General features: G+C 72.9%; 54 protein-coding genes and 2 tRNA genes (1 of these 56 only partly in view). 44 read left to right on the forward strand and 12 right to left on the reverse strand.

Translation table 11 applies throughout. From position 1 onward, the window contains the following. The first annotated feature begins 20 nt into the window (after positions 1-20). On the forward strand, positions 21-860 hold the full coding sequence (locus AB0398_RS23525) for a GNAT family N-acetyltransferase (protein WP_366377580.1): 840 nt from the start codon (positions 21-23) through the stop codon (positions 858-860). Between the two features lie 15 nt (positions 861-875). Here AB0398_RS23525 and AB0398_RS23530 read toward each other — a convergent pair whose 3' ends face one another. Next, positions 876-1391, reverse strand: coding sequence for a DsbA family protein (locus tag AB0398_RS23530; protein WP_366377581.1), 516 nt, complete (start codon positions 1389-1391; stop codon positions 876-878). Between the two features lie 229 nt (positions 1392-1620). Between AB0398_RS23530 and AB0398_RS23535 the strand changes: the two genes are divergently transcribed. Then, a complete protein-coding gene (locus tag AB0398_RS23535; protein ID WP_366377582.1) occupies positions 1621-2037 on the forward strand; it encodes a hypothetical protein in 417 nt (138 codons plus the stop codon). 121 nt (positions 2038-2158) lie between these two features. Beyond that, entirely contained in the window at positions 2159-2323 is a 165-nt protein-coding gene (locus AB0398_RS23540) for a hypothetical protein (RefSeq protein ID WP_366377583.1), read from the forward strand. 42 nt (positions 2324-2365) lie between these two features. Here the strand turns inward: AB0398_RS23540 and AB0398_RS23545 are convergent, their stop codons facing one another. Together AB0398_RS23545 and AB0398_RS23550 are read right to left on the reverse strand one after the other, a co-directional pair. Then, positions 2366-2923, reverse strand: a complete 558-nt coding sequence (locus tag AB0398_RS23545; protein WP_366377584.1) for a CGNR zinc finger domain-containing protein — start codon at positions 2921-2923, stop codon at positions 2366-2368. Between the two features lie 191 nt (positions 2924-3114). Continuing rightward, entirely contained in the window at positions 3115-3528 is a 414-nt protein-coding gene (locus AB0398_RS23550) for an SsgA family sporulation/cell division regulator (protein WP_015032345.1), read from the reverse strand. Between the two features lie 190 nt (positions 3529-3718). Between AB0398_RS23550 and AB0398_RS23555 the strand changes: the two genes are divergently transcribed. After that, entirely contained in the window at positions 3719-4141 is a 423-nt protein-coding gene (locus tag AB0398_RS23555) for a TIGR02611 family protein (RefSeq protein ID WP_366377585.1), read from the forward strand. Between the two features lie 54 nt (positions 4142-4195). Then, positions 4196-4270 (forward strand) — tRNA-Val (locus tag AB0398_RS23560). Between the two features lie 64 nt (positions 4271-4334). On the opposite strand, the gene AB0398_RS23565 is transcribed toward AB0398_RS23560, so the two are convergent. Next, positions 4335-6923, reverse strand: coding sequence for a hypothetical protein (locus tag AB0398_RS23565; RefSeq protein ID WP_366377586.1), 2589 nt, complete (start codon positions 6921-6923; stop codon positions 4335-4337). Between the two features lie 84 nt (positions 6924-7007). Between AB0398_RS23565 and AB0398_RS23570 the strand changes: the two genes are divergently transcribed. Both AB0398_RS23570 and AB0398_RS23575 read left to right on the forward strand, forming a co-directional pair. After that, positions 7008-7454, forward strand: coding sequence for an SRPBCC family protein (locus AB0398_RS23570; protein ID WP_366377587.1), 447 nt, complete (start codon positions 7008-7010; stop codon positions 7452-7454). Positions 7455-7493: 39 nt separating this feature from the next. Then, a tRNA-Val gene (locus AB0398_RS23575) sits at positions 7494-7565 on the forward strand. 63 nt (positions 7566-7628) lie between these two features. Here the strand turns inward: AB0398_RS23575 and AB0398_RS23580 are convergent. After that, positions 7629-8357: a 3'-5' exonuclease gene (locus tag AB0398_RS23580; protein WP_109187000.1), complete on the reverse strand. Its 729-nt coding sequence runs from the start codon at positions 8355-8357 to the stop codon at positions 7629-7631. Between the two features lie 121 nt (positions 8358-8478). Between AB0398_RS23580 and AB0398_RS23585 the strand changes: the two genes are divergently transcribed. From AB0398_RS23585 to thrS, 3 genes are all read left to right on the forward strand, one after another. Beyond that, positions 8479-9045 carry a DUF4365 domain-containing protein gene (locus AB0398_RS23585; protein ID WP_366377588.1) on the forward strand — a complete coding sequence of 189 codons (567 nt, stop codon included), beginning with the start codon at positions 8479-8481 and terminating at the stop codon, positions 9043-9045. Continuing rightward, a complete protein-coding gene (locus AB0398_RS23590) occupies positions 9045-10382 on the forward strand; it encodes a hypothetical protein (RefSeq protein WP_366377590.1) in 1338 nt (445 codons plus the stop codon). Before AB0398_RS23585 ends, AB0398_RS23590 begins: the two co-directional genes overlap by 1 nt. Before the next feature lie 206 nt (positions 10383-10588). Further along, positions 10589-12565 (forward strand): threonine--tRNA ligase, encoded by a 1977-nt coding sequence (gene thrS / locus AB0398_RS23595; RefSeq protein WP_366377592.1) that lies wholly within the window; start codon positions 10589-10591, stop codon positions 12563-12565. An 83-nt stretch (positions 12566-12648) separates the two neighbouring features. On the opposite strand, the gene AB0398_RS23600 is transcribed toward thrS, so the two are convergent. After that, the gene (locus AB0398_RS23600) at positions 12649-13329 is read right to left on the reverse strand and encodes a potassium channel family protein (protein ID WP_366377593.1); all 681 of its coding nucleotides are present in this window, start codon (positions 13327-13329) and stop codon (positions 12649-12651) included. A gap of 65 nt (positions 13330-13394) precedes the next feature. On the opposite strand from AB0398_RS23600, the gene AB0398_RS23605 reads away from it, so the two are divergent. Further along, complete coding sequence (locus tag AB0398_RS23605) at positions 13395-13958, forward strand: HIT domain-containing protein (RefSeq protein WP_366377594.1); 564 nt, start codon at positions 13395-13397, stop codon at positions 13956-13958. A gap of 68 nt (positions 13959-14026) precedes the next feature. Here the strand turns inward: AB0398_RS23605 and AB0398_RS23610 are convergent, their stop codons facing one another. Beyond that, positions 14027-15685: a hypothetical protein gene (locus AB0398_RS23610; protein WP_366377595.1), complete on the reverse strand. Its 1659-nt coding sequence runs from the start codon at positions 15683-15685 to the stop codon at positions 14027-14029. Positions 15686-15860: 175 nt separating this feature from the next. Then, positions 15861-18098, reverse strand: coding sequence for an elongation factor G-like protein EF-G2 (locus AB0398_RS23615; protein WP_366377596.1), 2238 nt, complete (start codon positions 18096-18098; stop codon positions 15861-15863). 297 nt (positions 18099-18395) lie between these two features. Here AB0398_RS23615 and pgsA point away from each other — a divergent pair, with 297 nt between their 5' ends. The 15 genes from pgsA to AB0398_RS23690 all read left to right on the forward strand — a co-directional run bounded on the left by pgsA (position 18396) and on the right by AB0398_RS23690 (position 33687). Next, positions 18396-19058: a phosphatidylinositol phosphate synthase gene (gene pgsA / locus AB0398_RS23620; RefSeq protein WP_366377597.1), complete on the forward strand. Its 663-nt coding sequence runs from the start codon at positions 18396-18398 to the stop codon at positions 19056-19058. Continuing rightward, positions 19055-20059 carry a phosphatidylinositol mannoside acyltransferase gene (locus tag AB0398_RS23625; RefSeq protein WP_366377598.1) on the forward strand — a complete coding sequence of 335 codons (1005 nt, stop codon included), beginning with the start codon at positions 19055-19057 and terminating at the stop codon, positions 20057-20059. Before pgsA ends, AB0398_RS23625 begins: the two co-directional genes overlap by 4 nt. After that, the gene (locus AB0398_RS23630; RefSeq protein ID WP_366377599.1) at positions 20056-21210 is read left to right on the forward strand and encodes a glycosyltransferase family 4 protein; all 1155 of its coding nucleotides are present in this window, start codon (positions 20056-20058) and stop codon (positions 21208-21210) included. The genes AB0398_RS23625 and AB0398_RS23630 overlap by 4 nt, the downstream gene beginning before the upstream one ends. Positions 21211-21388: 178 nt before the next feature. Beyond that, a complete protein-coding gene (locus AB0398_RS23635; protein ID WP_366377600.1) occupies positions 21389-21931 on the forward strand; it encodes a hypothetical protein in 543 nt (180 codons plus the stop codon). Positions 21932-22046: 115 nt separating this feature from the next. Then, positions 22047-22961, forward strand: coding sequence for a pyridoxal 5'-phosphate synthase lyase subunit PdxS (gene pdxS, locus AB0398_RS23640; RefSeq protein WP_121831719.1), 915 nt, complete (start codon positions 22047-22049; stop codon positions 22959-22961). 6 nt (positions 22962-22967) lie between these two features. Continuing rightward, positions 22968-23561 carry a pyridoxal 5'-phosphate synthase glutaminase subunit PdxT gene (gene pdxT, locus AB0398_RS23645; RefSeq protein ID WP_366377601.1) on the forward strand — a complete coding sequence of 198 codons (594 nt, stop codon included), beginning with the start codon at positions 22968-22970 and terminating at the stop codon, positions 23559-23561. A gap of 62 nt (positions 23562-23623) precedes the next feature. Then, the gene (locus AB0398_RS23650; RefSeq protein WP_053644098.1) at positions 23624-24376 is read left to right on the forward strand and encodes a YebC/PmpR family DNA-binding transcriptional regulator; all 753 of its coding nucleotides are present in this window, start codon (positions 23624-23626) and stop codon (positions 24374-24376) included. Between the two features lie 110 nt (positions 24377-24486). Further along, a complete protein-coding gene (gene ruvC / locus AB0398_RS23655) occupies positions 24487-25053 on the forward strand; it encodes a crossover junction endodeoxyribonuclease RuvC (RefSeq protein WP_121831716.1) in 567 nt (188 codons plus the stop codon). Beyond that, entirely contained in the window at positions 25050-25679 is a 630-nt protein-coding gene (ruvA, locus tag AB0398_RS23660) for a Holliday junction branch migration protein RuvA (protein ID WP_366377602.1), read from the forward strand. The genes ruvC and ruvA overlap by 4 nt, the downstream gene beginning before the upstream one ends. 50 nt (positions 25680-25729) lie before the next feature. Further along, on the forward strand, positions 25730-26818 hold the full coding sequence (gene ruvB / locus AB0398_RS23665; RefSeq protein ID WP_366377603.1) for a Holliday junction branch migration DNA helicase RuvB: 1089 nt from the start codon (positions 25730-25732) through the stop codon (positions 26816-26818). Positions 26819-26983: 165 nt separating this feature from the next. After that, the gene (gene yajC / locus AB0398_RS23670; RefSeq protein ID WP_366377604.1) at positions 26984-27454 is read left to right on the forward strand and encodes a preprotein translocase subunit YajC; all 471 of its coding nucleotides are present in this window, start codon (positions 26984-26986) and stop codon (positions 27452-27454) included. 145 nt (positions 27455-27599) lie between these two features. Then, the gene (secD, locus tag AB0398_RS23675; RefSeq protein WP_366377605.1) at positions 27600-29372 is read left to right on the forward strand and encodes a protein translocase subunit SecD; all 1773 of its coding nucleotides are present in this window, start codon (positions 27600-27602) and stop codon (positions 29370-29372) included. A 1-nt stretch (position 29373) separates the two neighbouring features. Further along, on the forward strand, positions 29374-30450 hold the full coding sequence (secF, locus tag AB0398_RS23680; protein WP_366377606.1) for a protein translocase subunit SecF: 1077 nt from the start codon (positions 29374-29376) through the stop codon (positions 30448-30450). Next, complete coding sequence (locus AB0398_RS23685; protein ID WP_366377607.1) at positions 30447-30998, forward strand: adenine phosphoribosyltransferase; 552 nt, start codon at positions 30447-30449, stop codon at positions 30996-30998. The genes secF and AB0398_RS23685 overlap by 4 nt, the downstream gene beginning before the upstream one ends. A gap of 211 nt (positions 30999-31209) precedes the next feature. Further along, entirely contained in the window at positions 31210-33687 is a 2478-nt protein-coding gene (locus AB0398_RS23690; protein WP_366377608.1) for a bifunctional (p)ppGpp synthetase/guanosine-3',5'-bis(diphosphate) 3'-pyrophosphohydrolase, read from the forward strand. A 70-nt stretch (positions 33688-33757) separates the two neighbouring features. Here the strand turns inward: AB0398_RS23690 and AB0398_RS23695 are convergent, their stop codons facing one another. Together AB0398_RS23695 and AB0398_RS23700 are read right to left on the reverse strand one after the other, a co-directional pair. After that, a complete protein-coding gene (locus AB0398_RS23695) occupies positions 33758-34987 on the reverse strand; it encodes a DUF349 domain-containing protein (protein WP_366377609.1) in 1230 nt (409 codons plus the stop codon). Between the two features lie 201 nt (positions 34988-35188). Continuing rightward, complete coding sequence (locus tag AB0398_RS23700; RefSeq protein ID WP_366377610.1) at positions 35189-35986, reverse strand: peptidylprolyl isomerase; 798 nt, start codon at positions 35984-35986, stop codon at positions 35189-35191. A gap of 164 nt (positions 35987-36150) precedes the next feature. Here AB0398_RS23700 and AB0398_RS23705 point away from each other — a divergent pair, with 164 nt between their 5' ends. From AB0398_RS23705 to AB0398_RS23720, 4 genes are all read left to right on the forward strand, one after another. Further along, entirely contained in the window at positions 36151-36858 is a 708-nt protein-coding gene (locus AB0398_RS23705) for an MBL fold metallo-hydrolase (protein WP_366377611.1), read from the forward strand. 8 nt (positions 36859-36866) lie between these two features. Continuing rightward, positions 36867-38129 (forward strand): histidine--tRNA ligase, encoded by a 1263-nt coding sequence (gene hisS, locus AB0398_RS23710; RefSeq protein WP_366377612.1) that lies wholly within the window; start codon positions 36867-36869, stop codon positions 38127-38129. Between the two features lie 135 nt (positions 38130-38264). Further along, positions 38265-38876: a vitamin K epoxide reductase family protein gene (locus AB0398_RS23715; protein ID WP_366377613.1), complete on the forward strand. Its 612-nt coding sequence runs from the start codon at positions 38265-38267 to the stop codon at positions 38874-38876. Between the two features lie 42 nt (positions 38877-38918). Further along, a complete protein-coding gene (locus AB0398_RS23720; protein WP_366377648.1) occupies positions 38919-40280 on the forward strand; it encodes a replication-associated recombination protein A in 1362 nt (453 codons plus the stop codon). Between the two features lie 5 nt (positions 40281-40285). Here AB0398_RS23720 and AB0398_RS23725 read toward each other — a convergent pair whose 3' ends face one another. Further along, positions 40286-40981, reverse strand: coding sequence for a DUF2470 domain-containing protein (locus AB0398_RS23725; RefSeq protein ID WP_366377614.1), 696 nt, complete (start codon positions 40979-40981; stop codon positions 40286-40288). A 206-nt stretch (positions 40982-41187) separates the two neighbouring features. Here AB0398_RS23725 and rpsD point away from each other — a divergent pair, with 206 nt between their 5' ends. Further along, positions 41188-41802: a 30S ribosomal protein S4 gene (gene rpsD, locus AB0398_RS23730; RefSeq protein ID WP_030214918.1), complete on the forward strand. Its 615-nt coding sequence runs from the start codon at positions 41188-41190 to the stop codon at positions 41800-41802. A gap of 28 nt (positions 41803-41830) precedes the next feature. Here rpsD and AB0398_RS23735 read toward each other — a convergent pair whose 3' ends face one another. Beyond that, complete coding sequence (locus tag AB0398_RS23735) at positions 41831-44116, reverse strand: AAA family ATPase (RefSeq protein WP_366377615.1); 2286 nt, start codon at positions 44114-44116, stop codon at positions 41831-41833. Between the two features lie 156 nt (positions 44117-44272). Here AB0398_RS23735 and AB0398_RS23740 point away from each other — a divergent pair, with 156 nt between their 5' ends. The 13 genes from AB0398_RS23740 to AB0398_RS23800 all read left to right on the forward strand — a co-directional run. After that, positions 44273-44710 (forward strand): DUF948 domain-containing protein, encoded by a 438-nt coding sequence (locus AB0398_RS23740; RefSeq protein ID WP_366377616.1) that lies wholly within the window; start codon positions 44273-44275, stop codon positions 44708-44710. A 6-nt stretch (positions 44711-44716) separates the two neighbouring features. Continuing rightward, positions 44717-45070: a DUF6167 family protein gene (locus AB0398_RS23745; RefSeq protein ID WP_366377617.1), complete on the forward strand. Its 354-nt coding sequence runs from the start codon at positions 44717-44719 to the stop codon at positions 45068-45070. After that, positions 45070-47739, forward strand: a complete 2670-nt coding sequence (alaS, locus tag AB0398_RS23750; protein WP_366377618.1) for an alanine--tRNA ligase — start codon at positions 45070-45072, stop codon at positions 47737-47739. Before AB0398_RS23745 ends, alaS begins: the two co-directional genes overlap by 1 nt. Positions 47740-47741: 2 nt before the next feature. Next, entirely contained in the window at positions 47742-48206 is a 465-nt protein-coding gene (ruvX, locus tag AB0398_RS23755; RefSeq protein WP_351667440.1) for a Holliday junction resolvase RuvX, read from the forward strand. Between the two features lie 102 nt (positions 48207-48308). After that, on the forward strand, positions 48309-50099 hold the full coding sequence (gene mltG / locus AB0398_RS23760; RefSeq protein WP_366377619.1) for an endolytic transglycosylase MltG: 1791 nt from the start codon (positions 48309-48311) through the stop codon (positions 50097-50099). Continuing rightward, entirely contained in the window at positions 50080-50922 is an 843-nt protein-coding gene (locus tag AB0398_RS23765) for a shikimate dehydrogenase (RefSeq protein WP_366377620.1), read from the forward strand. Before mltG ends, AB0398_RS23765 begins: the two co-directional genes overlap by 20 nt. Before the next feature lie 51 nt (positions 50923-50973). Then, positions 50974-51180 carry a hypothetical protein gene (locus tag AB0398_RS23770; RefSeq protein ID WP_366377621.1) on the forward strand — a complete coding sequence of 69 codons (207 nt, stop codon included), beginning with the start codon at positions 50974-50976 and terminating at the stop codon, positions 51178-51180. Positions 51181-51325: 145 nt separating this feature from the next. After that, entirely contained in the window at positions 51326-52510 is a 1185-nt protein-coding gene (gene aroC / locus AB0398_RS23775; RefSeq protein ID WP_366377622.1) for a chorismate synthase, read from the forward strand. After that, a complete protein-coding gene (locus AB0398_RS23780) occupies positions 52507-53028 on the forward strand; it encodes a shikimate kinase (RefSeq protein WP_366377623.1) in 522 nt (173 codons plus the stop codon). The genes aroC and AB0398_RS23780 overlap by 4 nt, the downstream gene beginning before the upstream one ends. Further along, complete coding sequence (aroB, locus tag AB0398_RS23785) at positions 53025-54122, forward strand: 3-dehydroquinate synthase (RefSeq protein ID WP_366377624.1); 1098 nt, start codon at positions 53025-53027, stop codon at positions 54120-54122. Before AB0398_RS23780 ends, aroB begins: the two co-directional genes overlap by 4 nt. Further along, a complete protein-coding gene (gene aroQ / locus AB0398_RS23790; RefSeq protein WP_366377625.1) occupies positions 54119-54565 on the forward strand; it encodes a type II 3-dehydroquinate dehydratase in 447 nt (148 codons plus the stop codon). The genes aroB and aroQ overlap by 4 nt, the downstream gene beginning before the upstream one ends. Before the next feature lie 243 nt (positions 54566-54808). Then, complete coding sequence (locus AB0398_RS23795; protein WP_366377626.1) at positions 54809-55831, forward strand: AAA family ATPase; 1023 nt, start codon at positions 54809-54811, stop codon at positions 55829-55831. A 74-nt stretch (positions 55832-55905) separates the two neighbouring features. Beyond that, on the forward strand, positions 55906-56565 hold the 5' portion of the coding sequence (locus AB0398_RS23800; RefSeq protein ID WP_366377627.1) for an aminopeptidase P family protein. The gene runs 453 nt beyond the window's last position; the window shows 660 of its 1113 coding nt (coding positions 1-660); it begins with the start codon at positions 55906-55908; its stop codon lies off the right edge, out of view.

Consider the following 56565-nt stretch of genomic DNA (forward strand, 5'->3'; position numbering starts at 1 on the left):
TGGCGGGTAGAACACTTCCGATGACCACCACCCTGCGGCCGGTCGAGCCGCTTCAGCAGCTGCCCGGCGGCGGCCGTTCCCGCACCTACGACGTGTGCGTGAACAGCCGCCGTGTCGGCTCCGTCCACCTCGCCACCGACCCCGCCTTCGGCGCCGCCTCGGGAGTGATCCAGGACCTCCGGATCGACGAGCCGGACCGGGGGAGGGGCCGGGGCACGGTCGCCGCGCTCGCCTCCGAGGAGGTGCTGCGGAGCTGGGGCTGCGTCCAGGTGCGGGCTTCGGTGCCCGCCGACGCCGCCCCCGCGCTGCGCATGGTCCGCTCGCTCGGCTACGTCGAGCGCAGCCGGAACATGGTCAAGGAGCTGCCCGAGGTCCCGCCCGCGCTCCCGGAGGGCGTCGAGGTCAGGCCGATGACCGGCGCCGAGTACGAGGAGTGGGAGGTGCGGGCCCGCGAGGCGTTCGCGCGGAGCTGGACCGAGCGGGGCGTCCCCGAGGAGCAGGCGCGCGCGAAGGCCGAGAACAGCCACCGCGCCCTCCTGCCCGAGGGCCTCGCCACCCCCGGCACCGCGATCCACGTCCTCGTCCGGGACGGACGCCCCGCCGGCTTCCTGTGGACCGGCCGGACCGAGCTCGAACCGGGGCGCTGGGCGGCCTACGTGTACGACATAGAGGTGTACGAGGAGCAGCGCGGGCACGGCTGCGGGCGGGCGCTCATGCTGCTCGCCGAGCGGGTCGCGCGGGAGGCCGGGGAGACCCTGCTCGGACTGCACGTCTTCGCGGACAACACCCCGGCGGTCCGGCTCTACGAGTCGCTCGGCTACCGCACGACCCACGTCAACGGCGCCAAGCCGCTGCTGTAGGCCCGTGCGGGCGGGTCAGGCGCCGAGGAGGCGGTCGGCGATCGCCTCGATCCGCTCCCGCAGGCCCTCCTGGCTCTGTCCGCCGTCCAGGCGCTCGCCGTCGATGACGTAGGTCGGCGTGCCGGTGACCTTGATCGCCTTGCCCTCGGCCTCGTCCGCGTCGACGGTCAGCAGGTGCCGGCCGTCGATCAGGGCGGTGTCGAACTCCTCGGCGTCCAGGCCCAGTTCGGCCGCCAGCTCCAGGAGGACCGGCTCGCCCCGCTCGCCGAGCTCGGCGGTCCTGGCGAGCAGCGCCTCGGCGTACGGCCAGCCCTTGCCCTGCTCGGCGGCCTCCTCGGCGGCCTGCGCCGCGGCGTACGCGTGCTTGTGCTTGGCCAGCGGGAAGTGGCGCAGCTGCACGTCGAGCCGCTCGCCGTACTTCTCGCGGAGCGCGCGGACGTCGTCGAGGGCCCGGAGGCAGTCGGGGCACTGGAGGTCGAACCACGCCTCCAGGACGGCGGGGGAGACGGGTGCGGTGGTGGAGTCACTCATGTCAGCAGTCTCCCTCACCGACGCCCGGCGGCTCTCCGGCACCCGGGGGGCCCGAGCCCTCGACCGGGGCTCGGGGTGCACCGACCCGGGGGTTCACCGGGCCCCGGGGAGGAGATCCCGGCCGGGGCGACCCGGAGATCTCCCTGAGACCGGCCCGGGGACATGGCCCCGGGCGGACGCGGGGGTGCAGGATGGAAGGGACGTATCACCCGGGGACCTGGAGGACCGCATGCTCGCCGAGACCATCTGTTCCGCGGTGTCCGCGGCGGGCCTGGGCATCGCCGCGATCGCGGCGTACCGGAAGCGCTTCCTGTCCGCCGCCCGGATCGCGGCCTACGCCCTGGTGCCCCTCGGCCTGGTGATGACGGGGGCCGTCGCCTGGATCGCGGGCACGGCGTTCAGCCCGGTGGCCTGGGCCGGCTTCGGCGTGCTCGGTCTGGCCTGGCTGCTCTTCCTGTCCACCCGGGCCGTCGAGCGGCGCCGGGCGGGCAGAGGACAGACCGCCGTCGCGGAGCCCGCGCCGAGGGCCGCGGCTCCCGGCACCCAGGCGCCCCCGCGGGCCGTGACGGGGAAGCCGCGGGCCGCCGAGCCCGCCGGCGACGACTTCAGCGACATCGAGGCGATTCTGAAGAAGCACGGAATCTGACCGCTTCTGGCGATTCCGCTGACCGCCCCGGTTCGGCGATCCACGGGAAGGAGTGAACCGTTCGGGCCGGAAGGCGTGTTCCGCGATCCCGGGTGCGCGCGTGCGCGATCATCCCCCCGAGATGCTGGATACCTCGCGGGACCCCGTTCCCGCCTCCACCGAAGCCCCCGGCGAAGAAGCGCGCGGCTGTCTGTACGCGCTCTCCCAGCCGCCGCTGATGATCTTCCTCGGCGTCATCGGCTGTCTGCTGCTCGTGGCCGCCGTGAACGACCTCTTCGTCCTGTGACGCCCCGCCGTGACGCCCGCTGCGGCGCCCCCGACCGGACCGTCAGCCCGCCGCCTCCTTGCGACGCGCCCGGTACGCGGCCACGTGGAGCCGGTTGCCGCAGGTCCGGCTGTCGCAGTAGCGGCGCGAGCGGTTGCGGGAGAGGTCGACGAAGGCCCGGCCGCAGTCCGGCGCCTCGCAGCGCCGCAGCCGCTCCTGCTCGCCCGCCACGACGATGAACGCCAGGGCCATGCCGCAGTCGGCCGCGAGGTGGTCCGCCACCGAGGCGCCCGGCGCGAAGTAGTGCACGTGCCAGTCGTAGCCGTCGTGGTCGGTGAGCTGCGGGGTGGTGCCCGCGCCCGCCACCAGCTGGTTGATCAGGGGGGCCGCGATCCGGGCCTCGGGCGCGGAGAAGACCGCCGCGAACTTCTCGCGCACCTCGCGCACGGCCCGCAGGTCGCCGGCGCCGAGGTCGCCCACGTCGCTGATCTTGTGCGCGTGGACGAAGACGTGGAGGCCCTGGAGGTCGGCGAGCGCGTCGGGGCGGTCGCCCTGCGGCGCGGTGTTCATCAGATCGACGACGGTGTCGAGGGCGATCCGGGTGTCGTGAGGGATCAGCACGATTCGCTCCCTGGCCGGCCGCGGGCGGGCGCCCGCGGAATGGCGCTGACTTTAGCGCGACCCGGACATGGCACCGGCGCCCACCACCGCGCCGGCTGCGCGGTGGTGGGCGCCGGATGACGTGCCTGTGGGGCTGCCCGCGCGGCGCCGTCTCCCCGAGTCGGACGGCGCCGTGCGGTTCTCGGCCTGGCTCAGCTGTCGGCCAGGATGTGGGAGAGCTCCGTATCGAGGTCGAAGTGACGGTGCTCGGTGCCCGGTGGCACGGCGGCGTCGGTCCGCTTCAGGAACGACTCCAGGGCCCTCGCCGGGGCCTCGAGCAGGGCTTCTCCCTCGGGAGAGCTCAGTGCGATGCAGACGACTCCCTGACCGTGACTACGAGATGGCCAGACGCGGACGTCGCCCGTGCCGGTGGGCCGGTGCAGCCCCTCGGCGAGAAGGTCGCGGGCGAAGACCCACTCGACCGTCTCCTCGGCTCCGGTGTGGAAGGTGGCGTGCACGGCATACGGATCGGCCGTGTCATACCGCAGGCCCGCGGGTACAGGCAGTGAGGACTCGCTCGACACAACGAGGCGCAGGTGCAGCTCGCAGCTGACCGTGGTGTTCATAAGCGCCAGGGCCTTTCGCTCAGTGTGCGCTCGGGGATTCGCACGTCGGCGAAATCGACATGCCACCTCCGGTGCCGTTGTAAACCCCTCTGTCGGTTTTGTGGTCGTTCAGGTCCCTCGTACGGGCGCGTGTAACTTTGGGTAATACGGCCATTCAGGTGTCGGCCCGGCGTCCGGTAGGTTGGGAGGCATGCATGCGGAGAGTGACGAGCGCACGGGGGAGTCCCCGGCCGACCGGGACGCCGAACTGGGATCCCGCGCACCGGAGTTCATCAAGTCCCGCCGGACCCTGCACCTCAGCTGGCAGGTCGGCGTCTTCATCGTGGGACTCGCCGTGGTCGGCGCCGGTGTGGTCATGCTGCCGCTGCCCGGGCCCGGCTGGCTGGTCATCTTCGCCGGCATGGCGATCTGGGCGACCGAGTTCGTCTGGGCGCAGCTCGTGCTCCGCTGGACCAAGCGCAAGGTCACCGAGGCCGCCCAGAGCGCCCTCGACCCCAAGGTCCGCCGCCGGAACATCATCCTCACCAGCATCGGCGTGGTGATCGTCGCGGTCCTGCTCGCCGTCTACGTCTGGAAGCTCGGCTTCGTCATGCCGTGGAAGATCGACGAGTGACCCTCCGCGTGGTGCGGGAGCCCCGCTGACATGGGGTAATGTGTGCGGTGCACCGGGCGATTAGCTCAGTGGGAGAGCACTTCGTTCACACCGAAGGGGTCACTGGTTCGAACCCAGTATCGCCCACCACCCGGACCGAGGGCCCGGAGACGACCACTGTCTCCGGGCCCTCGGCGTTCCCCCGGCAGGGGCCTCACCGCATCCGTGCCAGCCGCTCCCGCAGCCTCCGCGCGTCCCGCAGCCGCTGCTCGTACGTGGCGCCCACCGCGAGCAGCAGCAGCCCGGCGAGGGCCGGCGGCAGCCAGCGCGGCAGCGCGCCGACCACCTGCACCACGTACGGCGCCAGCTCGTGCAGTCCGTCCAGGGCGAGCACCGTGCCGCCGAGCAGCAGCAGGGCCTGGAGCCGGAACCGCGCCCCCAGCAGCGTCACCACGAGCGCCGCCGCCCCCAGGACCAGCGGCCGCACCCACTCCGGGTCCGTCCAGGCCGCACCGAGGCTCGGCAGCAGCGTCACCGCGAGACCGGGGCCGTACGCCGTCCAGGACGAGGCCGCCGGGTCCCGGCGCCGCCGCAGGAACCCGACCACCAGCGCCGGAACCGTCACCGGCAGCGTGTACGCCTCCGGAGTCGTCACGCCCCAGGCCCCGAGCCGCACCCAGGCGGCGAGCAGGAACAGCCCCGCCGCCGCCCAGGAGGCGAACCGGCGCCGCTCCGGCCGGACCGCCGTCGCCGCCGCGATCACCCCGCCGAGCGCCAGGACGAGCGCGAGGAACGCGGGCCGCGACCCGGCGAGCCCGACGGCGCAGAGGCCCACGGTCGCACCGGTGATCTCGACCGGCAGCGCCACCGGACGCGCCGTGGCGCCGACGGCCGCCGTCGCCGCCGGGACGAGGAGCAGGGCGAGCGCCGTCCAGTGGTCCTCCAGACCGGCCGCCTCCGCCCCGGCGAGCACCAGGCCCGCCGCCGCGAGCACCGCCCCGCAGGCCGACACCGTCCGTCGCGCGCCCGCACCGAGGGCCGCGACACCCGCGAGGAGCCCGAGGACCACCCCGAGCGCGACGAACGTGGCCTCCCGCACGTCCAGGGCCAGGGCGACCGCGCCCACGGCGGACAGGAGCCCGCCGGCGTACGCGACCCACCCGAGGACGGTCCCGGGCTCCGCCGGGGGAGCCTGCGGCCGGGGCTTCGGGGGCGTCCAGCCGGACCAGCCGGACCAGCCGGACCAGGGGGCGCCGAAACCGGTCCCCGGGACCCGGGGCGGAGCCGAGGGCGGGGGAGGGGCGGAACCGGAGGCCGGGTCGGTGACCGGTCGGTCCGTCGGGCCGGTGGCCGACGGCGCGGCCGAGCCCGCGGCCCCGGCGGTCGCCGTCCTCGCGTCCGGAGCCGCCTCCGGGCGGGGTAGGCCGCGGGTCAGCGGGGCCGGGCGGACGGCGATCCACAGGGTCGCCGTCGTCGTGAGGAGCTGGAGGGCGAGCGTCGCCGCGTACGGCAGGCCCGGGGAGACCGGCAGGGCCGTGAGGAGCGCCCAGACCAGGACGAGGACCCCGCACCGCGCCCACAGCCGGGCGACGGACGCGAGGGCGGCGGCGCCCACCGCGAGGACCAGGGCGGCCGTCGCGGGGTACGAGGCCAGGGCGGGCCCGGCGTGCTCGCCCGACCAGACCTCCGTCGTCCGGGCCAGCGGCCCCAGCGCACCCGCCACGACCGGCGGCAGCGCCCACAGGAGTCCCAGCGCCGTCACCGACGCCCCCGCCCCCGCGAGACCCGCCCGGACCCCGCGCGGCAGCCGGGCGCCCGCGCCCGCCCGCCACACCGACGCCAGGACCAGCCCGCACAGCACGTACCCCGGAACCGCCCAGTCGCCCGGAAGCACCGACCGCAGCGGACCGCCGACCGCCGCCACCACCGCGAGGCCCGCGACCACCGAGGCCGCCACCGCCCACCCGGGCGTCCGCCACGCCGCGTACAGGCACACCGCCGCACCCGCCAGGAGCAGCGGCGCGCCGCTCCACGGCGAGGAGAGCGAGAGCCAGCCGCCCGTCAGGAGCGCCCAGCCGCCCAGGACCGCCGCGCCGACGCCCGCCGTGACCCGCACCGGCAGCGGACGCGCCCACAGGACCGCCGCGCCGTCCGCCGCGGCCGTGACGAGCGCCGCCCACGCGAACGCCGTCGGACCGCCCCCGGCCGCCAGCACGCCCAGCGGCAGCGGAAGCTGCGCCGCGACCACGGCCGCCGGCAGCGGGACGCGCAGCCGGGACAGCGCCGAGCCGTACGCCGCCCACGCCCCCGCCAGGACGGCCGAGACCACCGCCGCGTACCCGAGGCCGTCCGCGTCCGGCAGCGCCACCCGGTGCAGCGCGTACGCGTCGAGCACCATCAGGACGAGCCCCAGGACCGCCACCGACTCGGCCGTCGACGCGAGCCCCCTGCGCAGCAGCGCCACCGGCGCCGCGAGCGCCGCGCCGGTCACCGCGCACAGCACCGCCGCGCGCCCGCCGATCCCCATCGAGCCCCAGCTCACCAGGGTGAACGCGACCGCCGCGATCGTCAGGAGCGTGCCGCCGAGCGTCAGGAGCACGTTCTGCGCGCTCCGCGGCGTCGAGTCCGCCACCGGGGCCGCCGGCGTCACGGGCCATCGCGGCGTCGCCGCCCGGGCCGGCCGGTACAGGACCTGGACCAGCCAGGCCCGCCGCGCCAGCAGATGGGTGCGGCGCGCTTCGAGTTGGGCCAGCTCGCGGTCGACGAGCACCAGCTCGTCCGCGGGCGGCAGGGAGTTGTCCATACCCGGAGTGTCGTCCCGGGCCCGGCCGCCGGGAATGGGCGTCCGTACTCAGATTCCCGCCTGAGTACGCCCACACTGGGGCCCATGGACTGGTGCCGGTACCGCTTCCGCTGCGTCTGGCGGCTCGCCGCCCCGCCCGACGCCGTCTACGCCGTCCTCGAACGGGCCGAGGACTACCCCCGCTGGTGGCCCCAGGTCCGCGAGGTCGTCCCCCGCGACGAGACCTCCGGCACCGCCCGCTTCCGCTCCCTCCTCCCGTACGACCTCGTCGTCACCGTCCGCGCCCTGCGCCGCGACCCCGCCGCCCGGGTCCTGGAGGTCGGCCTCGGCGGGGACCTGGAGGGCCGGGCCCGCTGGACCCTCACGCCGGAAGGGACCGGTACCCGCGTCCTGTACGAGCAGGAGGCCGAGGTCCGCGCCCGGCTCCTGAGGGCGCTCGCCGTCCCCGGCAGGCTCCTCTTCCGCGCCAACCACGCCCTGATGATGCGCGGCGGGAGACGGGGGCTCGCCGCCCACCTGCGACCGGTTTGAAGGAAGGGCCGGAAGGCCTGTATGGTTCAACCCGTTCCCGGGCGATTAGCTCAGCGGGAGAGCACTTCGTTCACACCGAAGGGGTCACTGGTTCGATCCCAGTATCGCCCACCGGGAGAGGCCGGTCCGCCGAAAGACGGACCGGCCTCTGTCATTGCGGGCACGCCCCGCGGATCACGCCGCCGCGCGCAGCTCCGGACGCAGCGGCCACGACGGGTCCACCGTCTCCGGCGTCCCCTGCCGCGCGAACCACGCCTGGAGCCCGCGCGCCTGGGCCGCGTGCCACACCGCCTGGAGCGTGTGCAGCTCCGCCGGCGTCAGCCGTTCGAGCCGGGACGAGAAGCGCCGCGCCACCGCCCGTACGACGTCCATCGCCGCCGTCGCGTCCGCCGCCGCGTCGTGCGCCCCCGTCAGCTCCACCTCGTAGTGGGCGCACAGGTCCGTCAGCGTCCTGCGCCCCTTCCGGTAGCGGTCCAGGTGCTTGTCCAGGACCCGCGGGTCGAGCACGCACAGCGGCGCGCCCGCCAGGTAGTGGTCCAGCGTCGAGGCCCGGTGCCGCCGCAACTCCCGGTCCAGGAGCGTCAGGTCGAACGGCGCGTTCATCACCACCAGCGGACGCCCCGCCGCGATCTGCTCGGACAGCGCCCGCCCCAGCTCCTCCATCACCGGAGCCGGCCACCGGCCGTTCCGCTGGAGGTGATCGTCCGTCAGGCCGTGCACGGCGGTGGCCTCCGCGGGCACCGGTATGCCCGGGTTCACCAGCCACCGCGTCACCCGCGGACGCGCCCCGGCCGTGTCCTGCACGACGAGGGCGGCCGAGACGATCCGGTCCCCCTCGACGTCGATTCCCGTCGTCTCCGTGTCGAAAGCCGCCAGGGGCCCTTCGTACCAGTGCATCGTCATCCCCGAACTCCCTGCACACGTGCGGCAGATGGCCAACCCCCTGCCCCGAAACGGTGATACCCGGACTGTTTGCGCCGTACGCGGACCGGTCACAACAGAAGGGACGGGGAAGGAAGACGACATGGCGCTCGCCCAGCCCGAGTCGGGAGGGCTGCCGCCCCAGCGGGCGGCTCCGACGCGCGGCTCACTCGCCACCACCGCCTGCATGGAGACCCTCCAGGTGGGATACCTGCACGCCGTCGCCGCCGCGGCGGGCTGCTCGCTGTCCCAGCCCTTTCCGGACAACGGCATCGACTGGCACGTGAGCCACAGCGCCCCCGGCCACACCGTCGACGACGAGGTGACCATCAAGGTGCAGCTCAAGTGCACCTACCAGATACCGCCGCGCCCCCGGGGGAGCGCGTTCTCCTTCACCCTGGACAACGACCACCTGGTGAAGCTCGCCCGGACCCCCGTGTCCGTGCACAAGATCCTGGTCGTGATGCTCGTCCCGAGGTCCCGGGACGACTGGCTGAGGGCGGACCACGACGGGCTCGACCTGAGGCACTGCTGCTACTGGACCAACCTGGCCGGACACCCGGTCACGGGACGGCGCCGGACCACCGTGCGCATCCCGACGACACGGATCTTCGACGACCGGGCGCTCTGCGACATCATGACCCGGGTCGGGGTGGGAGGGAGACCCTGATGCACCGACCGATCGACGACCCGGGATACGAGCGGGAGGGGCACGGGGGAGGAGGGGACGGCGCCGGGTACGGCCCCGTCCCCCCGCCCTACCGCCCCCACCCGGTGACCGGCGACACCCCCGGACCCCGGCCCGGCGCCCCCGCGCCCCGGCCCGACCCCTCCGCCGGCCCCTGGGCCGACGTCCCCGGCGCGCCCGACCCCGACCGCGTCGACCCGCGGGTCCTCGGCGCCCTGCTCGCCCGTCACGGCTGGCGGCGGCGCGGCGGCGCGGCCGGCCGCTACGGCCGCTGGACCCCGCCCGGCACCGGCACCGGCACGAGCCTCCTCGTCCCGGAGAGCCGCGCCTTCCCGGACTGCGAGGACCTGCTCGCCGAGGCCCTCGCCGCCCTCGCCCACAGCGCCGCGCCCTCCGCCCGCGAGGTCCTCACCGGCCTCGCCGTGCCCAGCGACGAGATCCGCTGGTGGCGCGACGTGCCCCCGGGCCCCGCCGGCACCGTCCCCTGGACCGTGCGGGAACAGCTCGGATCGGCCGCCCGCCAGCTCCTCCTCGCCGGCGCCCTCGCCGTGCGCGGCCGGGCCGGCTACTACGGCGCCCGGCACCGGCGCCCCGCCCAGGCCTCCCTGGAGAGCGTCCTCGTCGGCGCGTCCCCCGGCGGGCGCGCCCTCACCGCCTTCCTGCCCGTCGAACCGGGCCGCCCGATCGCCGTCCGGCTCCACCACGCCCTCCACGCGGCCCGCGAGGCCGTCGACTACCAGCGGGCCACCGGCCGCATGGAGGCCTTCGACGCCGCCGTCGGGGCGGGCGTCAGCCGCGAACTGACCGAGGCCCTCGTCGCCCTCGTCCGGGGCACCGAGGGCGCCCGCGTCGCCCTGGAGTGGGCCCCGGCCGCCGGGCCGCCCGACGGGTGCGCCACCCGGCCCGAACCGGTCGAGTTCTCGCCCGGCGACCTGCCCGCCCTGCGCGGGGCGAGCGCCCGCTACCGGACCGGCGAGCCCTCCGTGCCGGTCCGCCTCACCGGCGCCGTCGTGCGCATGCGCCGCTCCGGACCCCGGGGCGAGGGCACCGTCCGGCTCCGCGTCCTCGGCGGGGCCGAGGTCCCGCACGTCCGCGTCACCCTCGACGAGGAGGCGTACCGCACCGCCGGCCACGCCCACCTCGTCGGGCTCCCGATCCGGGTCTCCGGCCGGCTGGAGAGCCGGGGCGGCTTCCGCCGTCTCACCGACGCCTCCGAGGTCGTCCCCGTCCAGGTCGACGAGGCGGAGCGGGACCGCCTGATGAAGGCGCTCCACGAGAACCTCGACTTCTTCGAGGAGGCCTGCGGGCCGGAGGACTGAGGCCGGGCAGGCGCCGGAAACGCCGGGGGACGGGCGTGGGCGGATCCCGGAAACGCCGGGGGACGGGCGTCGGCGGAGCAGGGAAACGCCGAGGACGGGCGTCCGGCGCAGCCCGTAGGATCGACGGTGCGCGGCACCTCGTCTCTGTCGCGCACCGTTGGTGCCGGCACCTCGTGTCTGCCGGCGCCCCGATGTATGGAGCACCAGTGTCTGATGTCCGTGTGACCGTCCAGTCCGCCTCGGAAGCAGAGGAGAGGGCGGTGAGCGCGGGCACCACCGCCGGCGCCCTGTTCGCCGACGACCGTACGATCGTCGCCGCCCGCGTCGGCGGTGAGCTGAAGGACCTGTCGTACGAGCTCGCCGACGGCGACGTCGTCGAGGGCGTCGAGATCTCCTCCCCGGACGGTCTCGACATCCTGCGCCACTCGACCGCCCACGTCATGGCCCAGGCCGTGCAGGAGCTCTTCCCCGAGGCCAAGCTGGGCATCGGCCCGCCGGTCCGGGACGGCTTCTACTACGACTTCGACGTCGACCGGCCCTTCACCCCCGAGGACCTCAAGGTCATCGAGAAGAAGATGCAGGAGATCCAGAAGCGCGGGCAGAGGTTCGCCCGCCGCGTGGTCTCCGACGAGGCCGCCCGCGAGGAGCTCGCCGACGAGCCGTACAAGCTGGAGCTCATCGGCATCAAGGGCTCCGCGTCGACCGACGACGGCGCGAACGTCGAGGTGGGCGGCGGCGAGCTGACCATCTACGACAACCTCGACGCCAAGACCGGCGAGCTGTGCTGGAAGGACCTCTGCCGCGGTCCCCACCTGCCGACCACCCGGAACATCCCGGCGTTCAAGCTGATGCGGAACGCGGCCGCCTACTGGCGCGGCAGCGAGAAGAACCCGATGCTCCAGCGCATCTACGGTACCGCCTGGCCGTCGAAGGACGAGCTGAAGGCGCACCTCGACTTCCTCGCCGAGGCCGAGAAGCGCGACCACCGCAAGCTGGGCAACGAGCTCGACCTCTTCTCGATCCCGGACGAGATCGGCTCCGGCCTCGCGGTCTTCCACCCCAAGGGCGGCATCATCCGCCGGGTCATGGAGGACTACTCGCGCAAGCGGCACGAGCAGGAGGGCTACGAGTTCGTCTACTCGCCGCACGCCACCAAGGGCAAGCTGTTCGAGAAGTCGGGCCACCTCGACTGGTACGCCGAGGGCATGTACCCCCCCATGCAGCTCGACGAGGGCGTGGACTACTACCTCAAGCCCATGAACTGTCCGATGCACAACCTGATCTTCGACGCGCGCGGCCGCTCCTACCGCGAGCTGCCGCTGCGGCTGTTCGAGTTCGGCACCGTGTACCGGTACGAGAAGTCCGGCGTCGTCCACGGTCTGACCCGGGCCCGCGGCTTCACCCAGGACGACGCGCACATCTACTGCACCCGCGAGCAGATGGCGGAGGAGCTGGACCGGACCCTCACCTTCGTCCTGGACCTGCTCCGCGACTACGGTCTGACCGACTTCTACCTGGAGCTGTCCACCAAGGACGAGACCAAGTTCGTCGGCTCGGACGAGGCGTGGGAGGAGGCCACCGCGGTCCTCCAGCAGGTCGCCGAGAAGCAGGGCCTCCCGCTGACCCCCGACCCGGGCGGCGCCGCGTTCTACGGCCCGAAGATCTCGGTGCAGGCGCGGGACGCCATCGGCCGCACCTGGCAGATGTCGACCGTGCAGCTCGACTTCAACCTGCCGGAGCGCTTCGACCTGGAGTACACCGCGCCGGACGGCACCAAGCAGCGTCCGGTCATGATCCACCGCGCGCTGTTCGGCTCGATCGAGCGGTTCTTCGCGGTGCTCCTGGAGCACTACGCGGGCGCGATGCCGCCGTGGCTGGCGCCCGTGCAGGCGGCCGGCATCCCGATCGGCGACTCGCACGTCGAGTACCTCCAGGACTTCGCCGCCGAGGCGAAGAAGCTGGGCCTTCGGGTCGACGTGGACGCGTCCTCGGACCGGATGCAGAAGAAGATCAGGACCTGGCAGAAGCAGAAGGTTCCGTTCATGATCATCGTCGGTGACGACGACATGGCGGCCGGCACCGTCTCCTTCCGCTACCGCGACGGCTCGCAGGAGAACGGCATCCCGCGTGACGCGGCGCTGGCGAAGCTCGTCGACGTGGTGGAGAGCCGCGTCCAGGTGTGATGTGGTCCCCGCGTGAGCGGGGGTGGCCCGATGCATGAGATGCAGAATCGGGGACAGCGGTTGTGCTCCCCGCCCATGCGGGGCTAGGCCCCCGGGGAGCTCCCCGGGGGCCTCTTCTCGTCCTCCCGCGTGAACGCCTGGATCAGCCAGGACGAGAACGAACCCGTCACCGCTCCCAGCAGCGCCAGGCCGCAGGCCATCAGGCCCACCGCCGTCACCCGGCCGACCGGGGTCACCGGGGACACGTCCCCGTACCCCACCGTCGCCAGCGTCGCGCAGGCCCACCACACCGAGTCGCCGAAGGTGACGATCGTCGCCCCGGGGGCGTCCACCTCGTAGTGGTAGACCGTAAGCGACCCCGCGAAGCCGAGCAGGGACACGCTGAGGCCCGAGTAGACCATCACGCGTCCGTAGAGGCTGAGCCTCGGACCGTGGCGGCGCTGGACCCTGCCGTACAGGTTCACCATGCGCAGGGGGCGCAGCAGGGGGAGGAGCACGACCAGGGTGTCGAGGAGGTGGGTGCGCAGGAAGCGGTGCGGGGCGAGACCGCTCAGCCGGAGCCGTACCAGGTAGTCCACGACGAAGAAGGTCCAGGAGCCGAGGGTGACCGAGAGGCAGACGTCGTGCCAGACCTCCTGGAGGCCGCGGGCGAGGACGTGGACGGCGTAGGCGCAGAGGAAGGCGAAGGAGGCCACGGCGAGCGGGATCTCCATGCGGCGGTCCCAGTGCTCCAGCCGGGACGGTTTCGGTGGCCTGTCGCTCATCGCACCAGCATGGACGGCGGACGGATGCGTCGCCCCGGCGACACGTTCCGAACGGACGACGCAATATGCTGCACGGCATGACGACTGAGCCGGAGCAGCAGATCGGAGTGGGGACGCAGGACGCGTTCCAGCGCCTGTGGACGCCTCACCGGATGGCGTACATCCAGGGCGAGAACAAGCCGACCGGGCCGGGTGCCGGGGACGGCTGTCCGTTCTGCTCGATCCCCTCGGCGTCGGACGAGGACGGCCTGGTGATCGCGCGCGGCGAGAGCGTGTACGCGGTCCTCAACCTGTACCCGTACAACGGCGGTCACCTCATGGTCGTCCCCTACCGGCACGTCGCCGACTACACGGACCTGGGCGCGGCGGAGACGGCGGAGCTGGCCGACTTCACGAAGCGGGCGATGGTGGCGCTGCGAGCGGCCTCCGGCGCGCACGGGTTCAACATCGGCATGAACCAGGGCACGGTGGCGGGCGCCGGCATCGCCGCGCACCTGCACCAGCACGTGGTGCCGCGCTGGGGCGGGGACACCAACTTCATGCCGGTCGTCGGGCACACGAAGGTGCTGCCGCAGCTGCTCGCGGACACCCGGAAGATGCTGGCCGACGCCTGGCCGGCCGGCATCTGAGCCGTACGACGAGAGGACCCGGCCCCCGTACGCGATCGGGGTCCGGGTCCTCTTGCCGTACGGGCCGGTCAGGCGTCGTAGACGTCGGCCTTCCGGGGGCTCGCCTCCTGGGCGCCGCCGCTGAGGACGAGCGAGCGGTTGGTGAAGCGCTCGGTGTCGACGTTGTGCTCGTCGAGGACCTTGATGGTGGCGTTGTGGACCGCGCGCAGCACCGGCGTCGCCATGCGGATGGCGTCGTCGGCCATGAAGCGGTTCTTCCAGAGCGGCCCGGCCCAGACGTGGCGCAGGCCGAAGGGCTCCGGCAGGACGAGCTTGCCGCCGAGGAACTCCAGGACCGGCGGGAACCAGGTGAACGGGGCGCGGACGGCCGTGCGGACGACGTCGTCGGTGGTGGTCAGCGGCAGCTTGACCTCGCGGGTCTCCCAGAAGCGGACGGACTTGGAGACCACCTTGCTCTTGGCGGCCGGCTTCTCGCCGAAGAGGCCGTGGACGGGGCCGAGGGCGTGGCCGGTGACCTCGACGCGGAGCGTGTGGTGGAGCGAGGTCACGGTGACCGTCATGGTGAGGACGAGGTTCCCGTCCCAGAGGGTGAACTGCACGCCGAGGTAGTGGCGGTTGCCCGCGCCGAACTGCTGGTCGTTGCAGATGCGCTGTATCTCGTGGGGCTTCACCTGGTAGTGCACGATGTTGTCGCCCTCGGGGCGGCTGACGGAGTCGGCCCCCTCGCCCACCGGGACGACGATCCAGTGCTTCACGGTCGGCTTGGGGAAGCCGGTCTTGAGGGAGCCGCGCTCCAGGAGGGTGAGCTGCTCGTGGATCTTGCGGACGACGTCCCAGGCGCGGAAGTCGTGCATCTCCTTGCCCGCCACCGGGACCAGCTCCTCGGCGAGCGTCCAGCTGCCCCAGCGGGTGCCCAGGCCGAGGATGCCCTTGGGGCCGGCGTAGAACACGACGTTGGACTGCTGCTCGGCGGAGAGCTTCTCCAGGTTCTGGCGGAGCTCCTCGGCGGCCTTCTCGCCCGGGTCCCGGGGCGCCGCCTCGGGGATCTTGGCGCCGATGCCGCCGCCGCCGAGCAGGGCGCTCCAGCGCTCGCGCAGCTCGACGGCGGTCCTCTCGACTACGCGGCGGGCGAGGAACCAGCCGATGACCGGGGCCACCAGCATGGCGCGCAGATAGGTCGGCAGGATTCCGGCGAAGGGCAGCTTGAACATCACGAGCAGGGCGAGGAACCCGGCGGCGACGAGCACGGCGGTGCCGAGGAAGCCGGTGCGCCTGTTGTCGGAGCCGGCGGCGAACCGGCGGAGCTGGATGACGCCGAGCCAGAGCAGCAGGCCGGGCAGGAAGAGGACCCCGCAGACGAGCGTGATCAGCGTCAGCTTCACGTCCCGCTGTTTGCGGATGCGGTTGGCGGCGAGGCAGTGGACCACCACCGGCTGGGGCTCCACGCCGAAGGACTGGACGAGGGAGCCGCGGGCCCCGCCGAGCATCCGCACCTGGACGGCGCGGGAGAAGGCCTCGCCGAGGTCGGGGCGGAAGAGCTTGTGCCACTTGCCCGGGGTGACCTTCGACTTGTACAGCTCGTTGTCGGCTTCCAGGATCTTGTCGACGGGGCCGTCGCGGTACGCGGCGGAGGCGAGGGCGTGGGTCGCCGCCGTCTGCCCGTCCGAGCCCTGGAGGGGGATCTGCGCCCCGAGACCGAAACCGTCCATCGTCACTGCCGCCCCCATCGCGCCGAGTCCCTGTGCGGGCTGTTTCCCAACTGCGGTGCCCCGCACACCTTCTGAGCTGGGCACCCCAGCGTAACCGGGTACCGCCCGGCGCGTCACCGGAGCGCGGGGGGACGGCCGAATGCCGCCCGCCCCGCGGCGGCGGAGCATGCGGCCACGGCTGTTGTGCCGTCAACTAGGAGCTGCTCTCGGTCTGTTGCCTGAACTTCTCCGCCACCTGGGGCGGCATCGGTTCGTGCCGGGCGTACGTGCGGTCGAACCGTCCGGTGCCGTGCGACACGGACCTCAGGTCGATCGCGTACCGCACGATCTCGGCCTCCGGCACCTCGGCCCGCACGAGGGTCCGCCCCGGGCCCGCCCGGTCGGTGCCGACGACGCGGCCGCGCCGTCCCGACAGGTCGCTCATGACCGGGCCGACGTACTCGTCGGGGACGAGGACCCCGACCTCGTCCACCGGTTCCAGGAGGCGGACGGGGACGTCGGCGGCCGCCTCGCGCAGGGCGAGGGCGCCGGCCGTCTGGAAGGCGGCGTCGGAGGAGTCGACGGAGTGGGCTTTGCCGTCGCGCAGGGTGACCCGGACGTCGACGAGCGGGTGGCCGGTGGCGATCCCGCGCGCGGCCTGGGCCCGTACGCCCTTCTCGACGGAGGTGACGAAGGGGCGCGGGACCGCGCCGCCGACCACCTTGTCGACGAACTCGACGCCGCTGCCCGGCGGCAGCGGCTCCACGTCGATCTCGCAGATGGCGTACTGGCCGTGGCCGCCGGACTGCTTGACGTGCCGGCCGCGGCCCGAGGCGGCGCCGCCGAAGGTCTCGCGCAGCGCCACCTTGTACGGCACGGCGTCGACCCGGACGCCGTGGCGTTCGCGGAGGCGTTCCAGGGCGACGTCCTGGTGGGCCTCGCCCAGGCACCACAGAACCATCTGCCCGGTGTCCGGGTTCTGTTCGAGCCGCAGGGCCGGGTCCTCGGCGACCAGCCGGGCGAGGCCCTGGGAGAGCCGGTCCTCGTCGGCCTTGCCGTGGGCCCGGACGGCGAGCGGCAGCAGCGGTTCGGGCAGGGTCCAGGGCTCCATCAGGAGCGGTTCGTCCTTGGCGGAGACGGTGTCCCCGGTCTCCGCGTGCCCGAGGCGGGCGACGCAGGCCAGGTCCCCGGCGACGCAGTGCGCCATGGGGCGCTGCTGCTTGCCGAAGGGGGAGGTGAGCCCGCCGATCCGGTCGTCGGCCTCGTGGAGGTCCTGCTCGTCGTGGGCGGAGCCGGGGGCGGGGCTCGTCCGGTCCGTGAGCCCGTGTCCGCAGACGTGGACGGTCTCGTCGGGGCGCAGGGTGCCGGAGAAGACCCGGAGGAGCGAGATCCGGCCCACGTAGGGGTCGGCGGCGGTCTTGACGACCTCGGCGACCAGGGGGCCCTCGGGGTCGCAGGTGACCGCGGGCCGGGGCCGGCCGTCGGGGGTGGTGACGGCGCGCGGCCCGTGCTCCAGGGGGGAGGGGAAGCCGCGGGTGATCAGGTCCAGGAGTTCGACGGTGCCGAGGCCCTGCGTGCCGCCCTCGGCGGCGGGGGCGGCCGCGAGGACCGGATGGAAGGCGCCCCGGGCGACGGCCTTCTCCAGGTCGCCGACGAGGATCCCCGGGTCGATCGGCTCGCCGCCGAGGTAGCGGTCCATCAGGGTCTCGTCCTCGCTCTCGGCGATGATCCCCTCGATGAGCCGGGCGCAGGCCTCCGCGATGAGCTCCCGCCGGCCCTCGTCGGGCGGTTCCTCCCGCCGCGCCCCCGTGGAGTAGTCGAGGATCCGCTCCGAGAGCAGGCCGATCAGGCCGGTCGCGGGCGCGTGCCCGTCGGCGGCCTCGGGGCCGTGCACGGGCAGGTAGAGGGGGAGGACGGCGTCCGGGTCGTCGCGGCCGAAGAGCCCGGCGCAGACCTCGGTCAGCTCCGCGAAGCCGGTGCGGGCCGTGTCGAGGTGGGTGACGACGAGGGCGCGGGGCATGCCGACGGCGGCGCACTCCTCCCAGATCGCGCGCGTGGAGGCGGCGACGGCGTCGGCCTCCTGAGCGGCCGAGACGACGAAGAGGGCCGCGTCCGCCGCGCGCAGACCGGCCCTCAGCTCCCCGACGAAGTCGGCGTACCCGGGGGTGTCGATCAGATTGATCTTGCGGCCGTCCCAGCCGACCGGGACGAGCGAGAGCTGGACGGAGCGGTGGCGGCGCCGCTCGATCTCGTCGTGGTCCGAGACCGTGCCGCCGTCCTCGACGCGTCCGGCCCGGTTGAGCGCGCCCGCGGTCTGCGCGAGGGCCTCGACGAGCGTCGTCTTGCCCGATCCGCTGTGGCCGACCAGCACCACGTTCCGTATGTCCGAGGGCCGGTCGGCCGTCGGAGCCCTGCCGGCGGCCCCGGCGGGTGTCTTCGCCCTGTCACCCATGACGTGTTCCTCCCGACTGCTCGCACGGTGCGGCGGGACGCGGGCGCGGGGGAGTGGCGTGTCGCGGTGGTGCGGCTTCCGCGGTGCCCGCGGTGCCTTTGCGGTGGTCCTTCGAGCTTGGCACCGACACCGGGGCGCGTCCATCGGTCGGGGGCCCGCGCACCGCGTCCGCCGCGCTCCCGGGGGGACGTCGACGCGGCGGGGCGGGTACCCGCCGGTAGCCGGGGGCACCGGTGACTACGATGGGCGGGCCGGTGGTCGTAGGGGCCGCGCGGCCCACCGAACCTCGGGAAGGCCATGCTGAACAAGTACGCGCGTGCCTTTTTCACGCGTGTCCTCACACCGTTCGCCGCGTTTCTGCTCCGCAGGGGCGTCAGCCCCGACGCGGTCACGCTCATCGGCACGGCGGGGGTGATGGCCGGTGCGCTGGTCTTCTTCCCCCGCGGAGAGTTCTTCTGGGGCACGATCGTCATTACCCTGTTCGTCTTCTCCGACCTCGTCGACGGCAACATGGCCCGGCAGGCGGGCATCTCCAGCCGCTGGGGCGCCTTCCTCGACTCGACGCTCGACCGGGTCGCCGACGGCGCGATCTTCGGCGGCTTCGCGCTCTGGTACGCCGGCAAGGGCGACGACAACGTGATGTGCGCCGTGTCGATCTTCTGCCTGGCGAGCGGCCAGGTCGTCTCGTACACCAAGGCCCGCGGCGAGTCGATCGGCCTGCCGGTCGCCGTCAACGGCCTGGTCGAGCGCGCCGAGCGGCTCGTGATCTCCCTGGTCGCCGCCGGACTCGCCGGACTGCACGCCTTCGGCGTCCCCGGCATCCAGGTGCTGCTGCCGATCGCGCTGTGGATCGTGGCCGCCGGCAGCGCGGTCACCCTGGGGCAGCGGGTGGTCACCGTGCGGCGGGAGTCGGCCGAGGCGGACGCCGCCGCGGCCGGGGGAAGCGGGGCGGCGTCGTGAGCGACCTCAAGGACCGGCTGAGCGACGGCCTGTACGGGCTCGGCTGGGCGACCGTGAAGAAGCTTCCCGAGCCGGTGGCCGCGGGCCTCGGCCGGCGGATCGCCGACGTCGCGTGGAAGCGGCGGGGCAAGAGCGTCCTGCGCCTGGAGTCCAACCTCGCGCGCGTGGTGCCGGACGCCACGCCCGAGCGGCTCGCCGAGCTGTCGAGGGCCGGCATGCGCTCGTACATGCGGTACTGGATGGAGTCCTTCCGGCTGCCGACCTGGAGCAAGGAGCGGGTCGAGCGCGGGATAGACATCAAGGACATCCACTATCTGAAGGAGGGCCTCGCCTCCGGGCGCGGCGTCGTCCTCGCCCTGCCGCACCTGGCCAACTGGGACCTCGCGGGCGTGTGGGCGACCCGCGTGCTCGGACTGCCGTTCACCACGGTCGCGGAGCGGCTGAAGCCGGAGTCGCTGTACGACCGGTTCGTCGCCTACCGCGAGTCCCTGGGCATGGAGGTCGTGCCGCACACCGGCGGCTCCGCCTTCGGCAGGCTGGCGCGGCGGCTGCGGGCCGGCGGGCTCGTCTGCCTGGTCGCGGACCGGGACCTATCGGCCTCCGGCACCGAGGTCACGTTCTTCGGGGACATCGCGCGGATGCCGGCGGGCCCGGCGATACTCGCCCAGCAGACGGGCGCCCTGCTGCTGCCGGTGACGCTCTGGTACGACGACACGCCGGTCATGAAGGGCCGGGTCCACCCACCGGTGGACGTGCCCGACGCGGGTACGCGGGCGGAGAAGACGGCCGTCATGACCCAGGCCCTCGCCGACGCCTTCGCCGAGGGCATCGCGGACCACCCGGAGGACTGGCACATGCTGCAACGGCTGTGGCTCGCGGACCTGGAGGAGCGGGAGCCGGAGGAGCGGGGCCCGGAGAAGCGGGCTGCGGATGAGCGTGCTTCGGTTGAGCGGGCTCCGGGCGAGCGGGCTCCGGGCGGGAGAGAGGGCGGGGCGGCGTGAAGATCGGGATCGTCTGCCCGTACTCCTGGGACGTGCCGGGCGGCGTCCAGTTCCACATCCGCGACCTGGCCGAGCACCTGATCCGGCTCGGCCACGAGGTCTCCGTCCTGGCCCCCGCCGACGACGAGACCCCGCTGCCGCCGTACGTGGTCTCGGCCGGGCGGGCCGTCCCCGTGCCGTACAACGGCTCGGTGGCCCGGCTCAACTTCGGCTTCCTGTCCGCCGCGCGGGTGCGCCGCTGGCTGCACGACAACGCCTTCGACGTCGTCCACATCCACGAACCGACCTCGCCGTCGCTCGGGCTGCTCACCTGCTGGGCGGCGCAGGGGCCGATCGTGGCCACCTTCCACACCTCGAACCCGCGCTCGCGGGCGATGATCGCCGCGTACCCGATCCTCCAGCCCGCCCTGGAGAAGATCAGCGCGCGGATCGCGGTGAGCGAGTACGCGCGGCGCACGCTCGTGGAGCACCTCGGCGGCGACGCCGTCGTCATCCCCAACGGCGTCGACGTGGACTTCTTCGCCCGCGCCGAGCCGAAGAAGGAGTGGCAGGGCGAGACCCTCGGCTTCATCGGCCGGATCGACGAGCCCCGCAAGGGCCTGCCCGTCCTCATGAAGGCACTGCCCCGCATCCTCACGGAGCGGCCCGGGGCGCGGCTCCTGGTCGCCGGGCGCGGCGACGAGGAGGAGGCGGTGGCGTCGCTGCCGCGCGAGATGCGGTCCCGGGTGGAGTTCCTCGGCATGGTCAGCGACGAGGACAAGGCGCGGCTGCTGCGCAGCGTCGACGTGTACGTGGCGCCCAACACCGGCGGCGAGAGCTTCGGCATCATCCTCGTCGAGGCGATGTCGGCGGGCGCGCCCGTGCTCGCCGCCGACCTGGACGCCTTCGCCCAGGTCCTGGACCAGGGCGGCGCGGGCGAACTCTTCGCCAACGAGGACGCCGGCGCCCTCGCGGACGCGGCGATCCGCCTCCTGGGCGACGAGGAGCGCCGCAAGGAGCTGAGCACCCGCGGCTCGGCCCACGTCCGCCGCTTCGACTGGTCCACCGTCGGCGCGGACGTCCTCGCGGTCTACGAGACCGTCACGGACGGCGCGGCGGCCGTGGACACGGACGAACGCGCGGGCGGCCTGCGGGCACGGCTGGGGCTGTAGGGAGCCCGGGGCCTCCGGCCCCGGCCCGCCTTTCGGCGGCCCGGACGCCGAGGCTTCACCTACGCGCGTGCGTGCCCCCGTCCGGGCCGCGGCCGGGCGTCCTCCGGGGCCTGCCCTCCGCCCACGACCACGCCCTTCGGGAAGGCGTGCCGCCACCGCCCCGGTAGCCTGTGCGCCCGTGACCCAAACCCTGATCTGGACCGTCGTCGCGCTGATCGTCATCGGCGTCTACCTCAGCTGGACCGCCGGGCGGCTCGACCGGCTGCACTCGCGCATCGACGCCGCCCGCGCGGCCCTGGACGCCCAGCTGCTGCGCCGGGCCTCGGTCACCCAGGAGCTGGCCACCTCCGGGATCCTCGACCCGGCCGCCTCGATCGTGCTCTACGAGGCCGCGCACGCCGCCCGGCAGGCCGAGGAGGAACAGCGGGAGGTCGCCGAGAGCGAGCTCAGCCAGGCGCTGCGGGCCGTCTTCGGCGAGCCCGAGCAGATGGACCTCGTACGGGAGGCCCCCGGCGGCGAGGAGGCCGCGGGGGAGCTCGCGCAGGCCGTGCGCCGGGTGCCGATGGCCCGCCGCTTCCACAACGACGCCGTACGGGCCGCCCGCGCCCTGCGCCGCCACCGCACGGTCCGCTGGCTCCGGCTCGCGGGCCACGCCCCCTTCCCACTGGCCTTCGAAATGGACGACGAACCCCCGGTGGCCCTTGCCGATCGCCCGGCTTGATCCTTTCGACCTGCGAAAACGAGCCACCGGGTCCACATTGGCCCTTGCCGTGGCCCGCGAGTGGACTGTTTCCTCGTCTCTGTCGTCAACCCCCGTTGTCACCAGTGAGGTATCCGTGTCCACCACGCCTTCCACCCCCTCCTCGTCCCCCGAGACCGGCACCGCGCGCGTGAAGCGCGGCATGGCCGAGCAGCTCAAGGGCGGCGTGATCATGGACGTGGTCAACGCCGAGCAGGCGAAGATCGCCGAGGACGCCGGCGCCGTGGCCGTCATGGCCCTGGAGCGGGTCCCCGCGGACATCCGCAAGGACGGCGGCGTGGCCCGCATGTCCGACCCGAACATGATCGAGGAGATCATCGGCGCGGTCTCCATCCCAGTGATGGCCAAGTCCCGCATCGGCCACTTCGTCGAGGCCCAGGTCCTCCAGTCCCTCGGCGTCGACTACATCGACGAGTCCGAGGTCCTCACCCCGGCCGACGAGGTCAACCACTCCGACAAGTGGGCCTTCACCACCCCCTTCGTCTGTGGCGCCACCAACCTGGGCGAGGCCCTGCGCCGCATCGCCGAGGGCGCGGCCATGATCCGCTCCAAGGGCGAGGCCGGCACCGGCAACGTCGTCGAGGCCGTCCGCCACCTGCGCCAGATCAAGAACGAGATCGCCAGGCTGCGCGGCTTCGACAACAACGAGCTGTTCGCCGCCGCCAAGGACCTGCGCGCCCCGTACGAGCTCGTCAAGGAGGTCGCCGAGCTCGGCAAGCTGCCGGTCGTCCTCTTCTCCGCCGGTGGCGTCGCCACCCCCGCCGACGCCGCGCTCATGCGCCAGCTCGGCGCCGAGGGCGTCTTCGTCGGCTCCGGCATCTTCAAGTCGGGCGACCCGGCCAAGCGCGCCGCCGCCATCGTGAAGGCCACCACCTTCTACGACGACCCGAAGGTCATCGCGGACGCCTCCCGCAACCTGGGCGAGGCCATGGTCGGCATCAACTGCGACACCCTCCCCGAGGCCGAGCGCTACGCCAACCGGGGCTGGTAAGCACCGATGAGCAGCACTCCCGTGATTGGTGTCCTGGCCCTCCAGGGCGACGTACGGGAGCACCTGATCGCCCTGGCCGCGGCGGACGCCGTGGCCAGGCCGGTGAGGCGCCCCGAGGAGCTCGCCGAGGTCGACGGCCTGGTCATTCCCGGTGGTGAGTCCACCACCATCTCCAAGCTGGCCGCGCTCTTCGGCCTCATGGAGCCGCTGCGCGAGCGCATCGCCGCCGGCCTGCCGGTCTACGGCACCTGCGCCGGCCTGATCATGCTCGCCGACAAGATCCTCGACCCGCGCTCGGGCCAGGAGACCTTCGGCGGCATCGACATGATCGTCCGCCGCAACGCCTTCGGCCGGCAGAACGAGTCCTTCGAGGCCGGCGTCACCGTCACGGGCGTCGAGGACGGCCCCGTCGAGGGCGTCTTCATCCGGGCCCCCTGGGTGGAGTCGGTCGGCGCGGACGTCGAGGTCCTCGCCGAGCACGAGGGACACGTCGTCGCCGTACGGCAGGGCCGGGCGCTCGCGACCTCGTTCCACCCCGAACTCACCGGCGACCACCGCATCCACGCCCTGTTCGTCGACATGGTGCGCGCGGCGGGCTGATCCGATCCCGGTAGGATCTCTGGGGTTCGTTCAGAAAAGGGTTACGCGAAGGAGACAGGCAGATGTCCGGCCACTCTAAATGGGCTACGACGAAGCACAAGAAGGCCGTGATCGACGCCAAGCGCGGCAAGCTCTTCGCGAAGCTGATCAAGAACATCGAGGTCGCGGCCCGCACGGGCGGCGCCGACCCCGAGGGCAACCCGACCCTCTTCGACGCCATCCAGAAGGCGAAGAAGAGTTCGGTCCCCAACAAGAACATCGACTCCGCGGTCAAGCGCGGCGGCGGTCTCGAGGCCGGCGGCGTCGACTACGCCACGATCATGTACGAGGGCTACGGCCCGAACGGCGTCGCGGTGCTCATCGAGTGCCTCACCGACAACCGCAACCGCGCCGCCTCCGACGTGCGCGTGGCCATGACCCGCAACGGCGGCTCCATGGCCGACCCGGGCTCCGTCTCGTACCTGTTCAACCGCAAGGGCGTCGTCGTGCTCCCCAAGGGCGAGCTGTCCGAGGACGACGTCCTGGGCGCGGTGCTCGACGCGGGCGCCGAGGAGGTCAACGACCTCGGCGAGTCCTTCGAGGTCATCAGCGAGGCCACCGACCTGGTCGCGGTCCGCACCGCGCTCCAGACGGCCGGCATCGACTACGACTCCGCCGACTCCAGCTTCGTCCCGACCATGCAGGTCGAGCTGGACGAGGAGGGCGCGCGCAAGATGTTCAAGCTGATCGACGCGCTCGAGGACAGCGACGACGTGCAGAACGTCTTCGCCAACTTCGACGTCAGCGACGAGGTCATGGCGAAGGTCGACGCCTGATCACCTGCTTTTCGCGGCGGGCCGACGGGGACACGCTCCCGTCGGCCCGCCGCGTTGTCGGTGGCAGCCGATAGCCTGCTCAAACAGGAGATCGAAGGGAGGGGGGTGACGTGCGCGTACTCGGAGTGGACCCCGGGCTCACCCGGTGCGGCGTCGGCGTCGTCGAGGGCGTCGCGGGCCGGCCCCTGACCATGCTCGGCGTCGGAGTGGTGCGGACGCCCGCGGACGCCGACATCGGCATGCGCCTGGTCGGCATCGAGCAGGGCATAGAGGAGTGGATCGACCGCTTCTCGCCCGAACTCGTCGCCGTGGAGCGGGTGTTCAGCCAGCACAACGTACGCACGGTGATGGGCACCGCCCAGGCCAGCGCGGTCGCCATGCTCTGCGCCTCCCGCCGCGGCATCCCCGTCGCCCTGCACACCCCCAGCGAGGTCAAGGCCGCCGTCACCGGCAGCGGCCGCGCCGACAAGGCCCAGGTCGGCACCATGGTGACCCGGCTGCTCCGGCTCTCCGAGCCGCCCAAGCCCGCCGACGCCGCCGACGCCCTCGCCCTCGCCATCTGCCACATCTGGCGGGCCCCCGCCCAGAACCGGCTCCAGCAGGCCGTCGCCGCCCAGAACCGCCTCCAGGAAGCGGCCGCCCGGCACGCGTCCGCAGTGAAAGGCCGAACCCGATGATCGCCTTCGTCAGCGGCCAGGTCGCCGCCCTCGCCCCCACCACGGCCGTCGTCCAGGTCGGCGGCGTGGGCATGGCCCTCCAGTGCACCCCGGCGACCATCGCCGGACTGCGGATCGGCGAGGAGGCCCGGCTCGCCACCTCCCTCGTCGTCCGCGAGGACTCCCTCACCCTGTACGGCTTCGCCGACGACGACGAGCGGCAGGTCTTCGAGCTCCTCCAGACCGCCAGCGGCGTCGGCCCCCGCCTCGCCCAGGCCATGCTCGGCGTCCACAGCCCCGACGCGCTGCGCCTCGCCGTCTCCACCGGGGACGAGAAGGCCCTCACGGCCGTCCCCGGCATCGGGAAGAAGGGCGCGCAGAAGCTCCTGCTCGAACTGAAGGACAAGCTCGGCTCCCCCCTCGGCAGCAGCGGCCTCGTCGGCGCCCAGCGCGTCGCCTCCGGTCCCGCCCCCTGGACCGAGCAGCTCACCGCCGCCCTCATCGGCCTCGGCTACGCGAGCCGCGAGGCCGAGGAGGCCGTCGGAGCCGTCACCCCGCAGGCCGAGGCCGCCCTCGCCGAGACCGGCACCGCCCCCGTGCCGCAGCTCCTGCGCGCCGCCCTGCAGACCCTCAACCGCGCCCGCTGACCACCCCCGATCCCGCCCGGCCGGGCCGTACGAACGAGAAGGCATCCACCGTGAACTGGGACGACGACACCACCGCCGGGGCACCCGACGCCGAGGCGCGCATCGTCGACGCCGCCGCGGAAGGCGACGACCAGGCCGTCGAGGCGGCCCTGCGGCCCAAGGACCTCAACGAGTTCGTCGGCCAGGAGAAGGTCCGCCAGCAGCTCGACCTCGTCCTCAAGGCCGCCCGGCAGCGCGGTGCCACCGCCGACCACGTCCTGCTCTCCGGCGCCCCCGGCCTCGGCAAGACCACCCTCTCGATGATCATCGCGGCCGAGATGAACGCCCCGATCCGCATCACCTCCGGCCCCGCCATCCAGCACGCCGGCGACCTCGCCGCGATCCTCTCCTCCCTCCAGGAGGGCGAGATCCTCTTCCTCGACGAGATCCACCGCATGTCCCGGCCCGCCGAGGAGATGCTCTACATGGCGATGGAGGACTTCCGCGTCGACGTCATCGTCGGCAAGGGCCCCGGCGCCACCGCCATCCCCCTCGAACTGCCGCCCTTCACCCTCGTCGGCGCCACCACCCGCGCCGGACTCCTGCCGCCCCCGCTGCGCGACCGCTTCGGCTTCACCGGCCACATGGAGTTCTACGACCCGTCCGAGCTCCAGCGCGTCATCCACCGCTCCGCCGGACTCCTCGACGTCGCGATCGACCCCGCCGGCGCCGCCGAGATCGCCGGCCGCTCCCGCGGCACCCCCCGCATCGCCAACCGCCTGCTGCGCCGGGTCCGCGACTACGCCCAGGTCAAGGCGGACGGAGCGATCACCCGGGAGATCTCCGAGGCCGCCCTCAGGGTGTACGAGGTCGACGGCCGCGGCCTCGACCGGCTCGACCGCGCCGTCCTGGAGGCCCTCCTCAAGCTCTTCGGCGGCGGACCGGTCGGCCTGTCCACCCTCGCCGTCGCGGTGGGGGAGGAGCGCGAGACCGTCGAGGAGGTCGCCGAACCCTTCCTCGTACGCGAGGGACTGCTGGCCCGCACGCCCCGTGGCCGGGTCGCCACCCCCGCCGCCTGGACGCACCTCGGTCTCGTTCCGCCGCAGGCAGCGGGCCCGGGCGGTGCGGGAACGGGACAACAGGGGCTCTTCGGGGCGTGACGGTGCGGACGCTCGCCCGTACCGGAACCAGGGTGCGATGCTGGACGTTGTTCCAGCGATGCGGACTCGCCTAGACTCCGCCGATGCCGCCCTTTCCGGTCGGCGTGCCCACCCCCGAAGATCAGGCCGCGGGCTCTCCGCGACCATGCGAAGGAAACCCGTCCCGTGAACATCGTGACCCTCCTCCCCTTCATCGTCCTCATCGGGGCCATGTTCCTGATGACCCGCTCCGCCAAGAAGAAGCAGCAGGCGGCGGCGCAGATGCGCGACGAGATGCAGCCCGGCACCGGCGTGCGCACGATCGGGGGGATGTACGCCACCGTCAAGGAGATCGGCGACGAGACCGTCCTCCTCGAGGTCGCTCCGGGCGTGCACGCCGTCTACGCCAAGAACGCGATCGGCGCGGTCCTCCAGGACTCCGAGTACAACCGGATCGTCCACGGCGACGACGACAGCGACGAGTCCTCGGACTCCGACACCGTCGTCCCGGACGACGCCTCCTCGCTGACCGGCGCCACCGACGCCACGGCCGAGGACGCGCCCAAGGCCGACCTGACGAAGAAGTCGGACGCGGCCGAGGCCGCCGCCGAGGGGGAGAAGGACGGCAAGACCGACGGCGAGACCGGCGCGAAGTAAGCGCGACCGGGGGACCGCGCACACGCCCACCGGCGTGCGCGCGCCCCCGAACGGTTCCACGTCTGCGGGGGATGGTCCCCACACATACTTCGTGGCCGTCGCGCACACACCCGTCGCGCGGCGGTTGGACAGGGAGATACGACAGGTGGCAGCACCGAAGAAGGGCCGAAGGCCGGCGGGGGGACAGAGCCGGCCGGGCCGCGCCCTGGCACTCATCCTGATCGCCATGGTCGCGCTCACCGGCGGCATGTTCTGGTCGGGGCACACCACCCCGCGCCTCGGCATCGACCTCGCCGGCGGTACGTCGATCACGCTCAAGGCCAAGGCCGACCCCGGCCAGGAGTCGGCGGTCAACGAGACCAACATGAACACGGCGGTCGACATCATCGAGCGCCGTGTCAACGGTCTGGGTGTCTCCGAGGCCGAGGTCCAGACCCAGGGCCGCGAGAACATCATCGTCAACATCCCCCGCGGGACGAACGAGAAGCAGGCCCGTGAGCAGGTCGGCACCACCGCCCAGCTCTACTTCCGGCCCGTCCTCGCGGTGACGAACGGCGCGCCCCAGGCCGCGCCGACCGCCACCCCCTCGGGCTCGGCCTCGCCGAAGCCGTCGGCCACCCCCTCCGGTGCCACCGCGGGCGAGAAGTCGGCCACCCCGTCGGCCACCGCCTCCACCCGGGGCCGCGCGCTCACCGAGGCCCTCAAGGCCCCGAGCCCGACGCCCACCGGCAGCGCCTCGCCCTCGTCCTCCGCGACGCCGAAGGCCACCGGAACCCCGGAGGCGACCCCCACGCCCGACGCCGGCACCGCGGCGCTGGAGCAGAAGTTCACCGCCCTGAACTGCCTCGACCCCAAGCAGCGCACCGCCGCCGGCCAGGGCGTCAAGCCGTCCGAGCCCACCGTGGCCTGCGGCGAGGACGCCCCGGGCGTCTGGTCGAAGTACCTCCTCGGCCCGGCCGAGGTGGAGGGCCGCGACGTCGACGACGCCAAGGGCGCCTTCGACCAGCAGCGCGGCATGTGGATCGTCACCATGGACTTCACCGACGCCGGGTCGAAGAAGTTCCAGTCGATCACCGGCAAGCTGTCGCAGCAGTCCGACCCCCAGAACCGGTTCGCGATCGTCCTCGACGGCGAGGTCGTCTCGGCCCCCTCGGTGCGCCAGACGCTGAGCGCCAGCGCCGAGATCTCCGGCAGCTTCAACCAGCAGTCCGCCCAGGACCTCGGCAACATCCTGTCCTACGGCGCCCTGCCGCTCTCCTTCCAGACCCAGAGCGTCGACACCGTCACCGCCGCGCTCGGCGGCGACCAGCTGGAGGCCGGCCTGATCGCCGGCGCCATCGGCCTCGCCCTGGTCATCATCTACCTGGTCGCCTACTACCGCGGCCTGTCGCTGATCGCCATCCTCAGCCTCGGCGTCTCCGCGCTGCTGACCTACGTGATCATGTCCCTGCTCGGCCCGGCCATCGGCTTCGCGCTGAACCTGCCGGCCGTCTGCGGCGCCATCGTCGCCATCGGCATCACGGCGGACTCGTTCATCGTCTACTTCGAGCGCATCCGCGACGAGCTCCGCGAGGGCCGCACGCTCCGCCCGGCCGTCGAGCGCGCCTGGCCGCGCGCCCGCCGCACCATCATGGTCTCCGACTTCGTGTCGTTCCTGGCCGCGGCCGTGCTCTTCATCGTCACCGTCGGCAAGGTCCAGGGCTTCGCGTTCACGCTCGGCCTGACCACCCTGCTCGACATCGTCGTGGTGTTCCTCTTCACCAAGCCGATCATGACGCTGCTCGCGCGGACCAAGTTCTTCGGCGACGGCCACCCGTGGTCCGGCCTGGACCCGAAGCGCCTCGGCGCCAAGCCGCCGCTGCGCCGCGCCCGCCGCACCAACGCCCCCGCCGGCCCTGTCGACCCGAAGGAGGCGTGAGATGTCGAAGCTCGGAGATCTCGGCGCCCGACTCCACCGCGGTGAGGTCGGCTACGACTTCATCGGCAACCGCAAGATCTGGTATGGCCTGTCCATCCTGATCACCATCACCGCCATCGTCGCCCTGGCCGTCCGCGGCCTCAACATGGGCATCGAGTTCCAGGGCGGCGCCGTCTTCACCACCCCGAAGTCGGACGTCTCCGTCAGCCAGGCCCAGGAGTACGCGGAGGAGGCCTCCGGCCACGACGCGATCGTCCAGCAGCTCGGCAACGGCTCGCTCCGCATCCAGGTCGGCGGCCTCGACACCGCGCAGTCCGACCAGGTCCGCTCGGAGCTGGCCAAGGACCTGAACGTCGCCGAGGACAAGATCGCGGCCGAGCTGGTCGGTCCGAGCTGGGGTGAGCAGATCGCCAACAAGGCCTGGACCGGTCTCGGGATCTTCATGATCCTGGTGGTGATCTACCTGGCCATCGCCTTCGAGTGGAGAATGGCGGTCGCGGCGCTCATCGCCCTCATCCACGACCTCACCATCACCGTGGGCATCTACTCCCTGGTCGGCTTCGAGGTCACCGTCGGCACGGTCATCGGCCTGCTGACGATCCTCGGTTATTCGCTGTACGACACGGTGGTCGTCTTCGACTCCCTCAAGGAGTCCACGAAGGAGATCACGAAGCAGACCCGCTTCACCTACAGCGAGCTGGCCAACCGCTCGATCAACGGCACCCTGGTCCGTTCGATCAACACCACCGTCGTCGCGCTGCTGCCGGTCGCCGGCCTGCTCTTCATCGGCGGCGGCGTCCTCGGCGCCGGCATGCTCAACGACATCTCGCTGTCGCTGTTCGTGGGCCTCGCGGCCGGCGCGTACTCGTCGATCTTCATCGCCACCCCGCTCGTCGCCGACCTCAAGGAGCGCGACCCGGCGATCAAGGCCCTCAAGAAGCGCGTCCTGGCCAAGCGGGCCAGTGCCGCCGCCAAGGGCGAGTCCGCGGACGGCGACGCGTTCGCCGACGGCACCGAGGCCGCGGTCGTCGGCCCCCGGGCCGGACGCCGGGGCCGCACCCAGGAGCACCGAGGATGACCGCCGGGGCCCAGGACGTCACCGGCCTCCTGCTCAGCCGCATCCGCGACGTACCGGACTACCCGAAGCCCGGCGTGCTGTTCAAGGACATCACGCCGCTGCTCGCGGACCCGGAGGCGTTCGGGGCCCTCACCGGCGCCCTCGCCGGGCTGTGCTCCGCGCACGGCGCGACGAAGGTCGTCGGCCTGGAGGCGCGCGGCTTCATCCTGGCCGCCCCGGTGGCCGTCCGCGCGGGCCTGGGCTTCATCCCGGTCCGCAAGGCCGGCAAGCTCCCCGGCGCCACGCTCCGCCAGGCGTACGAGCTGGAGTACGGCACCGCCGAGATCGAGGTGCACGCCGAGGACCTGGCCGCGGGTGACCGCGTCATGGTCATCGACGACGTCCTCGCCACCGGCGGCACGGCCGAGGCCTCCGTCGAGCTCATCCGCCGCGCCGGCGCCGAGGTCGCGGGCGTCGCCGTCCTCATGGAGCTGGGCTTCCTGCCGGGCCGCGCCCGTCTGGAGCCGGCCCTGAAGGGCGCTCCGCTCACGGCGCTGATCACCGTCTGACACCGGGCTCCGGCCCGTACGGGGCGCTCCGGGGAATCCCCGGGGCGCCCCCGTCGTTTTCCGGAGTGCCCCGGTCCGGCCGCCCGGGAGCGGACGCCGCCCGTGGCCGGATCCGTTCACTCCCCGGCCGCGTGAGCAGCGCGGGTCCGGGCTCGATACCATGGCCGTTCCGGGCCTGACCGGGGGACCCGGACATGCACGAGGAGCGCTCTTGCCAGACGAGGCCCAGCCACTCTCCGCCGCGCAGCCCGACCCGAAGGCCGAAAAGGCCGCGCCGGGGACCGGCACGCCCCAGAACAAGCCCGCGGAGACCGGGCCCGCGCCCGCCGCGCCCGAGCCGGCCCCCGCGGCCGCCCCGGCCGCGCGCCCCGCGCCGACCGCGCCCGCCCGCTCGGGCGGCTCGTCCAACCGCGTCCGCGCCCGCCTCGCCCGGCTCGGCGTGCAGCGCTCCTCACCGTACAACCCGGTCCTCGAACCGCTGCTCCGGATCGTCCGCTCCAACGACCCCAAGATCGAGACGGCCACGCTGCGCCAGATCGAGCGGGCCTACCAGGTCGCCGAGCGCTGGCACCGCGGCCAGAAGCGCAAGAGCGGCGACCCGTACATCACGCACCCGCTCGCCGTCACCACCATCCTCGCCGAGCTCGGCATGGACCCGGCGACCCTGATGGCCGGGCTCCTGCACGACACCGTCGAGGACACCGAGTACGGCCTCGACACCCTGCGCCGGGACTTCGGCGACCAGGTCGCGCTGCTCGTCGACGGCGTCACCAAGCTCGACAAGGTCAAGTTCGGCGAGGCCGCCCAAGCCGAGACCGTCCGCAAGATGGTCGTCGCCATGGCCAAGGACCCGCGCGTCCTGGTCATCAAGCTCGCCGACCGCCTGCACAACATGCGCACCATGCGCTACCTCAAGCGGGAGAAGCAGGAGAAGAAGGCCCGCGAGACCCTGGAGATCTACGCGCCCCTGGCCCACCGCCTGGGCATGAACACCATCAAGTGGGAGCTGGAGGACCTCGCCTTCGCGATCCTCTACCCCAAGATGTACGACGAGATCGTCCGGCTCGTCGCCGAGCGCGCCCCCAAGCGGGACGAGTACCTGGCCGTCGTCACCGACGAGGTCCAGACCGACCTGCGCGCCGCCCGCATCAAGGCCACCGTCACCGGCCGCCCCAAGCACTACTACAGCGTCTACCAGAAGATGATCGTCCGCGGCCGGGACTTCGCGGAGATCTACGACCTGGTCGGCATCCGCGTCCTCGTGGACACCGTCCGCGACTGCTACGCGGCCCTCGGCACCGTCCACGCGCGATGGAACCCGGTCCCCGGCCGGTTCAAGGACTACATCGCGATGCCGAAGTTCAACATGTACCAGTCGCTGCACACGACGGTCATCGGACCCAACGGCAAGCCCGTCGAGCTCCAGATCCGCACCTTCGACATGCACCGGCGCGCCGAGTACGGCATCGCCGCGCACTGGAAGTACAAGCAGGAGGCCGTCGCCGGCGCCTCCAAGGTGCGCACCGACGTGCCGAAGAAGACCGGCAAGGACGACCACCTCAACGACATGGCGTGGCTCCGCCAGCTCCTCGACTGGCAGAAGGAGACCGAGGACCCCGGCGAGTTCCTGGAGTCCCTGCGCTTCGACCTCTCCCGCAACGAGGTCTTCGTCTTCACGCCCAAGGGCGACGTCATCGCGCTGCCCGCCGGCGCCACCCCCGTCGACTTCTCCTACGCGGTCCACACCGAGGTCGGCCACCGCACGATAGGGGCCCGGGTCAACGGGCGGCTCGTCCCGCTCGAATCGACCCTCGACAACGGCGACCTGGTCGAGGTCTTCACCTCCAAGGCCGCCGGCGCCGGCCCCTCCCGCGACTGGCTCGGCTTCGTCAAGTCCCCGCGCGCCCGCAACAAGATCCGCGCCTGGTTCTCCAAGGAGCGCCGGGACGAGGCCATCGAACAGGGCAAGGACGCCATCGCGCGGGCCATGCGCAAGCAGAACCTGCCGATCCAGCGGATCCTCACCGGCGACTCCCTCGTCACCCTCGCCCACGAGATGCGCTACAGCGACATCTCCTCGCTGTACGCGGCGATCGGCGAGGGCCACGTCACCGCCCAGTCCATCGTGCAGAAGCTGGTCCAGGCGCTCGGCGGCGAGGAGGCCGCCACCGACGACATCGACGAGTCCGCGCCGCCGACCCGCGGCCGCTCCAAGCGCCGCTCCAACGCCGACCCCGGCGTCGTCGTCAAGGGCGTCGAGGACGTCTGGGTGAAGCTGGCCCGCTGCTGCACCCCCGTCCCCGGCGACCCGATCATCGGCTTCGTCACCCGGGGCAGCGGGGTCTCGGTCCACCGCAGCGACTGCGTCAACGTGGACTCGCTGTCCCGGGAGCCGGAGCGGATCCTGGAGGTCGAGTGGGCCCCGACCCAGTCCTCGGTCTTCCTCGTCGCCATCCAGGTCGAGGCCCTGGACCGCTCCCGGCTGCTCTCCGACGTCACCCGGGTCCTCTCGGACCAGCACGTCAACATCCTCTCGGCGGCCGTCCAGACCTCCCGCGACCGGGTGGCCACCTCCCGCTTCACCTTCGAGATGGGCGACCCGAAGCACCTGGGCCACGTCCTGAAGGCCGTGCGGGGCGTGGAGGGCGTCTACGACGTGTACCGCGTGACCTCGGCCCGCCGGCCGTAACGACGCCGTATGAAGGAGGGCGGCCCCGGTACCTGCGTACCGGGGCCGCCCTCCTTCATACGGGCGGGGATCAGCCGCCGAACTCCTCCAGACCCTTCAGGGCCTGGTCGAGCAGGGCCTGGCGGCCCTCCAGCTCGCGCGAGAGCTTGTCGGCCTTGGCGTCGTTGCCGGCGGCGCGGGCCGCGTCGATCTGCTTGCGCAGCTTCTCGACCGCGTCCTGGAGCTGACCGGTCAGACCCGCGGCACGCGCGCGCGCCTCCGGGTTCGTCCGGCGCCACTCGGCCTCCTCGGCCTCCTGGATCGCCCGCTCCACCGCGTGCATCCGGCCCTCGACCTTGGGACGGGCGTCACGCGGGACGTGGCCGACGGCCTCCCAGCGCTCGTTGAGGGAGCGGAAGGCCGCGCGGGCCGCCTTCAGGTCCGTCACCGGGACGAGCTTCTCGGCCTCGGTCGCGAGCTCCTCCTTCAGCTTGAGGTTCTCACCCTGCTCCGCGTCCCGCTCGGCGAAGACCTCGCCGCGCGCCGCGAAGAAGACGTCCTGGGCACCGCGGAAACGGTTCCACAGGTCGTCCTCGTGCTCGCGCTGGGCGCGGCCGGCCGCCTTCCAGTCCGTCATCAGCTCGCGGTAGCGGGCCGCCGTGGCCCCCCAGTCGGTGGAGTTCGAAAGGGACTCCGCCTCCGCGACCAGGCGCTCCTTCGCCTTGCGGGCGTCCTCGCGCTGCGCGTCCAGGGACGCGAAGTGGGCCTTGCGGCGCTTCGAGAACGCCGAGCGGGCGTGTGAGAAGCGGTGCCACAGCTCGTCGTCGGACTTGCGGTCGAGCCGGGGAAGGCCCTTCCAGGTGTCCACGAGCGCCCGCAGCCGCTCGCCCGCCGAACGCCACTGCTCGCTCTGGGCCAGCTCCTCGGCCTCCGTGACGAGCTTCTCCTTGGCGCCACGCGCCTCGTCGGCCTGCTTCGCCTTCTGGGCCCGGCGCTCCTCTCGGCGCGACTCGACCGTCCCGACGAGCTTGTCCAGCCGGGCGGAGAGCGCGGCCAGGTCGCCGACGACGTGGTGCTCGTCGACCTGGTGCCGGATGTGCTCGATCGCCGCGGTGGCGTCCTTCGCCGAGAGGTCGGTGGTCCTCACGCGCTTCTCGAGGAGGCCGATCTCGACCACCAGGCCCTCGTACTTGCGCTCGAAGTAGGCCAGGGCCTCCTCGGGGGTGCCGGCCTGCCACGATCCGACGACCTGCTCACCCTCGGCCGTCCGCACGTACACGGTGCCCGTCTCGTCGACGCGGCCCCACGGGTCGCTGCTCACAGCGCCTCCTCACCATGATGCCGTCGCGGGGTCGCACCCCGCGGGCATCGTCCACAGTTTCCCGGCGGGCCTCGCCCGCCTTCCGCAGCGCGGCCGACGGCCCACGCTGCACACCGCCAATCTAGGCGAACCGCGGCCCGGCTGTCCGCACTCAGCGCGACCGAGATTCGACGGTCGGCCCGCCGGTGCGGACGCGCGGGCTCACTTCTTGGTGACGGTGGCCTTCTCGACGGTGACGGCCTTCTTCGGGGCGCCGTCCGTGGCGCCGCCCTCGACACCGGCCGCGGCGACCTCCTGGACCGCCTTGAGGCCGGCCGCGTCGATCTTCCCGAAGGGGGTGTAGGTCGGCGGCAGCTTGGTGTCCTTGTAGACGAGGAAGAACTGCGAGCCGCCGGTGCCCGGCTGTCCGGTGTTCGCCATGGCCACGGTGCCGGCCGGGAAGGTCACCGAGCCGTCCGCCCCGGCCTTGCCGAGGGAGCCCAGGTTCTCGTCCGGGATGGTGTAGCCGGGGCCGCCCGTGCCGGTGCCCTGGGGGTCGCCGCACTGGAGCACGAAGATGCCCTGCGTGGTGAGGCGGTGGCACTTGCTCCCGTCGAAGTACTTCTTGTCCGCGAGGTGCTTGAAGGAGTTCACCGTGCGCGGGGTCTTCGCCGCGTCCATGGTGATCGTGATGTCGCCCGCGTCGGTCTTGAGCGCCATGTCGTACGAAGCCTTCTGATCCACGGTGAGCTTCGGCTCCGGGCCCTCGGACTCCTGCGAGGGCGAGGGCGTCGGGGTGGTGGCCGTGTCGCCCGCCGCGCCGTCCGAGCCCTTCTTCGAGCCGTCCGACAGCGCCACCGAGGCGTACACGGCGCCGCCCGAGGCCAGCACCACCGCGAGGACGGCCGCGACGACGGTGTTGCGGCGCCGGTCCTTGCGGCGCTTCTCCTCCCGCCGCTGCTGCTGCCGCACGTACTTCTCCCTGGCAAGCTGCCGCCGCCGCTGATCGCTGGTGACCACCGGGTCCGCTCCTTGTCGCTCGTCTGTTCCTGTCCTGGCCGGATGTGCCCGTACCGTATACGGGTTGGCTGTGGAACCGGCACCGCCGGTAGGCTCTGATCTGCCGAATCCCGTCATTCCCGTGATTTCCGCGCCCCCGCGCCGGACGACATCTAAGGACGAACGTGCTGATTGCCGGGTTCCCCGCCGGGGCCTGGGGCACCAACTGCTACCTGGTCGCCCCCGCCGCAGGCGAGGAGTGCGTCATCATCGACCCGGGCCACCAGGCCGCCCAGGGAGTCGAGGAGACGCTCAAGAAGCACCGTCTCAAGCCCGTCGCCGTCGTCCTCACCCATGGACACATCGACCACGTCGCCTCCGTCGTCCCGGTGTGCGGCGCCCATGACGTCCCCGCGTGGATCCACCCGTCCGACCGCTACATGATGAGCGACCCGGAGAAGGCCCTCGGCCGCTCCCTCGGGATGCCCCTCATGGGCGAGCTGACCGTGGGGGAGCCCGCCGACGTGCGCGAGCTCGCCGACGGCTCCGAGCTGAAGCTCGCCGGTCTGGAGTTCTCCGTCGCCCACGCGCCCGGCCATACCAAGGGGTCGGTGACCTTCCGGATGCCCGAGACCACGGAGATCCCCTCCGTGTTCTTCTCCGGGGATCTGCTGTTCGCCGGCTCCGTCGGACGCACCGACCTGCCCGGCGGTGACATGGACGAGATGCTCGGATCGCTGGCCCGCGTGTGCCTGCCCCTCGACAACTCGACCGTGGTGCTGTCGGGACACGGTCCCCAGACGACCATCGGCCAGGAACGCGCCACCAACCCCTACCTCCGGCAGGTGGCCGCCGGCCTCGGGAGCCCCGACGCTCCCCGACGAGGAATGTGACGACTCACGTGAGCACCTTCAAGGCCCCCAAGGGCACGTACGACCTCATCCCGCCGGTCTCCGCGACCTACCTCGCGGTCCGCGAGGCCATCGCGGCGCCCCTGCGCCGCTCCGGCTACGGCTACGTCGAGACCCCCGGCTTCGAGGACGTGAACCTCTTCGCCCGCGGCGTCGGCGAGTCCACCGACATCGTGACCAAGGAGATGTACGCCTTCGAGACCAAGGGCGGCAGCAAGCTCGCCCTGCGTCCCGAGGGCACCGCCTCCGTGCTCCGCGCCGCCCTGGAGGCCAACCTCCACAAGCAGGGCAACCTGCCGGTGAAGCTCTGGTACTCCGGCTCGTACTACCGCTACGAGCGCCCGCAGAAGGGCCGCTACCGGCACTTCTCGCAGGTCGGCGCCGAGGCGATCGGCGCCGAGGACCCGGCGCTCGACGCCGAGCTGATCATCCTGGCCGACGAGGCCTACCGCTCCCTGGGCCTGCGGAACTTCCGCATCCTGCTGAACTCGCTCGGCGACAAGGAGTGCCGCCCGGTCTACCGGGAGGCCCTCCAGGACTTCCTGCGCGGGCTCGACCTCGACGAGGACACCCTGCGCCGCGCCGAGATCAACCCGCTGCGCGTCCTCGACGACAAGCGCGAGTCCGTGCGGAAGCAGCTGACCGGCGCCCCGCTCCTGCGCGACTACCTGTGCGACGCGTGCAAGGCGTACCACGAGGAGGTGCGCGCCCTGATCACGGCGGCGGGCGTGGTCTTCGAGGACGACGACCGGCTGGTGCGCGGCCTCGACTACTACACCCGCACGACCTTCGAGTTCGTCCACGACGGTCTCGGCTCGCAGTCGGCGGTCGGCGGCGGCGGCCGCTACGACGGCCTCTCCGAGATGATCGGCGGCCCCGCGCTGCCGTCCGTCGGCTGGGCGCTCGGCGTGGACCGCACGGTCCTCGCCCTGGAGGCCGAGGGCGTCGCGCTCGACCTGCCCTCCGCCACCAGCGTCTTCGCCGTCGCCCTGGGCGAGGAGGCCCGCCGGATCCTCTTCGGCAAGGTCACCGAGCTGCGCAGGGCCGGGATCGCCGCGGACTTCTCCTTCGGCGGCAAGGGCCTCAAGGGCTCCATGAAGGACGCCAACCGCTCGGGCGCCCGCTTCGCCGTCGTGGCCGGCGAGCGCGACCTCGCCGAGGGCGTCGTCCAGCTCAAGGACATGGAGACCGGCGAACAGCGGGCGGTCGCCCTGGACGGCCTCCTGGACGCGGTACGGGCCGAGCTGGCCTGACGCCCGGTCGTACGGAGGAGGGGCCCGGTGCGCGCGAGCGGCCGGGCCCCTCCTTATGTCCACCGAACGGTCGACAGGGGCCTCCGTACGGCAGAATGACCGTGCCCAGCAGCCCGCGAGCGATGGATCGGAAACATGACGAAAGCAGCGGTGGACGACCCGGCACCCGGCACGATCGGAGCGGGCCGCGCCTTCTCCTGGCTCCTGGTGATCACGGGCGCGGCCGGACTGCTCGCCGCCTGGGTCATCACGATCGACAAGTTCAAGCTCCTGGAGGACCCGGGCTTCACCCCCGGGTGCAGCCTCAACCCGGTCGTCTCCTGCGGCAACATCATGAAGAGCGAGCAGGCCTCGGTCTTCGGCTTCCCCAACCCGATGCTCGGCCTCGTCACGTACGGCATGGTGATCGCGATCGGCGTCGGCCTGCTCGCCGGGGCCCGCTACCGGCGCTGGTACTGGCTCGGCCTCAACGCCGGCACCCTCTTCGGCGTCGTCTTCTGCGCCTGGCTCACCTACCAGTCGCTGTACGAGATCAACGCGCTCTGCCTGTGGTGCTGCCTGGCCTGGGTCGGGACCATTGTCATGTTCTGGTACGTGACCTCGCACAACGTGCGCCACGGCGTGATCCCCGCCCCGGCCGGCCTGAGGACCTTCTTCGGGGAGTTCACCTGGGTCCTGCCCGCCCTGCACATCGGGATCATCGGCATGCTGATCCTGACCCGCTGGTGGGACTTCTGGACGAGCTGATCCCGGCTCCGTTGTCGGCGGCGTGACCTAGGCTTCATGAACGTGGAGCCCGACCTCTTTACCGCAGCCGCCGAAGACCGCCAGGAGAAGGATCCGTCCAGCAGCCCGCTGGCCGTCCGGATGCGCCCCCGCACCCTCGACGAGGTGGTGGGGCAGCAGCACCTGCTCAAGCCCGGATCGCCGCTGCGCCGGCTCGTGGACGACGGCGACGGCGGCCCCGCCGGAGCCTCCTCCGTGATCCTCTGGGGCCCGCCGGGCATCGGGAAGACCACCCTGGCGTACGTCGTCTCGAAGGCCACGGACAAGCGGTTCGTAGAGCTGTCCGCCATCACCGCCGGCGTCAAGGAGGTCCGGGCCGTCATCGACGGGGCCCGGCGCGCGGTGGGCGGCTACGGCAAGGAGACCGTCCTCTTCCTCGACGAGATCCACCGCTTCTCCAAGGCCCAGCAGGACTCCCTGCTGCCGGCCGTCGAGAACCGCTGGGTGACGCTGATCGCCGCCACCACCGAGAACCCCTACTTCTCCGTGATCTCCCCGCTCCTCTCCCGCTCGCTGCTCCTCACCCTGGAGCCGCTGACCGACGAGGACCTGAAGGGGCTGCTCGCCCGGGCGCTCACGGACGAGCGGGGCCTCGGCGGGGCCGTGACCCTGCCGGAGGACGCCGAGGCCCACCTCCTGCGGGTCGCGGGCGGCGACGCCCGCCGCGCCCTGACCGCCCTGGAGGCCGCCGCCGGCGCGGCGATCGCCAAGAAGGAGGCGGAGATCACCCTCCTGACGGTGGAGGAGACCGTCGACCGGGCCGCCGTGAAGTACGACCGGGACGGCGACCAGCACTACGACGTGGCCAGCGCGCTCATCAAGTCGATCCGGGGCTCGGACGTGGACGCGGCCCTGCACTACCTGGCGCGGATGATCGAGGCGGGGGAGGACCCGCGCTTCATCGCGCGGCGCCTGATGATCTCCGCGAGCGAGGACATCGGCCTCGCCGATCCGAACGCCCTGCCGATCGCCGTCGCCGCCGCCCAGGCCGTCGCCATGATCGGCTTCCCGGAGGCGGCGCTGACCCTGAGCCACGCCACCATCGCCCTGGCCCTGGCCCCGAAGTCGAACGCGGCGACGACCGCGATCGGCGCCGCCCTCGCGGACGTGCGCGGCGGCCTCGCGGGCCCGGTCCCGGCGCACCTGCGCGACGGCCACTACAAGGGCGCGGCCAAGCTCGGCCACGCGCAGGGGTACGTGTACCCGCACGACGTGCCGGGCGGCATCGCGGCCCAGCAGTACGCCCCGGACGCGATCCACGGCCGCCGGTACTACGAGCCCACCCGCTACGGCGGGGAGGCGCGGTACGCGGACGTGGTGGAGTGGGCGCGGACGCGCCTGAAGGGCGAGGAGCCGCAGCGGTAGCGCGCTCAGGCGCGGGCGGCCTCGAAGAGCCGGTGCATCTCGCGGCGCAGCTCGGAGATCTCCCGCACCGGCTCGGGGAAGTCGAAGCGGGCGTCGAAGCAGTCCCCGGGGCCCGCGCTGAAGCGGACCCGCAGGCCGAAGCGGTCGAGGGCGAGCGGGGCCACGTCCCGGGTGGGGACGAGGGCGGCCGAGCGGTCGCCGAGCAGCGAGGTCAGCTCCCGCAGCCGGTCGCCGTGCGCCGCCGCCAGGTGCTGGAGGAGCTCCGTCTCGTGCGCGTGCAGCGGGTCCGGCGCGGCGGCCGCGAACTCCTCGGCGTCGATCCCGGCGGTGCCCCACAGGTCGTCCACGCGCGCCTCCCCGACCTCGAGACGCAGCATCATGCGGCCCTGCTCGGCGACGCCCGGCAGACAGGTGAGCCAGCCGGAGACCCAGGCCCGGCCCCGGATGCGGTGGGGGACGGAGACGGGGGCCACGTCCGTGAGTTCCAGCACGACCGGCAGCTCGTCGTCCACGGCGTGCGTGGCGGCCCGTACGGGCGGGGCGTCGGCGGGGTAGAGCAGGAAGACCTCACCGTCGGGGCCCACGGCCCGTGCCTCGGGCGCGAGCTGCTCGGGCCGGTGCCCCTCGGCCCCCGGGATCAGCAGGACGCCGGAGCATGTACTCTGTACGAGAGTTCGTGTGCGCTCGGCTGCTGACGGCATCCGCGCGATTTCAAGTCCGCTGGGACGCGGCTGACCATGAGCTGACCGGACCTCCGTCGTATCGATGCCATCCAGGGCTTCATCCATGGATTGGGCGTCGTTCTTTGTGTTGCCGTCCGTGATGCGTGTGGTGTTCCCCGGGCGAGACATGCGATCTCCTTGAGTAAGGTGAGCCTAACCTAACCTACAACGGAGGTCTGGAGAACGTGCCTAACCAGTCGCGTCCCAAGGTCAAGAAGTCCCGTGCGCTCGGTATCGCGCTGACGCCGAAGGCCGTCAAGTACTTCGAGGCCCGCCCGTACCCGCCGGGCGAGCACGGCCGTGGTCGCAAGCAGAACTCGGACTACAAGGTCCGTCTGCTCGAGAAGCAGCGTCTGCGCGCCCAGTACGACATCAGCGAGCGCCAGATGGCGCGCGCCTACGACCGCGCCAAGAAGGCCGAGGGCAAGACGGGCGAGGCGCTGGTCGTCGAGCTCGAGCGTCGCCTCGACGCCCTGGTCCTGCGTTCGGGCATCGCCCGCACCATCTACCAGGCCCGCCAGATGGTCGTCCACGGCCACATCCAGGTCAACGGCCAGAAGGTCGACAAGCCGTCCTTCCGCGTCCGTCCGGACGACGTCGTCATGGTCCGCGAGCGCAGCCGCACCAAGCCGCTGTTCGAGGTCGCCCGTGAGGGTGGCTTCGCCGCCGACGGCGAGACCCCCCGCTACCTCCAGGTCAACCTGAAGGCGCTGGCGTTCCGCCTCGACCGCGACCCGAACCGCAAGGAGATCCCGGTCATCTGCGACGAGCAGCTGGTCGTCGAGTACTACGCCCGCTGACGCAGGCGCGGTACCACCCACGCGGTGTTCAGCCCGCCGCTTCCCCGCCCTTTCCGGTGGGGGAGCCGGCGGGCTTCCGCGTTCCCGGGACCCCCGCCGGCCGGCCCGTGCGGAACGGGCGCGGCGCCGCCGGGCCGCCCATGGCCGGATCCCGGCGCCCGGCGAGCGCCCGCTCCACCACCGCGTCCGCCGAGAGCCCCCGCCCCTCCAGGAACGCCTCCTCGTACGCCTCCGCGCCCAGCGCCTCGCGCGCCCGCCCCTCGCACAGCTCTCCCGGACCGCCGAATGACTCCGAGCCGAAGAGCCGGACGCCCACCGCGTCCCACAGGGACGCCGCCGCCCCCTGGAGCACCGCCGCCTCCGCCGGATCCCCCTCGCTCACCGTCACGAGCGCCAGCAGCTCGATCGCCAGGACGAGCCCCACCAGGTCGTGGAAGGCGTGGTCGATCGCGACGCACTCGGCCAGCAGCTCCCGCGCATCCCCGTACGCGTCCCGGGTCCACGCCGCGTACGCCAGGACGTAGAGGGCGTACGCCCGCGTCCACAGCTCCCCGCGCTCCTCGCAGATCTCCCGGACCTCCCGGCAGAGGGCCACCGCCCCCTCCAGGTCGCCCCGGAAGGCCCGCGCCATCGCCACCTCGACCTGGCCCATCAGCACGTTGCTGTTCAGCTCGCCCAGCTCCCGGTAGGAGTCGAGCGCCCGCCCGATCAGCTCCTCCGCGCGCGCCGTGTCGTCCGTGAGCAGCGCCAGACAGCCCATCCGGTGCGTCGCGTACGCCTCCGCCAGCGCGTTCCCCGAGGACCTGGCCCGCTCCCCGCACTCGTGGAGCGCCGCCACCGCCGCCGTGCCGTCCCCCTGGAGGATCGCCACGTACCCGAGCACCCACAGCGCCTTCAGCCGCGCCTCCTGGTGCCCGGACTCCAGGGCGAGCGCCCGGTCCAGCCAGTACCGCCCCTCCGAGAGGCGCCCGCAGCCCGCCCAGGCGAACCAGAGCGTGCCCGCCATGTGCTGGGCGAGGTGCGCGTCCTCCGGCAGCTCCAGGCACAGCTCCAGGGCCGCCCGCAGGTCGGGCAGCGCCACGTCCGTGCGCGCCGCCACCTCCGCCTGGCGCGGACTGAACCACTCCAGCTCGCACCAGGTGGCCAGGCCCATGTACCAGTCGCGGTGCCGCCGTCGCATCCGCTCCGTGTCGCCGAGCGCCGCCAGCCACTCCGCCCCGTACGCGGCTACCGTGTCCAGCATCCGGTAGGCCGGGCCCGCCGGAGTGTCCTCCCGCGAGACGAGCGACTGCGCGAGCAGCCCGCCGAGCAGGTCCAGGATCCGCTCCGGCGGCAGCTCGCGGCCCCCGCACACGTACTCCACCGCCTCCAGGTCGAAGGGGCCCGCGAACACCGAGAGCCGCGCCCACAGCAGCCGCTCCGGGGGCGTGCACAGCTCGTGGCTCCAGCCGATCGCCGTCCGCAGCGCCCGGTGGCGGGGGAGCGCCCCGCGCTCGCCGTCCGCGAGGAGCCGGAAGCGGTCGTCGAGCCGTTGCAGCATCTGCTCGGGGGAGAGCAGGGGCAGCCGCCCGGCCGCCAGTTCGAGGGCGAGCGGAATCCCGTCGAGTCGTTGACACAACTCCCTTACGGCCTGCGGTACTTCGGAGGGCGTACGGGCGAGGCCCGTGGCCGTGCTCGCACCGTCCGGGCCTGTGAAGGCGTCCGGGCCCGCGCAGGCGTCCGCAGCGCCGAGGTGCGCGAAGGCGTCCGTGTCGCCCGGGCCCGCCGACGTGCCCGGCAGCACCGGAGCCCCCGCCTCCGCCGCCCGTTCCGCGAGGAGCGCCACCGCGTCCGCCTCACCCATCGGCGCCAGCGCGAACACCGCCTCGCCCGCCACCCGCAGCGGCCTGCGCCCCGCCGCGAGGACGGTGAGGCCCGGCGCGTGCGCGAGCAGCTCCCGCACCAGCGGGGCACAGCTCTCCACCAGGTGCTCGAAACCGTCGAGGACCAGCAGGACGTGCCGCTCCGCGAGGTGTTCCACCAGCACCTCGCGCGGCGGCCTCGGCGTGTGGTCCGTGAGGCCGAGCGCCTCGGCCAGGGCGTGTGCCACCAGGTCCGGGTCGCGCAGGGGTGCGAGCCCGGCGAGCCAGACCCCGTCGCCGTAGCGTTTCTGCACCCCGGCGGCCGTCCGCAGCGCGAGCCGCGTCTTGCCGACCCCGCCCACGCCCACGACCGTGACCAGGCGGGACGTTCCGAGGAGCGCCGTCAACGCGGCCTGCTCGGCGGCCCGTCCGACGAACCGGTTCAGCTCCGCCGGGAGATTGCTCCGTCGCATGGGACACGGAGCGTACTCACCCGCGCGCGCTGCGTACAACCGGATCCCGTGACGGACGTCTCGCGCACGGTAATGCGGTACGGCGCGACAGCCCGGGCGCGATAGGGTCGGGGGACGACTTTCACAAGGCCCAACGACAGCAGAGAGCGGTGCAGCGTGACCGGTGGAGAGGTTGCCGGGATCCTGGTGGCCGTCTTCTGGGCGATCCTCGTCTCCTTCCTCGCCGTGGCGCTGGCGAGGCTGGCGCAGACGCTCAGGGCGACCACCAAGCTCGTGGCGGACGTGACGGAGCAGGCCGTTCCCCTGCTCGCCGAGGCCTCGGCGACCGTGCGGTCGGCGCAGACCCAGCTCGACCGGGTCGACGCCATCGCCTCGGACGTCCAGGAGGTCACCTCCAACGCCTCCGCGCTCTCCACCACCGTCGCCTCCACCTTCGGCGGCCCGCTCGTCAAGGTGGCCGCCTTCGGCTACGGCGTGCGCCGGGCGCTCGGCCGGAGCCGGGACGGGGAGGAGGCGCCGCGCGCCTCCGCGCGCCGCACCGTGATCGTCGGCCGTACCGTGCCGTCCATGCGCCGCCGGAAGCAGAAGGGCTGACCCGAGATGTTCCGCCGTACGTTCTGGTTCACGGCCGGCGCAGCCGCCGGCGTGTGGGCCACCACCAAGGTCAACCGGAAGCTGAAGCAGCTGACCCCCGAGAGCCTCGCGGCCCAGGCCGCGAACAAGGCCGTCGAAACCGGCCACCGGCTCAAGGACTTCGCCCTCGACGTGAGGGCGGGCATGGTCCAGCGGGAGGCCGAGCTGGGGGAGGCGCTCGGACTCGACGCCCCCGCGGACCCGGCCGAGGCACAGGGCCGGGAGCTCCCGGAGCCCCGCCGCAGGACCGCCCTCGGTCCCACCCCGCCTTCGTATTTCACCCTTCCCAAGAGTTCGTACAACCGGAATGAGGACCACTGATGGAGTCGGCTGAAATCCGCCGCCGCTGGCTGAGCTTCTTCGAGGAGCGCGGGCACACCGTCGTCCCTTCGGCGTCGCTCATCGCGGACGACCCGACTCTGCTGCTCGTCCCCGCCGGCATGGTGCCCTTCAAGCCCTACTTCCTGGGCGAGGTCAAGCCGCCCTTCTCGCGCGCCTCCAGCGTGCAGAAGTGCGTGCGCACCCCCGACATCGAAGAGGTCGGCAAGACCACCCGCCACGGCACGTTCTTCCAGATGTGCGGCAACTTCTCCTTCGGCGACTACTTCAAGGAAGGCGCCATCAAGCTCGCCTGGGAGCTGCTGACCACCCCGGTCGAGCACGGCGGCTACGGGCTCGAGCCGGAGAAGCTCTGGATCACGGTCTACGAGCAGGACGACGAGGCCGAGCGCATCTGGCGCGACGTCGTCGGCGTCCCCGCCGAGCGCATCCAGCGCCTCGGCATGGGCCCCAACTTCTGGTCCATGGGCGTCCCCGGACCCTGCGGCCCCTGCTCCGAGATCAACTACGACCGCGGCCCCGAGTTCGGCGTCGAGGGCGGCCCGGCCGTCAACGACGAGCGGTACGTGGAGATCTGGAACCTGGTCTTCATGCAGTACGAGCGCGGGGAGGGCTCCGGCAAGGAGGACTTCCCGATCCTCGGCGACCTGCCCGCCAAGAACATCGACACGGGCCTCGGCCTGGAGCGCCTGGCGATGATCCTCCAGGGCGTCCAGAACATGTACGAGACGGACACCCTCCAGGTCGTCATCGACAAGGCCACCGAACTCACCGGCGTCGCCTACGGCAAGGCCCACGACAGCGATGTCTCGCTGCGCGTGGTCGCCGACCACATGCGCACCTCCGTCATGCTCATCGGCGACGGCGTCACCCCCGGCAACGAGGGCCGCGGCTACGTGCTGCGCCGCATCATGCGCCGCGCCGTCCGCAACATGCGCCTGCTCGGCGCCACCGGTCCGGTCGTCCAGGACCTCGTCGACACCGTGATCGGGACGATGGGCGAGCAGTACCCCGAGCTGATCACCGACCGCAAGCGCATCGAGACCGTCGCCCTGGCCGAAGAGGCCGCCTTCCTGAAGGCCCTCAAGGGCGGCACCAACATCCTCGACACCGCCGTTACCGAGACCAAGTCCTCCGGCGGCACGGTTCTCTCCGGCGACAAGGCGTTCCTGCTCCACGACACCTGGGGCTTCCCGATCGACCTCACCCTGGAGATGGCCGCCGAGCAGGGCCTCTCCGTGGACGAGGACGGCTTCCGCCGTCTGATGAAGGAGCAGCGGGACCGGGCCAAGGCCGACGCCAAGGCCAAGAAGACCGGCCACGCCGACATGACCGCGTACCGGGAGATCGCCGACACCAGCGGCGCCACCCGGTTCACCGGGTACACCAACACCGAGGGCGAGACCACGGTCGTGGGCCTCCTCGTCAACGGTGTCCCCTCGCCGGCCGCCACCGAGGGCGACGAGGTCGAGGTCGTCCTCGACCGCACCCCGTTCTACGCCGAGGGCGGCGGCCAGATCGCCGACCAGGGCCGGATCAAGCTGCACAGCGGCGCCGTCATCGACATCCGCGACGTGCAGCAGCCGGTCCCGGGCGTCTCGGTGCACAAGGGTTCCGTGCAGGTCGGCGAGGTGACCGTGGGCGCCACCGCCTACGCCGCCATCGACGTGCGCCGCCGCCGGGCCATCGCCCGCGCCCACTCGGCCACCCACCTCACCCACCAGGCCCTGCGCGACGCCCTCGGCCCGACGGCCGCCCAGGCCGGTTCCGAGAACCAGCCCGGCCGCTTCCGCTTCGACTTCGGCTCGCCGAACGCCGTCCCCGGCGCCGTCCTCACCGACGTCGAGCAGAAGATCAACGAGGTCCTCTCGCGCGAGCTGGAGGTCCACGCCGAGGTCATGCCGATCGACGAGGCCAAGCGCCAGGGCGCCATCGCCGAGTTCGGCGAGAAGTACGGCGAGCAGGTCCGCGTCGTCACCATCGGCGACTTCTCCAAGGAGCTGTGCGGCGGCACCCACGTCCACAACACCGCCCAGCTGGGCCTGGTGAAGCTGCTCGGCGAGTCCTCGATCGGCTCCGGCGTGCGCCGCATCGAGGCCCTGGTCGGCGTCGACGCGTACAACTTCCTCGCCAAGGAGCACACGGTCGTCGCCCAGCTCCAGGAGCTGGTCAAGGGCCGTCCGGAGGAGCTGCCGGAGAAGATCTCCTCCATGCTCGGCAAGCTGAAGGACGCCGAGAAGGAGATCGAGAAGTTCCGCGCGGAGAAGGTCCTCCAGGCCGCCGCCGGTCTCGTCGACTCCGCCCGCGACGTCCGCGGCGTCGCCCTGGTCACCGGCCAGGTCCCGGACGGCACCACCGCCGACGACCTGCGCAAGCTGGTCCTCGACGTGCGCGGCCGCATCTCGGGCGGCCGGCCGGCCGTCGTCGCCCTGTTCACCACGGTCAACGGCAAGCCGCTGACGGTCATCGCCACCAACGAGGCCGCCCGCGAGCGCGGCCTCAAGGCCGGCGAGCTGGTCCGCACGGCCGCCAAGACCCTCGGCGGCGGTGGCGGCGGCAAGCCGGACGTCGCCCAGGGCGGCGGCCAGAACCCGGAGGCCGTCGGCGAGGCCATCGCCGCCGTCGAGCGCCTCGTGGTGGAGACGGCGTGACGATGCGCCGCGGCCGCCGCATCGCGGTCGACGTCGGGGACGCCCGGATCGGGGTCGCCTCGTGCGACCCCGACGGGGTCCTCGCCACACCGGTGGAGACCGTGCCGGGACGCGACGTCCCGGCCGCCCACCGGCGGCTCCGCCAGATCGTCGAGGAGTACGAGCCGATCGAGGTCGTCGTGGGCCTGCCCCGCTCGCTCAGCGGGCGGGAGGGCCCGGCCGCGACCAAGGTCCGCGCCTTCGCCGGAGAGATGGCCAAGGGCATCGCCCCCGTGCCGGTCCGGCTGGTCGACGAGCGGATGACGACGGTCACCGCCACCCAGGGCCTGCGGGCCTCCGGGGTGAAGTCGAAGAAGGGCCGGTCCGTCATCGACCAGGCGGCCGCTGTGATCATCCTCCAGAACGCTCTTGAGTCCGAACGGGTATCGGGTAATCCTCCCGGCGAGGGCGTCGAAGTGGTCATCTGATCGCGATACGGTAACGTTCCGCGCGATGCGGCGGTGTTCGAACAGCCTCCGCACTACGTAGAGGCGGATCGTCCGGAAGCCTCGCGGCTGTTTTGGGGATCGATGACTGAGTATGGCCGGAGCCCGGGCTCCGAACCGTGGCACCCCGGGGACCCGCTCTACGGGGACCAGGGGTGGGAGGGCCAGCAGCAGTACCCGCATCCGCAGCAGGCGAACCAGTACGGCGCCCAGGGCCCGTACGGGCAGGGCGGCCAGGGATACGGGGGCGACCCCCACCAGCAGCAGTACCCGCAGCAGCCGGAGGCCTACGCCGATCCGCAGTACCGCCAGCCGCAGCAGTACGAGCCGCAGTACCGCCAGCAGCAGCCGTACGACCAGCAGCAGTACGGAGCGGGGCACCCGGGCGGTTACGACACGCCCGGGCACCTCGGACAGCAGTACGACGGCGGCTGGGAGACCGGCCAGGCGGCGATGGCCTACGGCACGCCCCCGGCCGACCCGTACGGCGGCCAGAACCCGGACCTCTACGGCACGCCCGAGGCGTACCCGCCGCCCCGGCCGCCCGGCCACCGGCAGCACCCGCCGGAGCCGGTGGCCGACTGGGCCCCGGAGGAGGAGGCGCGCCGGGAGCCGGAACCGGAGCCGGAGGAGGAGAACCACCCCTTCTTCACCGGCGAGGACGACCGCGGCGCCGGGCGCGGCGGCAAGGACGCCCGCGACCACGACGACTACGACGACGAGTACGACGAGGAGCCGGCGCGCGGCCGGGGCTCCCGCGGCGACGACCGCGACCGCCGCGGCAAGGAGAAGAAGCGCAAGGGCAAGAACGGCATGGCCTGCCTGGTCGTCGCCGTCGTCCTGGTGGGCAGCGTCGGCGGCGTCGGCTACTTCGGCTACCAGTTCTGGCAGGGCCGCTTCGCCGAGGTGCCCGACTACGCGGGCAGCGGCACCGGCGAGGTCCAGGTCGAGATCCCGAAGGGGTCCCTCGGGACCCAGATCGGCAACATCCTCAAGCAGGCCGGGGTGGTCAAGAGCGTCGACGCCTTCGTCGCGGCGCAGCAGAAGAACCCCGACGGCAACTCCATCCAGGACGGCGTCTACACGCTGAAGAAGGAGATGTCGGCGGAGAGCGCGGTCAAGCTGATGCTCACCCCGGCGAGCCAGGCCAAGCTCATCATCCCCGAGGGCAAGCGGAACGCCTGGGTCTACGAGGCGCTCGACCAGCGCCTCGACCTCAAGCCCGGCACCACCAAGGAGATCGCGCTCACGAGGGCGGACTCCCTCGGCCTGCCCGACTGGGCCAAGAAGCACCCCGACATCAAGGACCCGCTGGAAGGATTCCTCTTCCCGGCGAGCTACCCGGTCGCCAAGGGCAGCAAGCCCGAGGACGCCCTGCGCAAGATGGTCGCCCGCGCGAACCAGGAGTACGGCAAGCTGGAGCTGGACGCGAAGGCGAAGGCCCTGGGCGTCGAGGGGCCGTGGGAACTCGTCACGGTCGCGAGCCTGGTCCAGGCGGAGGGCAAGACCCACGACGACTTCCGCAGGATGGCGGAGGTGGTCTACAACCGCCTCAAGCCGGACAACCGGGAGACGTACCAGCTGTTGCAGTTCGACTCGACCCTCAACTATCTGAAGGGTCAGAGCGAGATCAAGATCTCGGAGAAGGAAGCCAACAGCAATACCGACCCGTACAACACCTACAAGCACAAGGGGCTGCCGCCCGGGCCGATCGGCAACCCCGGCAACGAGGCGCTGGCCGCCATGGTCGACCCGACCAAGGACGGCTGGATCTACTTCGTGGCCACGGACGGCATGAACAAGACCGAGTTCGCCAAGACGCACGACGAGTTCCTCAAGCTGAAGGACAAGTTCAATGCCAACTCGAACCAGTGAGACGGCTCGCCGCGCCGCCGTCCTCGGTTCGCCGATCGCCCACTCCCTCTCCCCGGTCCTGCACCGCGCGGCGTACGCCGAACTCGGCCTCCACGACTGGTCTTACGAGCGCTTCGAGATCGACGAGGCGGCGCTGCCGGGGTTCGTGGGCGAGCTGGACGGCAGCTGGGCCGGGCTCTCGCTGACCATGCCGCTCAAGCGGGCGATCATCCCGCTGCTCGACGGGATCAGCGACACGGCCGCGTCCGTGGAGGCGGTCAACACCGTCGTCCTCCACGAGGACGGACGGCGGACCGGCGACAACACCGATGTCCCCGGCATGATCGCCGCCCTGCGCGAGCGGGGCGTCGAGAAGGTGGAGGCCGCCGCCGTCCTCGGCGCCGGCGCCACCGCCTCCTCCGCGCTCGCCGCCCTCGCCCGCGTCTGCGCGGGACCCGTCACCGCGTACGTGCGCAGCGAGGCGCGGGCCGAGGAGATGCGCGGCTGGGGCGAGCGGCTCGGCGTCGACGTGCGCACCGCCGACTGGGACCGCGCTGCGGAGGCCTTCGACGCCCCGCTGGTGATCGCGACCACCCCCGCCGGGACCACGAACGCCCTGGCGACCGCCGTCCCGGACGCCGTCGGCACCCTCTTCGACGTCCTCTACGACCCCTGGCCGACCCCGCTGGCCGCCGCCTGGTCCGACCGCGGCGGCAAGGTCGTCGGCGGCCTCGACCTCCTCGTCCACCAGGCCGTCCTCCAGGTCGAGCGGATGACGGGCCGCGCGCCGGCCCCGCTCGCCGCCATGAGGGCGGCGGGGGAAGAGGCGCTGGCGGCCCGATAGGCTCCGGCCGGCGCCGGCACCGGCCGGCGCCGGAGGGGGAACACGGGGGAGATGAACGGGGAACAGGTGCTGGCGTCCAAGGGGGACGCCGCCTTCGACTTGATGCGCTTTCTGTACGTGGGGTTCTTCAGCGACCTGCCCGCGTGGGTGCGGTACACCGTGCTCGGACTCCTCGGCGTGGCCGTCGTGCACGGCCTCCTCTCCTGGTCACGGGGCAGATCGAGGGACGGGGCCTCCGCCGCCCCGGAAGACGGATGAGCCGTTCCGGAATGTGAGACTCCGGTCCGCTGGCCGGACGTGCGACCAAACGGGCGCTCCGACGTGGGAGGATCGGGTGTGGCGGGCCAGGGCCGCGCACCCGGGCGCGCCGTCGCAGTGCCAGGCGCGAGCATGAGGAGCATCGTTGAGCAGGTTGCGTTGGCTGACGGCCGGCGAATCCCACGGACCCGCGCTGGTCGCGACCCTTGAGGGTCTGCCCGCGGGCGTCCCGGTCACCACGGAGCTGGTGGCGGACCACCTCGCACGGCGACGCCTCGGGTACGGACGCGGCGCCCGGATGAAGTTCGAGCAGGACGAGATCACCTTCCTCGGCGGGGTCCGGCACGGGCTCTCCCTCGGGTCCCCGATCGCCGTCATGGTGGGCAACACCGAGTGGCCCAAGTGGGAGAAGGTCATGTCGGCCGACCCGGTCGACCCCTCGGAGCTCAAGGAGACGGGCCGCAACGCGCCCCTGACCCGGCCCCGACCCGGCCACGCCGACCTCGCCGGCATGCAGAAGTACGGCTTCGACGAGGCCCGGCCGATCCTGGAGCGCGCCAGCGCCCGCGAGACCGCCGCCCGCGTCGCCCTCGGCGCCGTCGCCCGCTCCTTCCTCAAGGAGGCCGCCGGCATCGAGATCGTCTCGCACGTCGTCGAGCTGGCCACCGCCAAGGCCCCGTACGGCGTCTACCCGACCCCCGCCGACGTCGAGAAGCTCGACGCCGACCCGGTCCGCTGCCTCGACGCCGACGCGTCGAAGGCGATGGTCGCCGAGATCGACCAGGCCCACAAGGACGGCGACACCCTCGGCGGTGTCGTCGAGGTCCTCGCCTACGGCGTGCCCGTCGGCCTCGGCTCGCACGTCCACTGGGACCGGCGCCTCGACGCCCGCCTCGCCGCCGCCCTCATGGGCATCCAGGCCATCAAGGGCGTCGAGGTCGGCGACGGCTTCGAGCTCGCCCGCGTGCCCGGCTCCCGGGCGCACGACGAGATCGTCAGGACCGACGAGGGCATCAGGCGCTCCTCCGGCCGCTCCGGCGGCACCGAGGGCGGCCTCACCACCGGCGAGCTGCTGCGCGTCCGCGCCGCGATGAAGCCCATCGCGACCGTCCCGCGCGCCCTCGCCACCGTCGACGTCGCCACCGGCGAGGTCGCCGCCGCCCACCACCAGCGCTCCGACGTCTGCGCCGTCCCCGCCGCCGGCATCGTCGCCGAGGCCATGGTCGCGCTCGTCCTCGCGGACGCCGTCCTGGAGAAGTTCGGCGGCGACAGCGTCCCCGAGACCCGGCGCAACGTGCGGTCGTACCTCGACAACCTGCACATCCGGTGACCGCCGGACCCCTGGTCGTCCTCGTCGGACCGATGGGCTCCGGCAAGTCCACGGTGGGCGCGCTCCTGGCCGAACGCCTCGGCGCGCCCTACCGGGACACCGACGCCGACATCGTCGCCGCCGAGGGACGCGAGATCTCCGACATCTTCGTCGAGGACGGCGAGGAGCACTTCCGCGCCCTGGAGCGGGACGCCGTCGCCCGGGCCGTCGCCGGGCACGAGGGCGTTCTCGCCCTCGGCGGCGGCGCGGTCCTCGACGCCGGCACCCGCGAGCTGCTCGCCGGGCTGCCCGTCGCGTACCTCTCCATGGACGTCGAGGAGGCGGTCCGCCGCGTCGGCCTCAACACCGCGCGGCCGCTGCTCGCCGTCAACCCGCGCCGCCAGTGGCGCGAGCTGATGGAGGCGCGCCGCCACCTCTACACCGAAGTCGCCCGGGTCGTCGTCGCCACCGACGACCGCACCCCCGACGAGGTCGCGGACGCGGTCCTGTCGGCACTGGAACTGAAGAAGGACGCATGACGACGGACCAGGACGTGACCCGCATCCACGTGGCCGGCAGCGCGGGCACGGACCCGTACGAGGTACTGGTCGGCCGGCAGCTCCTCGGCGAGCTGCCCGGTCTGATCGGCGACCGGGCCAAGCGGGTCGCCGTGATCCACCCCGAGGCGCTCGCCGACACCGGGGAGGCGCTCCGCGCCGACCTCGCCGAGCAGGGTTACGAAGCGGTCGCCATCCAGGTGCCGAACGCCGAGGAGGCCAAGACCGCCGAGGTCGCCGCCTACTGCTGGAAGGCCCTGGGCCAGACCGGCTTCACCCGCACCGACGTCGTCGTCGGCGTCGGCGGCGGCGCCACCACGGACCTGGCCGGCTTCGTCGCCGCGACCTGGCTGCGGGGCGTGCGCTGGATCGCCGTGCCGACCACCGTCCTGGCGATGGTCGACGCGGCCGTCGGCGGCAAGACGGGCATCAACACCGCCGAGGGCAAGAACCTCGTCGGCGCCTTCCACCCGCCCGCCGGGGTTCTCTGCGACCTCGCGGCCCTCGACTCGCTGCCGGTCCACGACTACGTCAGCGGCCTCGCGGAGATCATCAAGGCCGGCTTCATCGTCGACCCGGTGATCCTCGACCTCATCGAGGAGGACCCGCAGGCGGCCCGCACCCCGACCGGACCGCACACCGCCGAGCTGCTCGTCCGGTCGATCAGGGTCAAGGCCGAGGTCGTCTCCGGCGACCTCAAGGAGTCCGGCCGCCGCGAGATCCTCAACTACGGCCACACCCTCGCCCACGCCATCGAGAAGAACGAGCGCTACAAGTGGCGCCACGGCGCCGCCGTCTCCGTCGGCATGGTCTTCGCCGCAGAACTCGGCCGCCTCGCCGGCCGTCTCGACGACGCCACCGCCGACCGGCACCACGCGATCCTGGAGTCCGTCGGCCTGCCGCTCAGCTACCGCGGCGACCAGTGGCCCAAGCTCCTGGAGACCATGAAGGTCGACAAGAAGTCCCGAGGCGACCTGCTGCGGTTCATCGTGCTCGACGGGCTCGCCAAGCCCACCGTCCTGGAGGGTCCCGACCCGGCCGTCCTGATCGCGGCGTACGGCGAGGTGTCCGCGTGAGCGAGCCGCGTCCGGTCCTGGTGCTCAACGGCCCCAACCTGGGCCGGCTCGGCTCCCGCGAGCCCGACATCTACGGTGCCACCTCCTACAAGGGGCTCGTCGAGTCCTGCCGCACCCTCGGTGCGGAGCTCGGCTTCGACGTCGAGGTGCGGGAGACCAACGACGAGGGCGAGATGATCCGCTGGCTCCACGAGGCGGCGGACGGCTCGGTCCCGGTGGTCGTGAACCCCGGGGCGTTCACGCACTACTCGTACGGGATGAGGGACGCGGCCGCCCAGCGGACCGCGCCGCTCATCGAGGTGCACATCTCGAACCCGTACGCCCGCGAGGAGTTCCGGCACACCTCGGTGATCGCGGCCGTGGCGACCGGGACGGTCGCCGGGTTCGGCATCGGCTCCTACCGGCTGGCGCTGCGGGCGCTCGCCGAGGAGCTCTCCGACTGACGGGACTCTCCTGCCGACGGGACTCCTGCTGACGGGACCCTGTCCACGGGATTCCCGCGGACGGGATCCCTGCCGACGGTATTCCCGTCCAGGGGAGTCCCGCCGAAGGGGTTCCCGCCGGCGGGGCACCGGAAAGCGCCCCCGGCCGTTCCCCCTGTGGGGGCCGGGGGCGGTAACGTTTCGCCGTCCGGGTACACGACCGGCCCCGGAAGACGACAGGCGTACGAGACGGAGTGGCACCGGATGCAGCACGCAGTGGGGGGTCCGCTGCCACCGCACGAGCGGTCGGGCGGGACGCCCGGCCCCGGGGCGGGGGACACCTCCTACCCGAGGACGGGACCGGGCACGGGACCTGGCTCCCGCCTCGGCGTCCACCCGGCCGTCCCGAGCGGGACCTCCGGGCCCCGGCACCCGGCGCCGCCCGCGGCGCCCCCGCACCCGGCACCCCCGGCCCCGCCTTCCACGGGACCGGGGACGCAAGGGTGGGGCGCGGTCGCCTCCGGCGGCATACCCGGGCACTCCCCGGCCCCCCACCCTCCACCACCCCACTCCTCGGCCCCCCAGCCGCCGGCCGCCCCCCGGCCCACCGCAGCGCCCCAGTACCCCGCCGCCCCGCCGGCCCCCCGCGCCGACCCCACCGGGCACGTCCCGCTGCCGCCCCCGGTCGCGCCCCTCGCGCCGCCCGTGGAGCACGGGGCCGGGACCGGCGGCGCCACCCTGGCCGTGCTGCTCATCGGCCCCGCCGGCGCCGGCAAGACGACCGTCGCCCGGCACTGGGCGCAGCGCCGCCGCGTGCCCACCGCGCACATCAGCCTCGACGACGTCCGCGAATGGGTCTGCTCCGGCTTCGCCGACCCCCAGTCCGGATGGAACGAGCACTCCGAGGCGCAGTACCGTCTCGCCCGCCGCACCTGCGGCTTCGCCGCGCGCAACTTCCTCGCCAACGGCATCTCCTGCATCGTCGACGACGCCGTCTTCCCCGACCGGCCCGTCGTCGGCCTCGGCGGCTGGAAGCGCCACGTCGGCCCCGGCCTGCTGCCCGTCGTCCTCCTGCCCGGCCTGGAGGTCGTCCTGGAGCGCAACGCCGAGCGCAGCGGCAACCGGCGCCTCTCGGACGAGGAGGTCGCCGCCATCCACGGCCGGATGGCCGGCTGGTACGGCTCGGGCCTGCCGATCATCGACAACTCCACGTACGACGTCGAGACCACCGCCCGCGTCCTCGACGACGTCCTCGCCCGCGCGATCGCGAGCCCGCCCTCCTGGTGAGGCCGTGCCCGTCGCGGGCCCCGGTCGGCCGTCCCGAACAGGCCGGGGCGGCCCGCTCCTCGTAGGCTCGGAGCATGTCAGAGGTGTATGCGGACCGCCGTGTACGGCTGCGCGACCGGTGCGCGGCCGCGGGCAGCCCGGCGGCCCTGGTCTCCCGCCCCGCCAACGTCCGCTATCTCGCGGGCGGCTCCCCGCCGGGCGCTGTCCTGCTCGTCGGCCCCGAACCGGAGGCCGACGTCCTGCTCTGCCCCGTCCCGCCCGGGGGCGAACCCGCCGACGGACGGCTCGACGAACTGCTCCGGCAGCAGGTCCTGCCCACCGGCGGCGGCGACCCGGCCGTCGCGGCCGTCGACCTCGCCCGCCGGGCGGGCGCCGACGCGCTCGCCGTCGAGGAGCACCACCTGACGGTGGCCCGGCACCGGGCCATGGGCACCGTCGCGGCCGCGCCCCGCCTCACCGACCTGGCCTGCGCCGTGGAGCAGCTCAGGATCGTCAAGGACGAGGACGAGATCGGCTGCCTGCGGATCGCCGCCGAGATCGCCGACCAGGCCCTCGGTGAACTCCTCGAATCCATCCTGGTGGGACGGACCGAGCGCCACCTCGCCCTGGAGCTGGAGCGCCGGCTCGTCGACCACGGCGCCGACGGGGCCGCCTTCCCGACCTCGGTGGCGACCGGCCCGCACTCCGGCCGCCGCAGGCACCGGCCCACCGACCGCCGGGTCGAGGAGGGCGAT

It is taken from the genome of Streptomyces sp. NPDC086147, from assembly GCF_040702165.1.
In the GTDB taxonomy this organism is placed as follows: Bacteria; Actinomycetota; Actinomycetes; order Streptomycetales; family Streptomycetaceae; genus Streptomyces.

What these genes read in the sequence shown, in the direction of transcription:
- AB0398_RS23525 (WP_366377580.1), top strand. Translation starts at nt 21, where the DNA reads ATGACCACCACCCTGCGGCCGGTCGAGCCGCTTCAGCAGCTGCCCGGC.
- AB0398_RS23530 (WP_366377581.1), bottom strand. Translation starts at nt 1,391, where the DNA reads ATGAGTGACTCCACCACCGCACCCGTCTCCCCCGCCGTCCTGGAGGCG.
- AB0398_RS23535 (WP_366377582.1), top strand. Translation starts at nt 1,621, where the DNA reads ATGCTCGCCGAGACCATCTGTTCCGCGGTGTCCGCGGCGGGCCTGGGC.
- AB0398_RS23540 (WP_366377583.1), top strand. Translation starts at nt 2,159, where the DNA reads ATGCTGGATACCTCGCGGGACCCCGTTCCCGCCTCCACCGAAGCCCCC.
- AB0398_RS23550 (WP_015032345.1), bottom strand. Translation starts at nt 3,528, where the DNA reads ATGAACACCACGGTCAGCTGCGAGCTGCACCTGCGCCTCGTTGTGTCG.
- AB0398_RS23555 (WP_366377585.1), top strand. Translation starts at nt 3,719, where the DNA reads ATGCATGCGGAGAGTGACGAGCGCACGGGGGAGTCCCCGGCCGACCGG.
- AB0398_RS23565 (WP_366377586.1), bottom strand. Translation starts at nt 6,923, where the DNA reads ATGGACAACTCCCTGCCGCCCGCGGACGAGCTGGTGCTCGTCGACCGC.
- AB0398_RS23570 (WP_366377587.1), top strand. Translation starts at nt 7,008, where the DNA reads ATGGACTGGTGCCGGTACCGCTTCCGCTGCGTCTGGCGGCTCGCCGCC.
- AB0398_RS23580 (WP_109187000.1), bottom strand. Translation starts at nt 8,357, where the DNA reads ATGACGATGCACTGGTACGAAGGGCCCCTGGCGGCTTTCGACACGGAG.
- AB0398_RS23585 (WP_366377588.1), top strand. Translation starts at nt 8,479, where the DNA reads ATGGCGCTCGCCCAGCCCGAGTCGGGAGGGCTGCCGCCCCAGCGGGCG.
- AB0398_RS23590 (WP_366377590.1), top strand. Translation starts at nt 9,045, where the DNA reads ATGCACCGACCGATCGACGACCCGGGATACGAGCGGGAGGGGCACGGG.
- AB0398_RS23600 (WP_366377593.1), bottom strand. Translation starts at nt 13,329, where the DNA reads ATGAGCGACAGGCCACCGAAACCGTCCCGGCTGGAGCACTGGGACCGC.
- AB0398_RS23605 (WP_366377594.1), top strand. Translation starts at nt 13,395, where the DNA reads ATGCTGCACGGCATGACGACTGAGCCGGAGCAGCAGATCGGAGTGGGG.
- AB0398_RS23610 (WP_366377595.1), bottom strand. Translation starts at nt 15,685, where the DNA reads ATGGGGGCGGCAGTGACGATGGACGGTTTCGGTCTCGGGGCGCAGATC.
- AB0398_RS23615 (WP_366377596.1), bottom strand. Translation starts at nt 18,098, where the DNA reads ATGGGTGACAGGGCGAAGACACCCGCCGGGGCCGCCGGCAGGGCTCCG.
- pgsA (WP_366377597.1), top strand. Translation starts at nt 18,396, where the DNA reads ATGCTGAACAAGTACGCGCGTGCCTTTTTCACGCGTGTCCTCACACCG.
- pdxT (WP_366377601.1), top strand. Translation starts at nt 22,968, where the DNA reads ATGAGCAGCACTCCCGTGATTGGTGTCCTGGCCCTCCAGGGCGACGTA.
- AB0398_RS23650 (WP_053644098.1), top strand. Translation starts at nt 23,624, where the DNA reads ATGTCCGGCCACTCTAAATGGGCTACGACGAAGCACAAGAAGGCCGTG.
- ruvA (WP_366377602.1), top strand. Translation starts at nt 25,050, where the DNA reads ATGATCGCCTTCGTCAGCGGCCAGGTCGCCGCCCTCGCCCCCACCACG.
- secF (WP_366377606.1), top strand. Translation starts at nt 29,374, where the DNA reads ATGTCGAAGCTCGGAGATCTCGGCGCCCGACTCCACCGCGGTGAGGTC.
- AB0398_RS23685 (WP_366377607.1), top strand. Translation starts at nt 30,447, where the DNA reads ATGACCGCCGGGGCCCAGGACGTCACCGGCCTCCTGCTCAGCCGCATC.
- AB0398_RS23715 (WP_366377613.1), top strand. Translation starts at nt 38,265, where the DNA reads ATGACGAAAGCAGCGGTGGACGACCCGGCACCCGGCACGATCGGAGCG.
- AB0398_RS23725 (WP_366377614.1), bottom strand. Translation starts at nt 40,981, where the DNA reads ATGCCGTCAGCAGCCGAGCGCACACGAACTCTCGTACAGAGTACATGC.
- AB0398_RS23735 (WP_366377615.1), bottom strand. Translation starts at nt 44,116, where the DNA reads ATGCGACGGAGCAATCTCCCGGCGGAGCTGAACCGGTTCGTCGGACGG.
- AB0398_RS23745 (WP_366377617.1), top strand. Translation starts at nt 44,717, where the DNA reads ATGTTCCGCCGTACGTTCTGGTTCACGGCCGGCGCAGCCGCCGGCGTG.
- alaS (WP_366377618.1), top strand. Translation starts at nt 45,070, where the DNA reads ATGGAGTCGGCTGAAATCCGCCGCCGCTGGCTGAGCTTCTTCGAGGAG.
- ruvX (WP_351667440.1), top strand. Translation starts at nt 47,742, where the DNA reads ATGCGCCGCGGCCGCCGCATCGCGGTCGACGTCGGGGACGCCCGGATC.
- mltG (WP_366377619.1), top strand. Translation starts at nt 48,309, where the DNA reads ATGACTGAGTATGGCCGGAGCCCGGGCTCCGAACCGTGGCACCCCGGG.
- AB0398_RS23765 (WP_366377620.1), top strand. Translation starts at nt 50,080, where the DNA reads ATGCCAACTCGAACCAGTGAGACGGCTCGCCGCGCCGCCGTCCTCGGT.
- AB0398_RS23770 (WP_366377621.1), top strand. Translation starts at nt 50,974, where the DNA reads ATGAACGGGGAACAGGTGCTGGCGTCCAAGGGGGACGCCGCCTTCGAC.
- aroB (WP_366377624.1), top strand. Translation starts at nt 53,025, where the DNA reads ATGACGACGGACCAGGACGTGACCCGCATCCACGTGGCCGGCAGCGCG.
- AB0398_RS23795 (WP_366377626.1), top strand. Translation starts at nt 54,809, where the DNA reads ATGCAGCACGCAGTGGGGGGTCCGCTGCCACCGCACGAGCGGTCGGGC.